This is a genomic window from Citrobacter sp. Cpo030, assembly GCF_030333005.1.
Lineage (GTDB): Bacteria > Pseudomonadota > Gammaproteobacteria > Enterobacterales > Enterobacteriaceae > Citrobacter > Citrobacter portucalensis.
In genome coordinates this window covers 1-43463 of the sequence record NZ_JAOWGT010000037.1, presented here as the reverse complement: position 1 = coordinate 43463, position 43463 = coordinate 1, and the positions used below count along the sequence as shown (strand labels likewise).

The window sequence follows — 43463 nt, the reverse complement described above, 5'->3', positions numbered from 1 at the left end:
ACGCTTACCGCTCATGGGCACCTCTCTTTAAGCCATCTTAAATGACTCTGAGGTGTCTGTTAAACCCGTGGCGATTCACACATTGTTTATCGTCGTACTTTCCCCAATAACTTGTGCGGTAATGCTATCAGCCTGACGAGGCCCCGAAACCGTCACGGTGTAATCCATCTCAATCGGAGCAGTCTCGCCAATTGTGCCGCTGCCGCTTGCCGAGGTGCTGTTATCCGATGAGATAATACTGATCCCATATTCCTTTGGCACAATATTGAGCTGTAGCGAAGGGGTAAACTGGTAGTGTCCTGACTCTGGTGTTAAGCCATTATAAAAACCGAAGGTAAACGGCTGACTGTTGGTAATGCTGATCCCTGAATCAACAAGCTTCTTCAAAAATGCTTTTGACAGAAAAATATAAATGTATTCTCCAGATGTCGTAAAAACGTTGTAATAAGCAGTTGAAGTACCATAGTTATACCAGTTTGAACCATTTCCAGAGTATTTCACGGTGGCCGCTCCGGGCGTAAAACCAAGCATCGCCGTGTCGACAAAAGCGCGAAACGTCAAGGAGGCGGTCAGATTGGCCGTTTGTTGCAAGTTATAGCTCACCATTTTGCAAATCACACCGTCAGTACCGCCCACCACGCCAAGTTCACAATAACCAGAGTCTTTGGTGATGCTCGGCGTACCATCGCTGGCAACCCAAAGCTCCTGAAATGCGTTAGTAGAGACAAGTGACAGATGACCGCGTTTAGTTAACGTGTAATTGACGTAATTCCATGATCCTGTCGATTGGTCTTTGCACCGTTTCCCGGAAGAATAATCATAATTTACAGAAGTATAACAGCGGTTGAACACATAGGTTTCGCTGCTACCGGTTGGCACATTGCGGAAGTACTCATAAGCAGTATCGGTCAGGGAAGCGAATCCGTAGGCGCCACCAATAACGCCTGCGACAGAGCCGACCTGCGCATGATAAAAACCGTTTTTGTCAGTGCCCAATCCGGCAATAAACCCGGTTGATGGGCATTGAGTGCCACTATAACAACGGATTCCCCGGAAAGGCCCGTTAATCGGGGAGTTATCAATCCACATGTCCTGATAATAATATCCAGGCGCAGTCCAGCCGACAAAACCTAAATACCCGAGACTGACCTGAGAGGTACCGTATTTTATCCACGTATTTGACCCGCTGAAACGCGGATCAAGTGCCGATGGGGTAATAAAGTATTCACTATCAATGGCATTTTCGATAAACAAATAGTTATTACTGACTGATCCCGAAGAGATTGCATTCAACGCCAACGCAGGCACAGGTGAAAAACTCCCTACGGCACAGATTACAGTAGCTAATTTAATCAATACTTTCATTTTATTACCTCTGTGCCATCGTGGTTTGCGTTGCACATTTCACATCACCAACCCACGCTGCACCGCGTGCTTTTTCCAAATCAAGATCGGCTTCACATACCCTGCCGTTGGCAGAAATTAACGTAATAACCGGATACTTTTTATCGATATCGATAGCAAACTCACCCTTTTCATCCGTACGCGTTTTACCGATGTGGTTATGGATATCGGTATTTGCAGCCAATTGTCCATCGGGATAACGAATGCGACCGAATACGGTGACCATGCTTTTCACTTCAGGGTTGATAACACCCACGTTACCCGGATATAGCGTCAACTCCTGTTTGCGTCCTGAAACAATATCGAAGCTGTCCTCAGAATTTTTATCATTGAGGATTTCCAGCTTGTACTGAGCATAGGGTGGCAGTGCAATGAAATTTGATTTACCGCTGAGAAGATAATTGCGGTTATTAATCTTCGCAGCCAGTTTCCCCTCGCCGGTCAAATCTGTTTTTACGATAACGCCAGAACGCTGCCTCTCTTTACTCAGACCGAAGTCTTTACCAGCCCACGCCAGAGAACCTTGGGAAGAGAAGTTCATATTGGTGGAGTTGTCAGCAGAACGCGTTACCGATACGGTGCCGGCGTTATATTTCGTGTCATAACTCAAATTGCCGTTTACCGAATAATTATTGTCATAATACTGTTCGCCGCTCAGACGCGTTGATGCCGATAATCCGACCGATTTAATCGGCCCTTCAGCATACTGTTTTCGTGCACTGAGATTACCCTGGGTACTACCATAGCGATCTCGGGAGACGCCCATGCTCAACCAGGTCGCCAACGGCAACGATAAGTCCAGGCTGACATAACGTTCCTGTCGCCCATCGTCATTTCGGTTGTTGTAGTAATAACGCTGAATACCTGCACGCAACCCAACCGTGGCATACCTGCCTGAATAAAGGGTCGTGTTGTAATCCAGATTACGGTATTTATTGCCTGAGTAACGATTCTCCGTCTGGCTCACGGTGAGCGAGCCGCCATGAGGAATAAACTTTCCAAGGTTAAGAGTTCCGCCAATGGAATAGTTATCACGTTCCTGCATGGGCAAGCGATCGCCAATTTTACTGTCTTCACGAGATGCCCAAAGGGAACCATATCCCTCAGGGACATTGAGATTGATGTTACTGATGTTTCGCCATGATGAATCGTTCGCTACCAACATCTGATTGCCAATACTGACGTATTCATTCACATTCAGCGTGACATCCGTTTCATTAACCGCATTGTTGTCAAAACCGTAGATCGTTGATTTCAGGCCCAGCCCCGACAATATCGCCAGCGTCACCGATGCGGCCCCCCCGGCAATCCAGGTCTGCTCATTACCCAAATCCTGATAGTGGTTACGCTTATAGCTCACCCGATCATAATCCAGCGAACCACCAAAAAACTGCCACGAGAGCTGATCAACTCCAGCAGCTTGTTGGCGAGCGAAGATCTTATTAACCCGGCTGACACGACTATTAATTGTCCGCCCATTGACCACGATATCTACCGTGACGTCGTAAACACCATACGGAAAGCGACTGGTATCAATTTCATAGCTGCCCATATTAAAGTTCTGCACGCTGAGTAAACGTCCATCGCGGAAGACATGAACCTCACCAGCGGCTGGCAAAAATACGGTAATCGGCGTGAGTGAAAGCGCGGTATTCTCAACAACCGTACTTCCTTTGTTCCCGTAGCTCACACCGTAAATTTTCCCACCATTCAGCGCATTCAGGCTGGCAATAGACTGGACATTCCATGTATCAAGCATCCCCAGCGCCAGTCGATACCCTTCATAATCGCGCTCATACATCGCACGATAAAGTTTACTGGTACCATTGCTGTCACCGATGCCGTAAAACGAACCGTTAACATTAATGTGGTGCTCCCGCAGCGATGTTGTATTGTCCATCGTCAGATAGCTGCGGGTACTGCTGCCATTTCGGTAATCGTTGTAGTAGGTACCAAAGTTGTAGTTCAGGACGTTAGACAGAGTTTCAACGCTGGAAGGTCCAAGCAAGCTACTGCGCGCGACAATCGCTTCAGTTAACGCATCTTTGCTGACAATCATCTCCAGGTGAAATGATGAGACATTAAGTTGCAGTCGAGCATCATCTGACAGTTCAATATTCGTATTATCGTGAAACTTTACATCACGGATTTTTTCCACTAACGCGCGGGTTTTCTCGGATAACACAGCATTATTGGGCAATTCAGCAAGAGTCAGTGCTTTAACTGTAATATTGCCATCAACAAGCGAAATCACCGCATCGGCAATTTTTTGCTGACTTTTCTCATCAGTCTCGTTGTAACGTATATATACCGGCACCGTCATTCCCTGCTCCAGTGAACGGGCGAAAGCACTGGGAATAACGTAATTACCCACTTTTACTGGGGCTGCATGTGAAGTTCCTGGTGTCAGCGCAAGAAAAAGACAAATGCTACCGCCAACAATATATGTTGTTGTCATATGCATCCTTACAATCCGGTATTTTTATTTATCCCGTACAGATGGCTGCTATTGACCATCACTTCACTGTAATAAACTGCTTACCGTGCCAGATACCGATGCGTGAGCGGCTATTACTAATGTCGGTGAACTGCAGTTTTATTTTTGTACCTGGCATAATGTAATAACGTTCACGACAGCCCCGTCCCTGATCGCGAGCATTATCTTTGCAAGCTCCATAGGCGATTACTCGAAATGAAACATTGCCAGTATTGCTAATAACATCACCATTACGGTTATATTCAAAACGCTCTTTTCGCGGCGCAACGACCAAAATCGTGCCAATTTCTGCTGACGCTGTCGCAACAGCCAATTTATTGGCCCGGGTTTCCGCGCTCTCGGTGACCGGCTCATCTATCCATTGCAGACGATAATAACGCTCGACATCATCAACTGGCCCTTTATAAAAGAAGCGAAAAACATCCTTTGCCTGACCAGGCAGAATTAGATTGGCAGGCGTAGAGAGTAATTCCCCGGAATTAACGGGTTTTATTTCGACTCCGCCCGCTAAAGGTGATGACAGTTGTTTTACCGATACGCTGACATAACGAGCCGAATCTGTCGTATTAGTGATTTCTTTCGATAATGAACTCTCAGTAGAAGTCATTATCGACGTGATATCACCGACGTTAATTGCCCAGCTGGAAAAAGAGATTACCAACCCTACCAACATTGCTGCCGGTAAATATTTATTCATGACACCATTCCTGATAAATTCGGGAGAATTTCTCCTCCCGAACTTTTATTTATTAGGCGGACGGAGTCGTCCAGGTTGCATTGAACTGTACTTTTACATCACCAGTCCAATAGCCGTCTGGCAGTGCAGAGTAATCCGTTACCGGCGTGCTACCATCAGAAGTCGCAGACGCAATGGTGAATTTGAAGTTAGATTGATCGCTGACGCGATCAGCACCGTTGTAAGCGCCATCAGCCATCAGGCTTTCAAGACCAGAAGTCGAGCTGGAATTTACCAGGACAGTATCTGATGAATTAGTCAACGCGGTGCCATTCCATGCCACCCCTACGTTCAGGGTAGACGCATCGCCACTGGCGTTGGTCAGAGTATTGCTAATAATCTGAGCGGTCAGTTCAAAATCAGTTGCCGTTTCCTGGCCCTGAATAGTCACATCAAACGCGCCATCCTGGGAGTTGAAGCCATTAAGACCTTCCGCATACTGGAAAGTCAAAGAGTTCAACGGAGTGACGACCAACATGCTGGTGGTATCTTTTGTTGCCGTCGCGTCCCACGAGGCCGTTGCAGAAGCAGTGACATCTGCCATTGCATTTGCCGCAACAAATACAGACGCCAGAGAGGTCACTAATAATAATTTTTTCATTTTTATCTTCTCCTAAGAACATACTCACCACCGAGTCTTATTATTAAGTCACTCCAGCGGTTCCATTAATTGCGAGCCAGAATTGCCGCGCCCAAAAATTATCATTTGAATTAAGTAACATCTCAACAAACCCTGAAACGCAAAAATTACAAAAAGACTAAGAATTTTCCCACTAAAACGATAATCTAAGAAGTTTCCTAAGTTTAATTTACTTAAATAACACCGTGAATCAGAACTATCACCCAAATAAATAATGCAAATCAAACAATTCATCTTTTTTATGTTTTTGATAAATATCAAAAAGATCATACAAATACCACGAGAGCAAAACCCTTACAAAACATAAAGATAATTAACACCTCCATAGTTTCTCTATAATGCTTATTATTTGTTGCAATTATGCTAAATTTTTAACGCCGCAAGAAAATTCTTATGATATATCCATTTGCGCGGGAATATTCTTATAAAAAAATCATTCACCTACAGAAACCACATTCTAATTGATAATTATTTGACAAAATTAAAACCAGGAATTTTCCATATAAAATGAATATTCCTGGCTTATCAGGAGAGATAATGATTATCGTTAAATAGAAAATTAGATAAAACGTTTTAAACCAAGATAACTATTAATTGTTACGGTACGTACCCTATGTAAGGTAATCAGATTCTGCTGTTCAAGTGATTTTAATGAGCGGCTAACGGTTTCAATTTTAAGATCGAGATAACTGGCAATTTCGTCCCGAGAAAATGGCAAGCGAAGCGTCGTTTCTGGCCTGCCGATGCGCAAATGCATCTCGTAAAATTCCACCAGGAAAGCCGCGATCCTAGCCTCAGCATGTTTATTCGCATAGCGCCGCAGTTTTTCAACAATGAATCCATTGTCCCTGCAGAGAAACTTGATGACTGCGGCAGCAACCGAAGGCTCCTTCTCTGCTACCTTGAACAACCGCGCAATATCAATGTGGCAAACCTCCGCAGCCGTTGCCGCCTTAATCGTTGTCAGGTACTTCCCCCCTTCGACAGCATCCAGCGCCATGATATCTCCCGGAACATAAAAGCGGCTGATAAAAACGTTATCGCCACATTCCACGCTGGACTTGCAGTACCCCTCATGGATAACAAAAAGCATATCTGCGGTTTCATCCTGTCGGGCGAGTATCTCCCCAGCTTTAAACCGCCTTCTTTTGTCTATTAATTTGTATTGATTATTACGATCAATCGCCGCTCCCTTTGGGCACAGCGAACAATGACGGGGAGGAAACGGGTTGCCAAGCGGCACAACAGGAATGCTAAGTTTGTGAATATCCGATTTCACGCAACAACTCCTCATAAAAATGAGATTGATTCTAATAGATCGGGCCATAGGAACAATACGTGAAACGAAGACCAGGAAAATTCATGCAGGCAGGGAAAATTCTGTGATACGCCGCCTTTCTGGCGCCAGAGAATGCATAGGTCAGAACCAGACTGGTGCGGATGATGTTAAAAACGCAGGATAAAAAATACGGCAGCGGGATGAAGGTTAGAATTAACTGGGTGATGCCTTAATAGCCTTTTAAATCAGATGGCTATTATTGCATCACCCAGTTTCAATTATGCACGAACCGTGTCGTCACCGAAGCCAATCCACTTATATGTGGTCAGTGCTTCCAGTCCCATTGGGCCACGTGCGTGCAGTTTTTGCGTGCTCACCGCCACTTCCGCACCCAGTCCGAACTGGCCGCCATCGGTAAAACGAGTAGAGGCGTTTACATACACGGCAGAAGAGTCCACTTCATTCACGAAACGGTTGGCGTTGCTGAGCGTGCGCGTCAGTATGGCGTCCGAGTGCTGGGTGCCGTGTTCGCGAATATGGGCGATAGCGCCATCCATATTTTCGACCACCACAACATTCAGATCCAGAGACAGAAACTCGTTATCCAGCTCTTCCGGTTTCAGTGACACCAGTTTGGCAGGGCCATGCAGTACCTGCATCACGATTTCATCACCGTGCAGCGTAACACCGCTATCCGCCATCTTTTGGCTTAACGCAGGCAGAAAACGCTCAGCAATATCCTGATGCACCAGCAGAGTTTCTACGGTGTTGCAGGTGCTCGGGCGCTGGGTTTTGGCATTGACGATAATCTTCAGGGCCGGGGCGATCTCCGCGGTATCATCAACATAAATATGACATACGCCAATGCCGCCGGTGATGACCGGGATAGTCGACTGCTCACGGCACAGCTTGTGCAGGCCCGCGCCACCGCGAGGGATCAGCATATCGATGTACTTATCCATCCGCAGCATCTCAGCGACCAGCGCGCGGTCCGGGTTATCAATCGACTGTACGGCAGCCGCGGGTAAACCGCAGGCTTCCAGCGCCTTTTGGATAACCGCCACGGTGGCGGCGTTCGTCCGGTAGGTCTCTTTCCCACCGCGCAGGATCGCCGCATTGCCGGTTTTCAGGCACAGGGAGGCAACGTCAACGGTGACGTTTGGACGCGCTTCATAAATCACGCCAATCACGCCCAGCGGGACGCGACGACGCTCAAGACGCAGACCGCTATCCAGCAGGCCGCCGTCAATCACCTGCCCTACCGGGTCGGCAAGATTACAGACCTGGCGCACATCGTCAGCAATCGCTTTCAGACGCGCCGGCGTCAGCGCCAGGCGGTCGAGCATCGCTTCGCTCAGGCCGTTGGCTCGCGCCTGCTCAACATCTTGTATGTTCGCGCTGAGGATGCTTTCCGTTTGCGCTTCCAGCTCATCAGCAATGGTTTCCAGTACGCGATTTTTTTCGCGACTGGAGAGCAGCGCCAGCTTGTATGACGCGGCTTTGGCAGCAATGCCCATTTGTTCCAGCATATGCCTGTTCCTTAACGGGTGATCATGTCGTCGCGATGGACAGCAACCGGACCGTATTCGTAGCCCAGGATGGTGTCGATCTGTTGTGAGTGATGTCCGGCAATACGGCGCAGCGCGTCGCTGTTATAGCGGGTGACGCCGTGGGCAATATCGCGCCCTTCGAGATTGCAGATGCGGATCACTTCACCACGAGAAAAGTTACCTGTCACGCTTTTAATGCCTTTTGGCAGTAATGAGCTGCCGCGTTCCAGAATTGCTGCGGTCGCGCCCTCATCGACGGTAATCTCCCCGGCAGGCGGCGCGCCAAAGATCCAGCGTTTACGGTTCTCCAGCGGAGAGGCCTGAGCATGAAAACGCGTCCCAACGGAAACGCCTTCCATCACGTCGCCAATCACGCCCGGCTTGCTGCCTGCGGCAATAATGGTGTCAATCCCGGCGCGGCACGCGACATCGGCGGCCTGCAGTTTTGTGCCCATGCCGCCGGTTCCCAGACCTGAGACGCTATCCCCGGCAATGGCGCGCAACGCATCATCAATGCCGTGTACGTCTTTAATCAGCTCAGCCTGTGGGTTGGTGCGTGGATCGGCGGTGAACAGCCCCTGCTGATCGGTCAACAGCAGCAGCTTATCGGCTCCAGCCAGAATTGCCGCCAGCGCGGAGAGGTTGTCGTTATCGCCGACTTTAATCTCAGCGGTCGCTACGGCGTCATTCTCATTAATGACAGGAACAATGTTGTTATCCAGCAGCGCGCGGAGCGTATCGCGGGCATTGAGGAAGCGCTCTCTGTCTTCCATATCTGCACGCGTCAGCAGCATCTGCCCGATATGAATACCGTAGATCGAGAACAGCTGTTCCCACAGTTGAATCAGTCGGCTTTGCCCGACCGCCGCCAACAGCTGTTTCGAAGCTATCGTTGCCGGGAGCTCCGGGTAACCAAGATGCTCACGTCCGGCGGCAATCGCACCAGAGGTAACGATAACAATACGATGCCCTGCGGCATGGAGCTGCGCGCACTGGCGAACCAGTTCTACGATGTGGGCGCGGTTCAGGCGGCGGGATCCGCCCGTTAACACACTGGTGCCAAGTTTTACCACCAGCGTCTGGCTGTCACTCATGATTCTCTGCCATTCAAAATTGGGGAAAATGATATCAAACGAACGTTTTAGCAGGACTGGCCCCGGTTGCCAACAACCAGCGCACAAAGCATGAAATTTTATTGCGCAGGATCAGCAAGCGTAGCGGCAGATTTTGACGCATTTATTACAGAAACATAAAAACATCCTTTTTTAAAAATATTCTTACTTTGTCATAAAACGTTCATTGCCAGACGTTAAAAACCCTCCTGTCTTTTAACGGGGATCACACCCAGTGAATATTAGCGCGTACTTTTAATCAGGAATGAAAATGAAAAAGAGCACTCTGGCATTAGTGGTGATGGGAATTGTTGCGTCAGCATCCGTACAGGCGGCGGAAGTGTATAACAAGAATGGTAATAAGCTAGACTTGTACGGCAAAGTAAAAGCCATGCATTACATGACGGATTATGACAGCAAAGATGGTGACCAAAGCTATATCCGTTTAGGTTTTAAAGGCGAAACGCAAATTAACGATCAACTAACCGGTTATGGTCGTTGGGAAGCAGAGTTTGCCGGCAATAAAGCTGAAAGCGACTCTAACCAACAAAAAACACGTCTGGCCTTCGCCGGTGTGAAATTAAAAGATTTTGGCTCGTTTGATTATGGTCGTAACCTGGGCGCGCTGTATGACGTGGAAGCCTGGACCGATATGTTCCCGGAATTCGGTGGTGACTCCTCCGCACAGACCGATAACTTTATGACCAAACGCGCCAGTGGTCTGGCAACTTACCGTAACACCGACTTTTTCGGCGTCGTGGATGGCCTGGATCTGACCCTGCAATACCAGGGTAAAAACCAGGATCGTGATGTGAAAAAACAGAACGGCGACGGTTTTGGTACTTCCGTTACCTATGACTTTGGCGGCAGCGATTTCGCGGTGAGCGGCGCTTATACCAACTCCGATCGTACCAACCAGCAGAATCTGCAAACTCGTGGTACGGGTGATAAAGCTGAAGCCTGGGCGACCGGCTTAAAATATGATGCTAACGATATTTATATTGCGACGTTCTATTCTGAAACACGCAATATGACGCCAATTTCCGGCGGCTTCGCCAATAAAACACAGAACTTCGAAGCGGTTGTTCAGTACCAGTTTGACTTTGGTCTGCGTCCGTCACTGGGTTATGTACTTTCTAAAGGGAAAGATATTGAAGGCGTCGGCAATGAAGACCTGGTGAATTATATCGACGTGGGCGCAACATATTATTTCAACAAAAATATGTCCGCGTTTGTTGACTATAAAATCAACCAGCTGGATAGCGATAATAAACTGGGCATCAACGATGATGACATCGTTGCGGTGGGTATGGTCTACCAGTTTTGATATAGCATAAAAAAATGCCGGATGGGGTTGCGCCGCCATCCGGCATTTCACTGTTCATTATGCCGTTAACTTAACCGGTTCATCCTTAAAGCCGTCAGCAGGTTCCAGCGCCAGATTCAGCGTCGTTAACAAGCCACGTAATTTTTCATGGAATTCACGTAAGGTGTATTCCAGTCGCTCTACCACTTCAGTCTCTTTCACCGGCACCGCCGTCCAGTTACCGTCTTTATCAAACAAACCAAACTGATAGCTGTACGTGAAGCGTTTTTCCTGCGCCTCCAGTTCCATCCACCAGCCCCAGAACTCGCGTTTCTCAGGGGCGGGTTTTACGTTGACGCAAACAGCCAGACAATCGAAAAAAAATCGATTATCTTCGCACTGCCCTTCCCGGATATACGGGCCAAGCGCGGTGAATTTCTTGATCAATCTACTTTTCGGATGCCCACTCGGTAACGTCATTACGATCTCCTTAGGTGAAGCACCTGTTTTACCAAATCGATAAAATTTAGCAAACTTTTAACACAATCTCTGATTGATCCAACCGGTTATTTCCTGCAGCCCTTTGTCAAAATTGCGATACACCGGGTTGAAGGGGATCTCCAGTAGCTTACCGTCTGAAGATGAAGATGTGATTAAACGTGACTCTTCTTCCGGACTAAACGGATCGTTCTTCCAGAATCCCGAGAGCATTGGCGTCGGGCAGCGTCGCCCCAGCAGGCCCTGCACTTTTAATGAATAGCGATTTAGCTCAACGCGCAGCGCTTCATCGGAGGCGTCATGCATCCCCAGGCGGCTAGCCAGTACATCAAGGTACATTTCCGGGACGCTCGCCTGACGCTGCGGGTCGCTAAGCAGCGCATGAACCACTGGCCCCAGACAGGCCACCGCCTTCAGACGCGATGATTCCAGATACGCCAGACGTACCGCTACGTTAGCGCCAAAGCGGAAACCGAAGGCCGCCACGCGGGTGTGATCCACCCAGGGAACATTAGGCAGCGCTTTTAATACATGCTGATGCAGCAGGCTGGAATCCTGAGTCAGTTTCCATTTTGACGAGAACCCGACCGACGGCATATCCAGCGTCAGCATGGCAATACCGCGCGGGGCAAAGTAGCGCTCATACAGACTGTAATAATCCGTTTGCATGGAATCGAGGCCACCGCACATCAGCACCGTCGGGAACGGACCGTCGCCTTTTGGCATATGTAAGAAGCCGGTGATCGGCGCACCGCCGGTAACAGCAAACTCCATCTCACGCAGCGTGCCCGGCAATCGCTGTGCGGCCTCTTCATAGGCGCGATTGGCTAAAGCCTGTGCCTGCTCTGCCAGCTCATCGCCTTTCAGGTGTGGGTAAGCGGCAATGTTGTACAACGTAGACGCATGCAGCCAGTGACGTCCGCTCACTTGCGGATCCTCTTCCATAGACGCTTTCTGTTGCCAGTCCATCGCCTGCTTCGCCCACTCATAGATCCAGTTCCCACCGCGATAGCCGATAACCGTATCGTAGAGTTCTTTATCTGTACGCTCGGCTTCGCTCATCACGATACGTGCCTGCACCTCAAGGATTTCACGCGGGTCGACGCCGCGCCAGATCCACATCAGGCGATTCACCATGCGATACCAGTGCGGAATGGTTTTGCCATCCAGGGCAGATTGTACGGACGGCTGCGCGCCGTGATTAAAACGACGAACCAGTGTTGACGTTTCAGGGTGTTTGAAGCGGGGTTTAAACAGGACTTCGCTGAGGTTAGCCTGTGACATGATTGCAGCCTCCATGAGTACTCACTAAGGCATAGTGTAACCTGACACAGCACAAAAAGAACAACGCCCGGCAAAGGCCAGGCGTTGAAAACTTTTTAGATTAGCGACCTGAGATCGGCGGGACGAACACCACGCCCATATCCCACGGCTGCTCAATCCAGGTATCCTGAGGGATATCAACAACATAATCATTCACCAGCGGGCGACCAGCCGGCTTAGCGAAGATAGTGACGAAATGCGCTTTAGGATACATTTCGCGGATCGCAACGGCGGTCCCACCGGTGTCAACCAGGTCATCGATTACGATGAAACCTTCACCGTCGCCTTCGGCACGCTTCAGCACTTTCAGTTCGCGCTGGTTGTCGTGATCGTAGCTGGAGATGCATACGGTATCGACATGACGAATACCCAATTCACGCGCCAGCAATGCGCCCGGCACCAGACCACCACGGCTAACGGCAATAATGCCTTTCCATTGTTCAGAAGGCATCAGGCGGCTTGCCAGTTTACGTGCATGGATCTGCAACATGTCCCAGGTGACGACGTATTTTTCGCTCATGTGAAGTGTCCCAGCCTGTTTATCTACGGCTTAAAAAGTGTTCGAGGGGGAAATAGGTTGCGCGAGATTATAGAGATCTGACGCACTAAAAACCAGTGTTTCGCGGAATCCGCGCCTCTTTTTGCATGCTTTATGCTAGCCGTCAGCGGAGAAAGTGGTATTCTCAATCGCATCGCGCAAGCCTGACTTGTGGTGTTTTTAATTCTGCTAACCCCGTGGCCTGCAAGCAAGTTTTGTAGGACATCGCCAAGGAGACTCAACGTGTCTGAACTGTCTCAATTATCCCCGCAACCGCTATGGGATATTTTTGCCAAAATCTGTTCTATTCCTCATCCGTCCTATCATGAAGAGCAGCTCGCTGAACACATTCTGAGCTGGGCCCAAGAGAAAGGTTTCCACGTCGAGCGCGATCAAGTCGGTAATATCCTGATTCGCAAACCCGCTACCGCAGGCATGGAAAACCGCAAGTCGGTCGTTCTGCAGGCGCACCTGGATATGGTCCCGCAGAAAAACAACGACACCGTGCACGACTTCACTAAAGATCCTATCCAGCCTTATATTGACGGCGAATGGGTGAAAGCCCGTGGCACCACGCTGGGTGCGGATAACGGCATCGGTATGGCGTCTGCGCTGGCCGTTCTGGCTGATGACAGCGTGGTACACGGGCCGCTGGAAGTGCTGCTGACCATGACCGAAGAAGCGGGTATGGATGGCGCGTTTGGTCTGCAGGCTAACTGGCTGCAGGCAGATATCCTGATCAACACCGACTCAGAAGAAGAAGGTGAGATCTACATGGGTTGCGCAGGCGGTATCGACTTTACCTCTAACCTGCCGCTGTCCCGTGAAGCAATCCCGGCTGGATTCCAGAGCTTTAAGCTGACGTTAAAAGGCCTGAAAGGCGGTCACTCCGGCGGCGAAATCCACGTGGGTCTCGGTAACGCGAACAAACTGCTGGTACGCTTCCTGGCGGGCCACGCTGAAGAGCTGGATCTGCGTCTGGTTGATTTCAACGGCGGTACGCTGCGTAACGCGATTCCGCGTGAAGCCTTTGCCACCCTCGCCGTGGCTGCAGATAAAGTTGATGCGTTAAAAGCGCTGGTCAACACCTATCAGGAAATCCTGAAAAACGAACTGGAAGCCAAAGAGAAGAACCTGGCTCTGCTGCTGGATGCCGTAACTCAAGACAAAGCCGCGCTGACCGCTCAGTCTCGCGACAGCTTTGTGCGTCTGCTGAACGCCACCCCGAACGGTGTAATCCGCAACTCTGACGTCGCCAAAGGCGTGGTAGAGACCTCTCTGAACGTCGGTGTTGTCACCATGACTGACGACAACGTTGAAATTCACTGCCTGATCCGTTCCCTGATCGACAGCGGTAAAGACTACGTGGTGAGCATGCTGGATTCACTGGGTAAACTGGCTGGCGCGAAAACCCAGGCAAAAGGCGGATACCCAGGCTGGCAGCCGGATGCTAACTCTCCGGTTATGCACCTGGTTCGTGAAACCTATCAGCGTCTGTTCAATAAAACGCCGAACATCCAGATCATCCACGCTGGTCTGGAATGTGGCCTGTTCAAGAAACCGTATCCAGATATGGACATGGTTTCCATCGGGCCAACTATCACCGGTCCACACTCCCCGGATGAGCAGGTTCATATCGAAAGCGTCGGCCATTACTGGACGCTGCTGACTGAACTGCTGAAGTCTATTCCGGCGAAGTAAGATTCTGCGCTAAATGTCGGATGACGCTACGTTTATCTGGCCTACATGCTGATTTGTAGGCCGGATAAAGTTGTTACGTAGCCATCTGGCCTGTACGCTGGTTTGTAGGCCGGATAAGGCGTTTACGTCGACATCCGGCAATTGTTCTGAGTCACAGCCCCAACAGTAGCTGTCTTTCCATTTGTGGATCCAGCAGCGTGACGTGTAATCCCACCAGCCTGACGCCTCGCCCTCCCCTACGCTCGTCCCAGGTCTTGCGCGCTGTCGTAATTAAGTCATCTTTATTTAAGCGCGGCCAGACGTGCTCCTGCGTAGTCTGCTGAAAATCATTAAACTTGAGTTTTATCCCCTGGCGAGCGATCAGCAGATCCGGTTTAACCTTTGCCAGACGCCGTTCCAGTTCGGGATAGAGCCGTTCTATTATCGCCTCACACTCCGACCACTCGTGAATATCTTCCGCCAGCGTACGCTCCACACCGACGGATTTACGCAGCCTGTCATTGTTAACGTCCCGTTCGTCAATCCCCTGACTGCGCTCCCACAGCACGCGACCAAACTTGCCGAAGCGTTTGAGCAGCATTGCCAGGTCGTATTTTTGAACATCTTCGCAGGTACGTAATCCCATTGATTCCAGCTTAGCGGCGGAGACTTTGCCAACGCCGGGAATTTTGCCTAACGGTAATGTTCTGAGAAATTCAGGAACATCGGCAGGGGTAATCACATATTGCCCATTGGGTTTGTTGAGATCGGAAGCTATTTTTGCCAGAAATTTTACCGGCGCAATTCCGGCAGAGGCGGTTAACTGTAACTCGTTAAAAATTGTCTGGCGGATTTCCTGAGCGATCAGCGTAGCTGAGCCGTGGCAGTAGGTGCTGTCGGTCACATCCAGATAGGCTTCATCCAGCGAAAGTGGTTCTATCAGCGAGGTATAGCGGGAGAAAATAGCCTGAATCTGGCGGGAGGCTTCTTTATAGGCCTCGTAACGACCAGGTAATAAAGTGAGATGCGGACACAGCTTTAATGCCATTCCAGTTGGCATTGCGCTACGCACGCCAAATTTGCGCGCCGGGTAATTGGCCGTGCTGATGACCCCCCGACGTTCTCGACTGCCGCCAATAGCAATGGGAATATCACGCAGGGCGGGGTTGTCGCGCATTTCCACCGCCGCGAAAAAGCAGTCCATATCGACATGTATGATTTTACGCATCGTTTGTCTCCCACATCACTGTTTAAGTATACAGTATTTTTATGTTGTGAGAAGTCTGGTTGTACCTAATGCTGAGCCGTTCCTGACCCATTATCCATCCAGCACGATTAAGACCCAATGAAGCGCAGTAACCAGCAAAATACGCCAGTGTCTGACTGCCTTTAAGCGCAATTTTCCGTATAAAGAAAAACTAAAGTGTAAACGCCGCACGAGAGACTTGCGAAAAACTCTCTTGGTGCTAATGTGAGCGCTCCAGATCCAGATTTATCCGATTTGGGGATTCTTTTTGCCGTCCTGGCGTGTGTGATCGTTTTATCAAGGAATAAGCAGTATGCGTAAAATCGCATTTTTTCTTGCGATGCTTTTATTGCCGTGCGTTTCATTTGCCGGTTTGCTGAGCAGCAGCAGCCCGACTACGCCTGTCAGCAAAGAATATAAGCAGCAATTAATGGGCTCCCCCGTTTATATCCAGATCTTCAAAGAAGAGCGAACCTTGGATCTGTACGTCAAGATGGGCGAACAGTATCAATTGCTCGACAGTTATAAGATCTGTAATTATTCCGGTGGCTTAGGGCCAAAACAGCGTCAGGGTGATTTCAAAAGTCCGGAAGGATTTTACAGCGTTCAGCGTGGACAGCTGAAACCAGATAGCCGCTTCTATAAAGCGATTAACATTGGTTTCCCTAATGCCTACGACCGCGCACACGGTTATGAAGGTAAATACCTGATGATCCACGGTGCCTGCGTTTCCGTCGGCTGCTACGCAATGACCGACAACGGCATTGATGAGATTTTCCAGTTTGTGACCGGTGCTCTGGTGTTCGGGCAGTCCAGCGTACAGGTTAGCATTTACCCGTTCCGCATGACCGATGCCAACATGCAGCGCCATAAGTTCTCGTATTACAAAGATTTCTGGGCCCAGTTAAAGCCGGGATACGATTACTTTGAACAAACACGTAAACCACCGACCGTCTCCGTCGTCGATGGTCGTTACGTCGTCAGCAAGCCGTTGAGTCACGAAGTGGTTCAGCCGCAACTGGCATCAAACTACACGCTCCCCGAGACAAAATAATGCCCACTCGCCTGGCATAATCTTTTGCCAGGTTTCATTGCCGGTTAACGGTTGAGTGGCAATCACGGTGACCACATCATTGGGTGTGGTCTCTGAGCTAAAATCGATTTCCACATCCTGATCCAGCAATGTCGCCACGCCAAACGGCGCACGACGCGTGATCCAAAACAGGTTGGTCGAACAGAAGGCCATCACATAGCGTCCGTCAGACAACAGCATGTTGAAGACGCCCTTCTCCCGCAGTTCTCCTGCCAGCATCGCGATATATTTAAACACTGCCGTCATATTGCCAGGCGTGCGCGGATAACGCTCCGTCAGCTTGTGGAGCAGCCAGCAGAACGCTTTTTCGCTGTCGGTTTCCCCGACCGGGCGGAAATTTCCGGTTTCCAGCGATTTATAGCCACTGAGCTGTCCATTATGAGCATAGGTCCAGTTACGCCCCCACAGTTCGCGGGTAAAGGGATGGGTATTTTCCAACGCCACTTCGCCACGGTTCGCCTGACGAATATGGGCAATCACGGAACAGGATTTGATGGGGTAGTCTTGTACCAGTTTGGCGATAGGCGAATTAAAGCTAGGTTGCGGATCTTTAAACGTACGGCAGCCCTTACCTTCATAAAACGTAATACCCCAGCCGTCTTTGTGCGGCCCGGTCCCTCCGCCGCGCTGAACCAGCCCAGTGAAGCTAAAGCAGATATCGGTTGGCACATTGGCGCTCATCCCGAGCAGTTCGCACATACATCACCTACCTTAAAACCGTGAACTGCCTGATGGCGCTGCGCTTATCAGGCCTACGTGGTGCTCATGTAGGCCGGATAAGGCTTCAGCCACCATCCGGCAATCGTCTTCTTATGGTTTAACCATCTCTTTTTCGATCAGCTGGATCAGGATATGGATCACTTTGATATGAATTTCCTGAATACGGTCAGCGTAGCCAAAGTGCGGCACGCGAATTTCGATATCCGCGCTGCCCGCCATTTTGCCGCCATCTTTACCGGTCAGGGTGATCACTTTCATCCCTTTCTCACGCGCTGCGGCAATCGCTTTAATTACGTTACCGGAATTACCCGAAGTCGAAATGCCTAACAGGACATCACCTTCACGACCCACGGCTTCTACGTAGCGAGAGAACACATAATCGTAACCAAAATCGTTGCTGACGCAGGAGATATGGCTAACGTCAGAGATTGCGATAGCAGGGTAACCAGGACGGTTTTCACGATAGCGTCCGGTCAGCTCTTCAGCAAAGTGCATCGCGTCGCAATGGGAACCGCCGTTACCGCAAGAAAGCACCTTACCGCCCGCTTTAAAGCTGTCTGCCAACAGAACCGCCGCGCGCTGAATGGCGTGAATATTGGCGTCATCTTTAAGAAAATTAGCCAGCGTTTCCGCCGCTTCGCTCAGTTCGTTACGAATAAGATCCTGGTACATGAGGATATCCTTCAGCATGAATGTAAATGACAAGACGCAGTGTACCGGATAGCGCTACCAGCGAGAAGTACAAGCCACAGGAATGGCTGTCGCTTTTGATTTTTTGTGCCGGTTAAAACAGCAACAATGTGAGCTTTGTTGTAATTATTTTGTAAACACATTGCTAAAAGAATTTACATCCACTACAAACATATCATCACAAGTGGTCAGACCTCCTACAAGCAAGGGAGCTTTTCGTTATGATGATTTTGAGTATTATCGCTACGGTTGTTCTGCTCAGCGTTCTGTTTTATCACCGCGTGAGCTTATTCCTCAGCAGCTTAATTTTGCTCGCCTGGACGGCTGCGCTTGGCGTGGCTGGCCTGTGGTCAGTCTGGCTGCTGGTTCCTCTGGCCATTATTCTCGTACCGTTTAACTTTACGCCGATGCGCAAATCTATGATCTCTGCGCCGGTGTTCCGCGGTTTCCGTAAAGTCATGCCGCCGATGTCGCGTACTGAGAAAGAAGCGATTGATGCCGGTACAACCTGGTGGGAAGGTGACCTGTTCCAGGGCAAGCCTGACTGGAAAAAACTGCATAACTATCCTCAACCGCATCTGACCGCTGAAGAACAGGCGTTTATTGATGGTCCAGTGGAAGAAGCGTGCCGCATGGCGAACGACTTCCAGATAACCCATGAACTCGCGGATCTGCCGCCGGAACTGTGGGCATATCTGAAAGAACACCGCTTCTTCGCGATGATCATTAAGAAAGAGTACGGCGGGCTGGAATTCTCAGCATATGCTCAGGCTCGCGTTCTGCAGAAACTCTCCGGTGTTTCCGGGATCCTGGCGATCACCGTTGGCGTACCTAACTCATTAGGCCCAGGCGAACTGCTGCAACATTACGGCACCGAAGAGCAGAAAAATCATTACCTGCCGCGCCTGGCTCGCGGTCAGGAGATCCCATGCTTTGCTCTGACCAGCCCGGAAGCAGGCTCCGACGCAGGGGCGATCCCTGATACCGGTGTGGTCTGTATGGGCGACTGGCAGGGCCAGCAGGTGTTGGGTATGCGCCTGACCTGGAACAAACGTTATATCACGCTGGCCCCTATCGCCACGGTACTGGGTCTGGCATTTAAACTCTCCGACCCGGAAAAACTGCTAGGTGGTGAAGAAGATCTCGGCATTACCTGTGCACTGATCCCAACCTCAACGCCGGGCGTACAAATTGGGCGTCGTCACTTCCCGCTGAACGTGCCGTTCCAGAACGGTCCGACGCTGGGCAAAGATGTGTTTGTACCGATTGATTACATCATCGGTGGTCCGAAAATGGCCGGTCAAGGCTGGCGCATGCTGGTGGAATGCCTGTCTGTGGGACGTGGTATTACCCTGCCGTCTAACTCGACGGGCGGCGTGAAATCGGTCGCAATGGCCACCGGCGCGTATGCGCACATTCGTCGCCAGTTCAAAATCTCCATCGGTAAGATGGAAGGTATTGAAGAACCGTTGGCACGTATTGCCGGTAACGCCTACGTGATGGACGCTGCGGCATCACTGATTACCTACGGCATTATGCTGGGTGAAAAACCGGCGGTGCTGTCGGCTATCGTGAAATATCACTGTACCCACCGCGGGCAGCAGTCAATCATCGATGCGATGGATATCACTGGCGGTAAAGGCATTATGCTTGGCGAAAGCAACTTCCTCGCCCGCGCTTATCAAGGTGCGCCAATCGCCATTACCGTAGAAGGTGCCAACATTCTGACCCGTAGCATGATGATCTTCGGTCAGGGTGCGATTCGCTGCCATCCGTATGTTCTGGAAGAGATGGCTGCGGCACAGAGTAACGATGTGAATGCGTTCGACAAGCTGCTGTTCAAACACATCGGTCACGTTGGCAGTAACAAAGTACGCAGCTTCTGGCTTGGTCTGACACGTGGCTTAACCAGCAGCACGCCAACCGGCGATGCGACCAAACGTTACTACCAGCACCTGAACCGCTTGAGCGCCAACCTGGCATTGCTTTCAGATGTGTCCATGGCCGTACTGGGTGGCAGTCTGAAGCGTCGTGAACGTATCTCCGCGCGTCTGGGCGATGTGTTAAGTCAGCTGTATCTGGCCTCCGCGGTACTGAAACGTTATGACGATGAAGGCCGTAATGAAGCGGACCTGCCATTGGTTCACTGGGGCGTTCAGGATGCGTTGTACAAAGCGGAACAGGCGATGGACGATCTGCTGAAAAACTTCCCGAACCGTCTGGTCGCGGGCTTGCTGAACGTGGTTATCTTCCCGACCGGTCGCCACTACGACGCTCCGTCTGACAAGCTGGACCATAAAGTCGCGAAGATTTTGCAGGTTCCGAGCGCGACTCGTTCTCGTATTGGTCGCGGTCAATATCTGACGCCAAGCGAGCATAACCCGGTTGGTTTGCTGGAAGAGGCGCTGCTGGACGTGATTGCAGCCGACCCTATCCACCAGCGGATCTGTAAAGAGTTGGGTAAAAACCTGCCATTTACCCGCCTCGACGAACTGGCGCACAATGCGCTGGCGAAAGGGCTGATTGATAAAGATGAAGCCGCGATTCTGGTGAAAGCCGAAGCGAGCCGCCTGCGCAGTATCAACGTGGATGACTTTGAACCCGAGGAGCTGGCGACTCAGCCGGTAAAGCTGCCAGAGAAAGTGCGTAAAGTCGAAGCCGCATAACGATATACGCACAACGTTTAGCCCCGCTTAATGCGGGGCTTTTTATTGCCACATTTTCATTAATGCTCATGCTACAGTGTCAAAATGTTGTTCAACGAGGAGCCTCGATCGTGCCTGGTTTGAAAATTACTCTGCTGCAACAACCCTTGATCTGGATGGATGGCCCGGCCAACCTGCGCCATTTTGACCGACAACTGGAAACCGTCGCCGGACGTGATGTCATCGTGTTGCCCGAGATGTTTACCAGCGGATTTGCCATGGAAGCGGCAAATAAATCGTTGCCGCAAGAAGAAGTCGTAAGCTGGATGCGTGCCAAAGCGCAACAGACCAACGCCCTGATCGCGGGCAGCGCTGCTACCCAGTCTGAACGCGGCCCGGTAAACCGCTTTTTTCTGGTTGAGCCCGAAGGTAATGTGCATTTCTACGACAAGCGCCATCTGTTCCGCATGGCGGACGAGCATCAGCATTACCATGCGGGTGACGCGCGCGTTATTGTTGAATGGCGCGGCTGGCGCATTCTGCCGTTGGTCTGTTATGACCTGCGTTTTCCGGTATGGTCGCGCAATCGCAACGATTACGACCTGGCGTTGTATGTTGCCAATTGGCCTGCGCCGCGTTCGCTGCACTGGCAGCTTCTGCTTGCCGCACGGGCGATTGAGAACCAGGCTTATGTAGCAGGATGTAACCGCGTGGGCACAGACGGTAACGGTCATCATTATCGCGGTGACAGCCGGGTGATTAATCCGCAGGGTGAGATTATTGCCACCGCCGAGCCGCATCAGGCCACACGCATTGACGCCGAACTGTCACTCTCAGCGCTGCGCGAGTATCGCGAGAAGTTTCCCGCCTGGCAAGACGCCGACCCGTTCACGCTATAACTATCGCCTTCACTCCCGCTGCACAACGTTTTCCGTGGCGGGATTGTTTCACTCCGTAACCAACCGCAAAACAAATTCGCGTGGCGACATGCGGCGGGCATCGTATTCTGCAAAGGATAATCACTCGCAACCAGCGAGTGACTGACAATGTTAATAATTCCCTTATCAGGATCTCGACATGAAGAACTTCTTACGCATGACTTTGCTGGCGGCTACCTTAGCGGGCGCTTCTTTTAGTACGCTTGCAGCAAACGTATCCAATGTTCCTGCTCCAGCTCAGGACCCTGTCGTTCAGCATCTTAAGCTGACCAACGACCAGGTGGCGCAGATTAAAAAACTGCACCAGCAGCTTGAAACCAACGTCAGCCAGATTTCGGTGAAAGATGTTAAAGACGGCGCGTTGATTGACGTCATCAAGTCCGGGAAATGGGATGAAGCTGCCGTTCAGAAACAGCTTTCTGCGTTCAGCAACATCGAACAGCAGGCGCGTTATTATCGCGTAAAATACTATTTTGACCTGAACAAAGTGCTGACCCCAGAACAGCGCCAGCAGGTGCAAAAAGATATCGCACAGACGCTGAGCGAGTAATTTTCAGAGCCTGAGTCAGCAATGATTCAGGCTTTTCGGTAAAATTTCCTGCTCGAACAGAAAGCCCTGTACAGCATCTGCGCCGCTCATACGGCAAATGGCATAATCCTGTGGTGTTTCTACCCCCTCAATGACAACCCGTTCACCCAGCCCACGAAATTGATTGACCAGAACCCTCAACTGCCACTCCGATGTTCTGAACTGATGAAACATTCCACTTTCAATTTTGATGGCATCGAAACGGATGCCCGACAGCCGCCAGACAAAAAATAGCTCAGGCGAAACATCATCCAGCCACACGCGAAACCCGTGACGCACCAGCGTTTTTACGGCAATGCATACGGCCTGCTGCTCTGCCTTATCCAGGCGCATCATGGAGCCCGGATCCTGAATCTCAATAACAATCCTCCCCTGATGCCCCTGCTTTGTGAGACGCGTGATCCATGACAGACTGGTCAGCATCCTGACGGATAAATTCAGCGAATAGCTTCCCGAGAGGGCCAGCACCCGCTGCATTTGCCATAGAAAAAGCTGCTGTTTTGCCGTGATGGAAAGGTGCTTGAAAAACAGATCCAGTGGGAGCGGTGTGCGTACCTGGCTTAACACCTCACAAACATCCAGCGATGCGTCATCAAAAAAATGAATGCGCTGCAAACGGATCCCGGTGATCCACAGCAGTTCGGCGTTGCGGGGAAGTTCTGGCACATAACGGGCCTGTTCACTGAATCTGTTCATATCATTCCATTATTTTATTAAAAGGACGTCGTGCATCCTGCAGCCACGGGATACGGCGATCGTTTGGGTATATCAGGCAAAAGCGCGTCGCCAAACGATGCGCCTCGACCAGGTCGCGCTGGTGCAACGCCAGTAAGATTTGCGTGAAGGAGACATTAGGGTCTGGGTGAACGCGCACATAATCAGGCGCCCAGCGGCGAACCGCTTCCAGCCAACGTGCGTCCCGGGTACGCTGATACCGTTGCAGATACCCCATCTGGACATCAAACCGATAGCGACTGGTAAGAAGCCAGCCTCCGACAGGGAGCGGTTCGGCAAGAAGCCACTGCGTTGACTGCCTCTCCGCCAGCGTCAATTGCTGTTGCGTGTGCAGCGTGAGAAGCAGCAATGGCGCGACGGTCAGTAACGAGATAAACCCTGCCGCGCGAATCAGCGACGTTGACGTAAGCACCAGGCGTATTCCCGTTCGCGCGCTGTCTGCACATCGAAGCAACAGGATCAACAGCAGCCAGTGTGGCGTTGACTGCCTGACGGGGTATTCCGTCAACATATGAATAACCACCGGCAGTGCCGCCACCAGGCAGGCGCGACGCCAGCAATTACCGTGCAGCCAGAGCCAGAAACCACCCGCTATAAAACAGAGTACCCCCGCAAGCCCAACCAGACCGCCCTCCACCAGCCACAGCACCAGTTCGTTGTGCGGATGCGAAATGCTGCCCAGCCCCAATGGCCCCGCGCGTTCGAGAAACACGGCAGCAAAACTGCCCACGCCCCACCCCATCCACGGGCGTTCGACAAATAATGCCAGCGACGTTTTCAACACCGTCCAGCGCACTTGAGAAGTCGTCAGATGATCGACCGTGACCACAGACAAAAAATGGCGGGCCGTAGCCCCTATCGCCACGCCTAACGCCAGCGGCAGTAGAAGCAGCAGTAGCGTGCGCCGTTGCGCCGGGAAAACCGCCAGCAGCAGCGCTTCACCGACAACCAGAGACAGGTAACCGGTTTGCGACTGAGATTCATGCAGCACAAATCCCATCATTACCAGGCCTATCCCAATGGCAATTCGATACCCGCCGTGCAGGCGTAAAAAGAGCGGCGCTGACAGCAGCACACCGCATGCCGTGAAGCTGGCCATCAGGTTGACCTGCTGAAATATCCCGTAGGGCCGCGTACCGCGCCGCCAGGCAAACTCCCAGTAATCAACGCCCGGCAAATGCCAGTACTGATAGACAAACGCCAGACATTCAATGACGCACGCCCCCCATAACAGAGCCAGCAGTGCCGTCAGGGTGTTTGCCGTGAGCGGAATTTGTAATGTGACCAGATAGACGCTCACACCGCCCAGTAACGCCCCCGCCACCAGCAGTGCCTCGGCCTGCCAGATATCAGGCGTTTGAAGGCAAAGCAACACCAGGATGAACGCCCCGACCATAAAACCCGCAGCTGGCACAGTGATGCGCCAGCGTTGACGAGGCACCAGCATCAATGCACTTGCAGCCAGTACAACAGCGTAGATCCAGCTTGTAATATTAAGCGGCAACGACAGACCACTGCCGCCGTTGTTCGGCCAGTAGAGATGCATGGCCCCACACCAGAAAAACAGACTAATACCGAGCAATAATTTCTGCGCAGGCAGCGGCGCAATGCGATTCAGTACGTTCATCATGCTACTGATAGTTCAACGTCCAGGTCCCGCTGGCGCTGAACGGACCGTATTCGAGAGACTGATTTTTTATCGCCGATGGCTCCGCTGCGACCCACGCCAAGAAATTCAGCGTCATCGAGCCTTCGGTTATCTCTTTGACTGACGTGCTCTCATCAAGGCGGATTGCCGTGCCGTCCTCTTCGCTCATCCCAATCCCGATCCCTGACGCGCCGCCTTGTTCACTGCTATCCAGCGCCAGATGATCGGTCAGCTCCGCATCCTCTCGGCCGCTGAAGGTAACCGAGATCCCACGGAAAACCTCAGGGTTGCAGTCGCGTAACTGGATGCTGAATTTTTCCGGCTTACTGCGCCCCGAGAGATAGAGATCCTGTGTCGCGATTTGCTTGAAATCGACCTCGATTTTGTCGCCTCCCGGTGCAAGGCTACAGGCCAGCGCTCTGATGGTGCCGTGAAAATACATGTCGCCGCCGACCAGTTTGGTGTCGGCCTGCGCCATGCCACCTAGCAGTAACATACTGGTCGCGAATAACGCCGAGAATCTCATGACATCCCCCTACTGAAACTGCGCGACAACGGTAGCAGAGGCTTCAAATTCACCTTCCTTCACGCTTCCCACGCCCGGCTTTGCCACCGGCGCAGCGGTGAGATTCCAGTCGCCCTGATTCTGGTAAAACCCCTTCACGTTGTAGAATTGATTAGGCACGACGGTGCCACCACTTTCGTCTTTAATCATAATGCCGAGATCGTCGCGCTTTTGTCCGCCGCTCAGCGTGCCAAGGAGATTACCGTTAAACCCCGCCGTACCTGACGCCGTGGTCGTTTGTATACCAAGATTAATGTTCAGCGCACCCTGATCGAAACTCCCGCCTTCACAGACCACATGTATAGGGACTGACTTGCTGTAGTTAGTGCCGTTGAGCCGGGCAGCGGATCCAGGCAAATCGCCAAACTCAATGCTGATTTTGTCTCCCCGGTTGAAGGTGCATTTGTCCGGGACGGTAATCAGCCCGGATTTAATCACCACGCGAGAAATCGCCGTGGTTGGCGTAGGTCCCGCGCTTCCCATGCGCCCGGCCACCTCCACCAGCGACTGGGAAGTGATATTGATGCCATTGATAATGGGTTTAGTGACAATAAACGTCACTTTCCCTTTTGAACCACTTTCAACGTTAGTCGCTCGCGTGTAGCCCTTACGCTTTTTACAGCTGTTGTTGCTGTTGCGGTTTGAAACGTTGGTAAAAGGCGCCTGCACATATTTTTTATAGCCCCCGGCAACCCACACCTGAACTTCCACATCCAGATACTCGTTTAGCCGAAAACGGTTCGCCCCCTGATTTGAAGGCGGCATCGTGGTTGTGGTGGTGTAGTAAATTGGTGCTCGGGAGATGTCAGCCTGTTCGCAATAGAAATTCACCACATACCAGCCACCCAGATTCCATGGGAACGGCTCCGTTCTGCCACCCACGTGGTTTTTGCTGACATCCAGCGAGCTCAGTTCAATATCGTACTGATGCGGCGACCCACCTTCCGGCTCACCTTCTCCCTGTGTAAATGCCTGCCCGGCTATCGGACAGCCTGCCAGCACCACCCACAACAGCGTTTTACGTAATACGCTCATAGATACTCCAGCTTGAGTCTGACCAGACCGTTAAATTCTCCGGCGGTCACCTCTCTCCCAAAAGATTCCAGCGCGGCAAGAAAATGAATGGCGTTATCGCCCGGTTTGAGGATCCACATGCGTTGCGGTTGGTTCAGGTGGATCAACTGGTTGCGTTCGGTCAGTAGCCGAATGCCTGCACCACGCACATCGCCGCGAATGCGCCCCAAATCGCTGTTTTCCGGCGCGCCTTCAGCCATTAGGGTCATCGAAACGCCACGTTCCACCGTGCTATGCGCCAGCTCCGGCATCTCACTGGTCTGCCCGGGGAAATCCCTTAAGGTATGACCGGAGCCCTTTAAACAGCCGTTCAGATACAGCGTGACCAATACCGGATCGCTGCGATCGCCGCCCTGGCGAAAACGGCTGGCGGAAATATCACCAAGATCGATAGTCTGATCGCGGGAGGCCATATCCAGCACGCACGGCGAAACGAACACTCGCCCATGAAAGCGGACGTTGCCATACTCGCCGGACACATTGCTCATATCCTGGCGACCGCTTGTGGCCTGAACCGAGCAGGCCATGCCCGCCATCAGCAGAGCGCAAAGCATCTTTTTCATTTACGAATCCTGTTACCGGGGCTGTTGCTCCATCGGCAATGCTTTACACACATTGCCTGTGCAGCTGAATTTCAATTCGGGATGACCGCCAAAATCGTTCACATACATCATGCTGAACTGGCTAACGCTGCCGTCGGCCACGCTGAAATCGAGAGAGGACTTTGGTGAAACCATAATCCCAGGGAAGTCAGTCAGCCTGTCGCCGCCCTGCGCTTCAGGCTTGCGGCTTAAGCCGATTAAGGTAACGAAGTACGGCGTAGGGTTATCCACACTCCAGCGCTGCCCCTGCTTATGAAAGACCAGTTGGTTTTGCCACACGGCGCCCGGTGTTTCCGGCACGATGGCGGTCGGACGGTAGAACAGTTTGATGCGTGACTGCATCGCCAGTTGCAGCACGTTCGGCTTATCCGGCTTGGGCGGAATTTCACGCACATTCAGGTAGAACAGACTTTCGCGATCCTGCGGCAGAGCGTTAATACCGCTGGTTTTTGTCACACGCGCAATGCCCTTTTGCCCGCCGTTAATCCGCTGCAGCGGCGGTAAAACCATCAACGGCGAGGTAATTTTTGTTCCATTGGCGTCTTCCACCCACGACTGAGCCAGAAACGGAATGCTTGGACTGGTGTTGGTTAAGTTCGCGCTGACAGATCGCGCATCACCGGTGATGATCAGACGGGTACGGTCAAGTGCAATGCCCGCCCATGAGGCGTTGATCTCTGCAATAAAAAGCAGACCGCAGACCACGGGTTTGAGCCAACGCTGCACGGAGTAAAATGCTTGATTTTTCATGACAAAATTCATTCAGGTTATTGATATTATTCACAAGGCAACAGCACGTTACCTTCCGGGTTGATTTGTTGAGGCACCTGTAAGTGACACTGCGCGCGACCGCCCCAGGCAACAGAAAGACGCTCGGCTGGATTCACACCCGCAATCCAGGCCATGCCGTTTTCCATCACCATGGCGACGCTAACACCGTTGGCGTTAAACACTTCGGCACCAAACGGCGGTACCGAACCATCTTTCAGGCGCAGCAGCGCCATCATTTTTTGCCCCTGCGCCACGGCGAAGCGCTGATAACCAATCGCGCCTTCCGTCAGGGTGTTGGTGACAATGGCTTTGGTCGCGGAAATGTCCTCGTCCATTGCGTCCACATCGATACGGGTATCAAAGCTGTGATAGCTGACGACGTCCGGTACGACGGCAATACCGAAGCGGTTTGAGTGCGCCTGTTCGCCGTTCAGCGGTACATTCGCCACACCGTCGGTATCAACCATCACCCTGGCGGTATTCATCGACGCCTGGCTGTTGTGTAGCGCCGCGCCATGACGCGTTGCGGTAAAGCCGCCGCGCATCGTGCCACCAACGGAGAAATAGCGTGATTGCTGCCAGCTGACGTTAGATTCCAGTTCCGCCATCATGCTGCGATGCTTGTAGTAGCCATCAAACGCGGTGTGCCCTTCACCGGAAACCCCTGCGCGCAGTCGCCATGGATTGTTACGGTCGCGGTTATCGGAATACGAAACCATCTGACTGGTCTGGCTGCCGCTGTTTTGCACTTCATAATCCATTGAGCGACCATCGCTCCATGGCACCGAAATGGACAGCGAAAGGCTGTCGTCCCGTTTGCCCTGATACTCAGAGCGGTAAGCAGCAAGGTTAGCGCTGATCCCCTGAATGCCTGCGAACGAAAAGCTGTGCCCCATCGACACCCCGTAACGATCCTGAGAGCCACGATCCCAGTAATTCTGGTGGGTATAGGTCAGGTACAGCGTGGTCGCTAATTGCGGGTCGTCGGCAAAAAAGGTCTTGTTACCGGTGATGGTGTACATCTCTTTTTCGTTACCGGCGCTGTTGTTATTTTCATACTGCTCGTCGAGAAACTGCGAGAAGGTGCGGAAGTTACGCTGTGAAAAACGGTAACCGGCAAAGGTGATGGCGCTGTTGTATTCATCAAAGGTTTTGGCATAGCTGAGCTTAAAGGACATCCCTTTTTGTTCAGCCTGATGCTTCACCCGGCTCACGGATTGCGTCGCGTCAGCCGACAGCGCGCCCAACCAGCTCAAATCCCGCCCAATCCCCATCGACCAGGCGTTATAGCGATCGCCAGTGAGCAACGCGCCACCGTACAGTGACCACGCATTGCTGACCCCCCATGAAAAATCACCGCTATAAAATGCAGGTCCCTGGACGTCGTGGTTATAACGCGATGGCTTACCGACAGCGGCGTTGTAACGAACATAGCCCGGGCGCGTCAGGTAAGGGATATCGGCCGTATTGACCTGAAAGGTTTGTACGCTGCCATCCTGCTCTTCGACGCGAACATCCAGCGTGCCGCGTACCGAGCCATGTAGATCCTGAATATTAAATGGCCCCGCTGGAACAGTGGTTTGATAGATAACACGCCCCTGCTGACTGACGGTGACCTTCGCATTACTGCGGGCGATGCCGTGCACTTCGGGCGCGTAGCCCTGCAAATTCGGTGGTAGCATGCGCTCGTCGCTGGCGAGGTTAGCCCCCGTAAATCGCACTGAATCAAACACCTGGGAATTCAGATATATTTCACCGACCGTCAGTTTTGCAGCCTGCATCGGTAACGGGCGATAGGCATAGATCTGCTCCCAGTCGATACGCCCACGATTTTCATCCGAAGCATAATTGGCCTGATACTGGCCACGAAAGCGCCACGCGCCGAGGTTAAAGCCCGTCTGTCCATAACCAGACAGTGAGCGGTAATGATCGCCACCTTGTTCGTAATGTGTGGCCTGGCCCGAAACGCTGTAGTCGAAAATCAGTCCCGCGACGCCGTTATCCCAGCGCTCCGGAGGCGTCCAGTCTGGATCGGTATATTTCATCCATGCCTGTGGCACGGTAATGTCCAGTACGCCTGCGCTATTATTCAGCACCACACCCGGCAGGCGGGAAATGTCATAGCAGGTCGCGCTAATCGGATGAATATAGGTCAGCGCCTCTTCTTTGAGCGCCAGTAATTCGAGCTGTTGCGGCGTCAGGCACGCCATGGATTTATGCGCGTTGGCAGGATCAACGATATAACGGATCGACTGCTGAGGGATCTCCTGGCTGTTAATACGAACATCCAGTAGATATTCTCCGGGAGTCACAAAGTTGCCTTCGGAAAAACGCTGTAAATCGACATTTTGTCTGTCACTGGCATCCAGGACGTCAGTATTAAATTCAATAGACTCATCCGCTTCAGCCCATGAAGAGGCACAGACCAGAGCAATTAAAAGCGCCAGACGTTTTTTATCTGTTTTCAGCGTGATCATTTTCGTTCGCAAACCTTCAGATACCCGAATTGCTGTGCAGCTCAGAGATAATTCACAACAAAATGCGTGACTGCAGTAAATTCACCAGACGTCATTCTTCCGTCGCGGGAGATCAAATAAGCCGTAAAATTGAGCGTGTTTTTCCCTGGGTTAAGCGCATAATCCGGTGATGGCTCACCCAAATGAATTTGCTTGCCTCTGCCGTCATATATTTCTATCGCTAAATTTTCAGTTTCCGATTGCACGCTCAGATAATCAGGATTGTCACTATCCGGTGCGCCGGAAAAGGTAATATTGGCGCGTTGGAACAGATTTCCGGGGTGTTGAGAATCCCCTAATGAACATCCCAGCAAATGAATGCTGAAATCATGCGCAGATACTTTTTCAGGTTTTCCGGAAATATCTCTGGCTGAGAGGTCATCAAATTCAACCAGCAGCGACCGGTCGTGTGGATCGACATAACAGGCAGCCTCAATAATATTTCCCCGCATGCGCATTTTGCCGGGCGTACTGACAAGACGATGGGTGTCAGCCAAAACCCATGCAGGCGATATGAAGATAAAAAGCAGTAAAATACGCCATCCAGGCATCACCGCATTTCCTTTCAGTTATTCGCAGGAAGGGTTAAGCAGGCGCATAATTGCGCCCGCAGCAGATCGTTACTGATAATCGATCTGGAAATTAACGGTAGATTCGAAGTCACCCGGGGTTACTGCTGCGGATGCGTTGTTGGCCTGCAGATAAGCAACGAAATCAATGTCGGTTTCGCCATCGGTAATGTTGACCTGAGATGCGGCTTCGCCCCATTTCACGTCCTGGTTACCACTGTCAATCATACCGATGCCCGCGCCCTTTGCTGTACCCGAGGTAAATGCAGCCAGCGCATTGTTGTCGGTATCAATCGTTGCCGGGGTGTAGGTTACTGTGGCGGTTTTCGCAACAGTTGTATCGCAGCCCTGCAGAACGATTTTGGCATGCTTAACACCAGCACGTTGGTTGTCTTTTAACTGAGAAGTTGGGATCTCACCAAAATTAACCTGCACCGGGCTGGATTCTGGGGCCAGACCGCATGCGGAATTAACCAGAGAACCAGTGAAGTGAATTTTACCGTTAGTCGGTTCAACATTTTTTGCAGCGAAAGCAGAAGATGCAGTAAAAGTCATTCCCGCCATCAGCGCACAAGCCACAGCCACGTTTTTCATTTTCATATTACTACTTAACCTTATATCTGTTTTTTGGTTATTCCGACGATCTATTTCCACAGACAATTTATGCAAGGGAAACCCTGATCTGCAGGTGGCGGAAGTGCATTTCCTTGCAAACAATCCATCTCAAGCCACCCCGTATTTTGAACTTCATTGGTATTCCATCAGAAATACCGTCCACAGTTGTTTACGCTGTTTCGGGGCTTATATTAAGTCGACGAAAAAATGACACAATGCAAAAATCCGGTATTAATCAAACTCAGGGAATCGTGTTGTAACACTGTCTGTAGAGCGATCGTTTACCTAAAAAATAGCCAAAAAACACGCCAATACCAGTGTTAATGTCTATCATTTATGGTTTTTATAGAGTTTTTATCTATCAACTATTTTTTTATTTAGCAAGAAGAACAGGCAAAATGTATTTATGAATGTTTTGTAAAAATGAAATTGGGCATCAAAATCGAGTAATGACAATAAGATAGTGAAAGAGAGGAAGGAGATTGGAGGATTCTATTAGATATATTAAGAGATTGTTATATAAATATTAATAAAGTGATCTATGGTACAATCATTTTTTATAAATGAATTATGTTATGCTATTGCTTCCCCCACTCGAATGCGAGATATCCTGCTTTAAAGGAGACATCAGTGATTTCTCATATACCAATAAACAAAATTAAATCCGTAATTATTGGTGATGGCTTAGTTTTCAGACCACATAAAAATACCCTAAAAGACCTGGCATCTGGTGAAATGGCCACATTGAATAATGTGGCAACACAATTACTGCTCTATCTGTTGCAAAATGGTAAAGAGATATCCTCGCGCGATGAAATTCTGCAGAATGTTTTCCAGCATAATGGCGCCAGAGCGACGGATGCTAATCTCAATCAGCACATTTCATTTCTGCGCAAAGCAATAACGTCTACGGGCCATCCTGCAGAACTGATCGTCACTATTCCGCGAATAGGATTTCGGATGAGCGACGCCAGTATCAATATTCAGCAACTGGAGGAATCGCAAGCGCCCACCAGAATAGCCAATGTTGCATTGACGCCCAGGAAAAAGAAACGAAACCTGTGGCCTGTCACGATAACAACGTTAATTACCGGCATCGCCGTGCTGGCGACAGCGTGGCTAACATGGATACCCAATGAAATCGCGATGACGGACGCGGCGATCCTGCGGACTATCGACTACGAGCAATGCCGTGTGCATATATTAGGAAACGCCCTCACCGACACCATAACCGAAAAAAAAGCGCTGGATATTTTCAAGTCCGTGGGTATTAACCCCAACTGTTCGTACCCAAAAGATCTGTATCTCAATACCTGGGCGAGCAACCATAATCTGGTTGAGTGGTCGTTTACCGCGGAATGCGGGCTAAACCTCGGCTATTACCATTGCATCAGCCAGTATCGCCATCATGAGGAATGATATGAAGCAGGAAAGCGATCACTCTCCTTTACTATGGTCAGTCGTGATTGCCATTTTTGGGCTGGCGGCTATCGCTTTTTTTATTATCGCCGGGAATGAGAAAAAACAAGAAATCAGTTTTTCCTGCTCCTCGGAATTCACGTCGATACTCGACATCCAGAATACAAAAAAGGAACTCCACGGAATAATGCTGATAACCAGCTACAACTCCGGACACCTTACATTGTCAGTCCAGGGGAAACTCAAAAGTGACGACGGCGAGTTCGCTGTTAACCGAAAACTGTTCTTTCGCTATGTCCGTCCACTCGGCCATACCGCAGGCGTTTTTATGCTCACTCCCGATGGGCGAGAAAAATCCCCCGATGATGATGCAACGGACGCTGTCGACTATCTCTTCTTCGATGCTTACGAACGTGCCGACAAACTGTATATGCTAAAGCACCTGAATGAGGAAACGGTACTTATTGGCGATAACTTTTCACCCCGCTTCGCCTGCGTGATGAATCACTTCGCAAGTTAATCGCCTTCTGGATATGCGTCGGGTTAAGGATGACCTGATGTGTTGCCCACCCGAAAGCTCGGGCGCGGTCGATAAAGCGTGATAATGAGATTATTATTTTTGGCGGGCTAAAACGACGAAAGCCTGAATCATTTCTGATTCAGGCTTTCTGAATAGTGGCGGAATGGACGGGACTCGAACCCGCGACCCCCTGCGTGACAGGCAGGTATTCTAACCAACTGAACTACCACTCCGCGTTGTGTTCCGCTTGGGAACGAAGCGAATATTACGGATTGCCTCGCGCCTCGTCAACGCTTTTTCTCACGTTTTTAATCGTTTGCTGCAAAAATCACCCGAATGGCCATTTTCATACGGTAAACGTACAAACTATGCCCGCCAGAGGCAACTTCCGCCTTTCTTCTGCACCAGGTCAAGGCGTGACTCATGGGCCGCTAACTCTTCATCAGTGGCGAAAACAACGCGTAGTTTACTGGACTGTCGCACAATACGCTGGATCCCCGTGTCATTCTGCTGCTGGCTGTCGCCTTCCATTGAGAACGCCATCGTGGTCTGCCCGCCGGTCATCATCAGATAAACGTCGGCCAGAATCTGGGCATCGAGCAATGCGCCGTGCAGAGTTCGTTTACTGTTGTCTATCTCATAGCGCGAGCATAACGCATCAAGGCTGTTTCGCTTGCCAGGAAACATTTTCCTCGCCAGCGCCAGGCTATCGGTTATTTTGCAAAATTCATTCGTCTTTGGAATATCACGCTTGAGCTTCGCGAATTCGTAATCCATAAAGCCGATATCGAACGATGCGTTATGAATGACCAGCTCCGCGCCGCGAATGTAGTCGAGAAACTCGTCGGCTACATCGGCAAACGTAGGTTTATCGAGCAGGAATTCGTCTGCGATTCCGTGTACGCCGAACGCTTCCGGGTCCACCAGCCGGTCCGGCTTCAGGTAAACATGGAAGTTATTGCCGGTCAGGCGGCGGTTCACCACTTCAACCGCACCGATCTCAATGATCTTGTGGCCTTCATAGTGGGCGCCAATCTGGTTCATACCGGTAGTTTCGGTATCGAGGACGATCTGTCGTGTAATTCCAGTGCTCATAACGGTCATTTATGTCAGACTTATCGTTTGATTTCGATTTGCTAAAACAGGAAGTCTACCAGAGATGCTTAAACAGGTAGAAATTTTCACCGATGGTTCTTGCCTGGGAAATCCAGGGCCTGGTGGTTATGGGGCGATTTTACGCTATCGTGGGCGCGAAAAAACCTTTAGCGAGGGCTACAACCTCACCACTAATAATCGCATGGAGCTGATGGCGGCAATCGTTGCGCTGGAAGCCCTGAAAGAACAGTGTGAAGTGATACTCAGCACGGACAGCCAGTATGTGCGCCAGGGCATTACGCAGTGGATTCACAACTGGAAGAAGCGCGGCTGGAAAACAGCAGATAAAAAACCGGTGAAGAACGTCGATTTGTGGAAACGTCTCGATGCCGCGCTGGGGCCGCATCAAATCAAATGGGAATGGGTTAAAGGCCATGCGGGCCATCCGGAAAACGAACGCTGCGATGAGCTTGCGCGCACCGCGGCCATGAGCCCGACTCAGGATGATATTGGGTATCAGGCTGAGGCTTAAGCGTCCGGTTTACGGTATTGCCGGGTCGCGCCAACGGCATGACGGATAGGCGTTTTGCTTTTATTTTGTTTCATCGGGTTGAGCGTAAGCGGAATGGTTCGCTTGCGCGCAACCACCAGCTGTAAACAGCCCAGCGCGGGGATATGGGCGCTTAACATTTTCCCGCCCTTCTTGTTCCAGGGCAGAACATGAAAACGACTATAGTGCAGCACTTCAAAATTCAGTAATGATAGCCAGTCCAGTTGACGCATGAGGGTAAACATCCGACTGTTATAGGGCGATGTCTTGCGCAATACGGGTATCAGTTTACGCAATCCCATCAAGCTTACCGGGTTAAAGCCGCTCAGAATCAACCAGCCGTCATCAATCAACACGCGATCGGCTTCACGCAGTAGGCGATGCGGATCAGAGCACCACGGTAACGTATGGGCCAATAAACAGACATCCACGGACTTATCGGCAAAGGGAAGATGCAAAGGATCGGCCGTCACCTGCATGGGAGATCCCTGCAAAGAAACATTTACCTGATGAGAAACCGCGCACGCTTCAGAATCGATTTCTGCGCTTAAATTACCAACCTTAAGCAGATGAAAACCGTACATTTTTGCAAACCACGGGTTAAGCTGATGCTCCAGCGCCTCACGATAGTGTTCGCCCCAGGGCAAATCATCCCAGCTAACGGGCGCTACGACAGTTTGAGGGATCCTTGCCGGTTTCATCACAACCTTCCGTTACGCATTGAGAGGTAATATATGAATCTTAACAGTATTCCTGCATTTCAGGACAATTACATCTGGGTCCTGTCAAATAATGACCAGCATTGTCTGATTGTGGACCCGGGTGAGGCGGCTCCTGTTTTGAAAGCCATTGCAGAGCATAACTGGGTGCCGGAAGCCATCCTGCTAACCCACCATCATCAGGATCACGTGGGCGGTGTGAAAGAACTCCTGCAACATTTCCCACAAATAGTGGTATACGGACCGGCTGAAACGCAAGATAAGGGAACGACACACATAGTCGAAGATGGCGATATTGCACTCGTTTTGGGGCATGAATTTAGGGTAATTGCTACTCCGGGTCACACTTTAGGACATATCTGTTACTTTAGCCATCCTTACTTATTTTGTGGTGACACGCTCTTTTCTGGCGGTTGTGGTCGACTTTTCGAAGGCACAGCAACTCAAATGTATCAATCACTTAAAAAAATAAACGAACTTCCTGACGATACATTAATTTGTTGTGCACATGAGTACACATTAGCAAACATGAAGTTTGCCTTAAGCATTCTCCCGCACGATTCGTTCATAAATGAATATTATCGTAAAGTTAATGAGTTACGCGTAAAAAAACAAATGACACTACCCGTAATTCTGAAAAATGAGCGGCGAAATAATCTTTTTTTGAGAACAGAAGATATTGATTTAATTAATGAAATAAACAAAGAAACAATATTGCAACAACCTGAAGAGCGTTTTGCCTGGTTAAGGTCAAAGAAAGATACGTTCTGACAATTCCTGGTTGCCTTTTGAAAACTTCGCCGTTATGATCGGTCGTCTTTTAAGCAACTATTGACACACACATGAAGGCAAAAGCGATATTACTCGCCTCTGTCCTGCTTGTTGGGTGCCAGAATACTGGTAACGTCCAACAACACGCACAGAGCCTTTCTGCAGCTGGTCAAGGGGAAGCAGGAAAGTTTACAAGTCAGGCGCGATGGATGGACGACGGAACATCTATCGCTGCTGATCAAGATTTGTGGGCTTTCATTGGTGACGAGCTAAAGATGGGAATTCCGGAAAACAACCGGATTCGCGAACAAAAACAGAAGTATTTACGTAATAAGAGCTATCTCCACGATGTAACTTTACGGGCAGAGCCGTATATGTACTGGATAGCCGGGCAGGTTAAGAAACGTAACATGCCAATGGAACTGGTACTACTACCCATAGTGGAGAGCGCTTTTGATCCTCACGCAACGTCTGGCGCCAATGCCGCAGGTATTTGGCAGATCATTCCGAGCACGGGGCGCAATTATGGTTTAAAACAGACCCGCAATTATGATGCACGTCGCGACGTTGTGGCTTCCACCACCGCCGCACTGGACATGATGCAGCGTCTGAACAAGATGTTTGATGGCGACTGGCTGCTGACCGTTGCTGCTTATAATAGCGGTGAAGGTCGTGTCATGAAGGCAATCAAAACGAACAAAGCACGTGGAATATCCACTGACTTCTGGTCGTTACCATTGCCTCAGGAAACAAAGCAGTATGTGCCCAAAATGCTGGCATTGAGCGATATACTCAAAAACAGCAAACGCTATGGCGTGCGTCTGCCAACAACAGACGAAAGCCGCGCGTTGGCACGTGTTCGCCTGAGTAGCCCGGTTGAGATGGCTCAGGTTGCCGATATGGCGGGTATTTCCGTCAGCAAGCTGAAGACTTTCAATGCAGGTGTGAAAGGCTCCACGTTGGGTGCCAGCGGCCCGCAATATGTGATGGTGCCAAAGAAGCATGCAGAGAAGCTGCGTGAATCTCTGGCTTCAGGCGAAATTGCAGCCGTGCAGTCAACGCTGGTCGCGGATAACACGCCGCTGAACAGTCGTAGCTACAAAGTTCGCTCTGGCGATACGCTTTCTGGCGTCGCTTCACGTCTTGGCGTGAGCACCAATGACCTTAAGCAGTGGAATAATCTGCGCGGGTCATCCCTGAAAGTGGGTCAAAACCTGACGGTGGGTGCGGGTACCAGCGCGCAGCGTCTGGCGAACAACAGCGATAGCATCACCTATCGTGTGCGTAAAGGCGACTCGTTGTCGAGCATTGCCAAACGTCACGGGGTTAACATCAAAGATGTCATGCGCTGGAACAGCGATACGGACAATCTACAGCCAGGCGATCAGCTCACGTTGTTTGTGAAAAACAACGGCATGCCGGATTCCTGATAGCATTGTAGAAATGAAGGCACTGGATTCCCCCCAGTGCCTTTTTTATTTATCCCGCTTTATGTGCCTCAACCATTATCGTGTCGCTGGTAAACGAACCATCTTCCTGTAACGCAAAGTAGGCTTTCACGTCTGCAGAAGCACTTTGTTGGTATGCACGAATCGCGTCGCTCAACGCCGCGGGCGTGCGCATCCTCGCGACCCACGAACTGAACTCCAGTGGCAGGCGATCGGTTAACAAAGTATCGGCAATCAAATTGGCATCGTTGATTAACGACAGCCACTCTCCACTGGAATAGTTACGAACGTGCGAGGTATCGCGTAACGCCTCCACGGTTTGCAACCAGATATCACGTACTGGGTGGCCTGGCGACATCACATCCATCACAATCAATACACCACCGGGCTTCAGAACGCGGTTCACTTCCCGCAGCGCGCGTCCGACATCATGCCAGTGGTGCGCAGAATAGCGGCTAATTACCACGTCAAATTCGCTATCTTCAAATGGCAGACTTTCGGCATAACCCTGGCGTGTGGCGACATTCTCCAGGCCTCTGTCTTTTGCCGCCTCAGCGACCACCTCAAGCATCTGCGACGATAAATCATAAGCCACAACCTGCTTTACGTGTTGCGCGGCTACAAAGCTGGCATGCCCCGCTCCACATCCCATATCCAACACACGGGCCTGCGGAAATGCCGATAACCTTTCCCTCAGACGCTGCAAGTCACGGCCAGAGGCGTGCACCGCACTGGTTAAATAGGCATTAGCCTGAGAGCCAAACTGTTTTTCGACGTTGTCATGGTGAGAGCGTGTTGTCATTGTGTTGTCCTTCGGTTGTTGTGAAATAGGAAGGGCAACCATCACAGGCCTGCCCTACGGCAGACCTGACACACCGTTATTGTTCAGGTTTGCCGGGACTGAATTCAACGAGTAGCGGGTTGTGATCGGATGCACGGGTGACCAGCACAGAGGCTTCACTCACGTTCAGACCACGATAGAACACAAAATCGAGAGGGCGACCAAACGCGCGTCGGCGCTGATCGTCAGTAAAACGTACCTGGCGCAGCGACATTTCACGCGCAAAGCGGTATAGCGCATTCATCCGTCGACGGCTCCAGGCATTGAAATCGCCAGCCATAATAACCGGGCCGCTGTGATGAGCAATCTGATCGCCAATGGGAAGTAACTGCTTACTATAAACATCGACGCCGAGGCTAAAGTTAACCGCGTGGATATTCACCACCATTAATAATCGAGAGTCAGGCAGCGGATACACCGTTACCAGAGCCGATTTCGCCAGCCGTAAAATAGGCTCACGCTCGCGCAATGGACAACAGTAAACAGGATGAGCAGCAGAGAGCGTCATGACGCCAGAGGGATGCTGAGGCAGCACAAAGGCAGGAACCTGATCGGCAGCAAGATAGTTAGCGGTCGCAAACTGCACCAGTTCTGGCGTGGTTTGCGCTTCCTGTAATAATACCAGATGCGCATCTTTGCCAAAATTCTTCAGCACCGACTGCCATTCTGCGCGCTGCTGTTTAAAAATATTCCATACCAGCACGCGAATGCGGTCTTCACTGCTTAACGGAACGCCTGCGGGTAATGCCTGGCCAATATGCGCAAACGACCCCGGCGGTAAAATCCGCTCGGCGGGTTGTCCGGCAACATAACGCATGGCATAGGTGTTTTTTCGCACTTTAGACTTTCAAACCTCTGTAACGTCAACCAGTCCGCAGCCGGACTGGTTCTTCTGTTATAGGGATTTTAGCACTCACTTTCAACGAACAATTGCAGTTTGTTTTGTAAGTGGGCGCTTACATCAATGATTTACCCCAGAGCAACACGCACGGGTTTATCAAGACGACCGCTGACCCCCATCAGCAGGAAAGCTACCAGAACAATGAGGGCGCCAATCCACGGCGTCTGAGCTAAACCATAATGCTCGACCGTTTGCCCGCCAATCACTGACCCCAGTGCAATCCCAATGTTAAACGCCGCAATGTTTAACCCTGACGCCACATCTACAGCATTAGGCGTAAATTGCTCAGCTTTCTGTACCACGTAGACCTGCAATCCCGGTACGTTACCAAAGGCAAAGATCCCCATCACCAGAATGGTAGCCAGCGCGGCGTACTGCGTAGAGGCCGTCAGTTGGAAGACCATCAGCAGAACAAACAGCGCGGCGAAAATGAATTTCAACGCAGGAACCGCACCATGTTTATCCGCCAGCTTACCGCCCCAGATATTACCGATAGCCACTGAAACACCGTAACCCAATAAGATCCAGCTTACTGCTGCCGGGGAGAATCCCGCCAGATCCTGCATCATCGGTGCCAGGAAGGTGAATGCCGTGAATACACCGCCGTAGCCCAGTGCCGTAACGGCGTAAATCAGCAGCAGACGGGGATGAGTCAGCACCTTCACCTGGTCGCGAATGCTGGCGGCTGCACGACCGGGAATGTTGGCGGGGATCAACAACTGGCTACTGATCAGTGCAATCACGCCTAACATTGATACCGCGAGGAAAGTCTCACGCCAGCCAAAGTGCTGACCGATAAATGTTCCCAGCGGCACGCCGGTGACCAGCGCCACCGTTAAGCCACCAAACATAATGGCAATGGCGGAAGCCGCTTTCTCTTTTGGCACCAGACTTGTCGCGATGGTAGAACCAATCGAGAAGAATACGCCATGTGCCAGCCCAGTCAGCAGACGAGCAACAATGAGTGTCATATACCCGGGTGCCTGCCATGCGAGCAAATTCCCCGCTGTAAACAGAACCATCAGCGCAACCAGTAACTGTTTACGTGGAAGGCGTCCGGTCAGAGCGGTCAGTACCGGTGCGCCAATTGCCACCCCCAGCGCATAGATTGAAACCAGCATCCCAGCGGAAGGTAACGAGATCGCCAGCTGTTGAGCGATGGTTGGCACCAGGCCAACAATCACAAACTCAGTAGTGCCTATAGCGAAGGCACTTATTGTTAGTGCAAATAAAGCGAGAGGCATAAATAACTCCGTAACATCAGTAATCAGATGACACGCAGTATGCCAGGATGTTTTAATGACAAAAATATTCAAAATCTCAATATAATTTTGCGTCAGGTGCAAAAATGAAAGCAACCTCTGAAGAACTTGCGATTTTTGTGGCGGTAGTGGAAAGTGGCAGCTTTAGCCGGGCGGCAGAACAGCTTGGACAAGCCAATTCCGCGGTCAGCCGGGCAGTAAAAAAGCTGGAGATGAAACTGGGCGTCAGTTTGCTTAATCGCACGACCCGACAGCTAAGCCTGACCGAAGAAGGAGAGCGCTACTTCAGGCGGGTGCAGCAGATACTGCAAGAGATGGCTGCAGCAGAAACGGAAATCATGGAGTCGCGTAATACTCCGCGCGGCCTGCTGCGCATCGACGCAGCAACACCGGTGATGTTGCATTTCCTGATGCCGCTAATCAAGCCGTTCCGGGAGCGGTATCCCGAGATGACGCTGTCTCTCGTCTCCTCAGAAACGTTCATCAATCTTATTGAACGAAAAGTGGATGTTGCTATACGAGCGGGTACACTGACTGACTCGAGTCTACGTGCGCGTCCGTTATTTACCAGCTATCGTAAGATTATTGCCTCACCGGACTACATTGCCCGTTTTGGCAAGCCAGAGAGCGTCGAGGAGTTAAACCAGCATCTGTGTCTGGGGTTTTCCGAACCGGTTTCACTCAATACCTGGCCGATTGCCTGTATCGACGGACAGCTGCATGAGGTCGAGTGCGGAATTTCTTCCAACAGTGGAGAAACGCTAAAACAGCTTTGCCTGAATGGCAACGGCATCGCATGTCTTTCAGATTATATGATAGATAAAGAGATCGCGCGGGGTGAACTGGTGGAGTTATTGGCAGATAAACGTCTGCCGGTAGAGATGCCTTTTAGCGCAGTTTATTACAGCGATCGTGCCGTCAGTACGCGCATTCGGGCATTTATCGACTTTTTAAGTGAATATATAAGAACAGCTCCCGAAGGAGCTGTGAAAGAGGGTTAAAGGGTACAGAGGGTCAGGCAATTAATCCCAATCAGGGGCCAGGCCTTCCGGGCTGACCAGACGATCGTTGCAGTCCAGTGCCGCGATCGCTTTTTTATCTTCGGCATCCAGATGCAGTTCCAACGCCAGCAGGTTGCTTGCCAGGTTTTCACGTTTGGTAGAAGAAGGAATTACGGAGTAACCTTCCCCCATTGCCCATGCCAGAATAACCTGCGCCGGGGTCGCGTTATGTTTAGCGGCAATGTGCGCAATCACTCCATCTTTCAGCGCTTTACCGTAAGCCAGCGTCATGTAAGAGGTGATGTGGATACCGTGTGCTTTCGCCCAGTCAACCACCTTACGGCTCTGCAGATACGGAGACAGCTCAATCTGATTGGTCGCAATGTTCTCTGCACCTACTGCGGCAATGGCTTTTTCCATCAGCGGAATGGTGAAGTTTGAGATACCAATTTCGCGAGTCAGCCCCTGCTGTTTTGCTTCGAGCAGCGCCTGCATGAATTCCTCAACAGATACCGCATCACCTGGAGATGGCCAGTGGATCAGCGTCAGATCGACATAATCTGTACGCAGCTTCTTCAGGCTTTCTTTCAGACTTGGGATCAGTTTTTCTTTGCTGAGATTTTCAATCCAAATCTTGGTGGTGATATACAGCTCGTTACGCGGTACGCCGCTTTCGGCAATCGCCTGACCAACAGCCGCTTCATTATCATAGATTTGCGCAGTGTCGACAGCACGGTAGCCTAGCTCAAGCGCCGTTTTAACAGAAGCGATAACCACGTCGTCTTTCAGGCGGAAAGTACCTAAACCGAATGCAGGGATAGTCATAGAATTCCTCTTTTTAATCACTATGTTCGTTAACTGAGAGGATTATGAGCTTCAGCTCTTTATAGAAAAAGAGTGAAAAATGCAGAGGATTTTTGCGGATTCAGCAATAATTAAATTGCAGACAAAGAAAAAGCCCTGAGCGTTAGCTCAGGGCTCTTAATAAGTGGCGGAACGGACGGGACTCGAACCCGCGACCCCCTGCGTGACAGGCAGGTATTCTAACCAACTGAACTACCGCTCCACCGAATTTCTTTGTCACCACCCGGATTCTTCATCCCGGTTTACTGCAATTTGATGCCTGGCAGTTCCCTACTCTCGCATGGGGAGACCCCACACTACCATCGGCGCTACGGCGTTTCACTTCTGAGTTCGGCATGGGGTCAGGTGGGACCACCGCGCTACAGCCGCCAGGCAAATTCTGTTTATCAGACCGTGTTTTACGTTCTGATGTAATCTGTAATCAAGCTGAAATCGATGTCTGTCTTTCGCCAAAACATCTTCGGCGTTGTAAGGTTAAGCCTCACGGTTCATT

General features: G+C 50.9%; 39 protein-coding genes, 2 tRNA genes, 1 rRNA gene and 1 pseudogene. 12 read left to right on the top strand and 31 right to left on the bottom strand.

All coding sequences use genetic code 11. The features are described from left to right. Positions 1-78: 78 nt before the first annotated feature. The 7 genes and pseudogenes from OGY37_RS01225 to proB form a co-directional block, all read right to left on the bottom strand. Positions 79-1365 (bottom strand): annotated as a pseudogene (locus OGY37_RS01225) (fimbrial adhesin EcpD family protein); the annotation flags it as partial. 4 nt (positions 1366-1369) lie between these two features. Then, a complete protein-coding gene (locus OGY37_RS01220; protein ID WP_286546191.1) occupies positions 1370-3862 on the bottom strand; it encodes a CS1-pili formation C-terminal domain-containing protein in 2493 nt (830 codons plus the stop codon). 58 nt (positions 3863-3920) lie between these two features. Then, on the bottom strand, positions 3921-4598 hold the full coding sequence (locus tag OGY37_RS01215) for an EcpB family pilus assembly chaperone (RefSeq protein ID WP_060682708.1): 678 nt from the start codon (positions 4596-4598) through the stop codon (positions 3921-3923). A gap of 52 nt (positions 4599-4650) precedes the next feature. Then, complete coding sequence (gene ecpA, locus OGY37_RS01210) at positions 4651-5238, bottom strand: common pilus major fimbrillin subunit EcpA (protein WP_003830835.1); 588 nt, start codon at positions 5236-5238, stop codon at positions 4651-4653. A gap of 598 nt (positions 5239-5836) precedes the next feature. Continuing rightward, positions 5837-6556, bottom strand: a complete 720-nt coding sequence (locus tag OGY37_RS01205) for a Crp/Fnr family transcriptional regulator (RefSeq protein WP_126319150.1) — start codon at positions 6554-6556, stop codon at positions 5837-5839. Between the two features lie 278 nt (positions 6557-6834). Then, a complete protein-coding gene (gene proA / locus OGY37_RS01200; protein ID WP_286619834.1) occupies positions 6835-8085 on the bottom strand; it encodes a glutamate-5-semialdehyde dehydrogenase in 1251 nt (416 codons plus the stop codon). Positions 8086-8096: 11 nt separating this feature from the next. Further along, positions 8097-9200, bottom strand: coding sequence for a glutamate 5-kinase (gene proB, locus OGY37_RS01195; RefSeq protein ID WP_003031373.1), 1104 nt, complete (start codon positions 9198-9200; stop codon positions 8097-8099). A 289-nt stretch (positions 9201-9489) separates the two neighbouring features. On the opposite strand from proB, the gene phoE reads away from it, so the two are divergent. Further along, positions 9490-10545, top strand: coding sequence for a phosphoporin PhoE (phoE, locus tag OGY37_RS01190; RefSeq protein ID WP_003830831.1), 1056 nt, complete (start codon positions 9490-9492; stop codon positions 10543-10545). A 57-nt stretch (positions 10546-10602) separates the two neighbouring features. Here phoE and crl read toward each other — a convergent pair whose 3' ends face one another. The 3 genes from crl to gpt form a co-directional block, all read right to left on the bottom strand. Beyond that, positions 10603-11004 (bottom strand): sigma factor-binding protein Crl, encoded by a 402-nt coding sequence (gene crl / locus OGY37_RS01185; RefSeq protein ID WP_003830830.1) that lies wholly within the window; start codon positions 11002-11004, stop codon positions 10603-10605. A 57-nt stretch (positions 11005-11061) separates the two neighbouring features. Further along, on the bottom strand, positions 11062-12306 hold the full coding sequence (gene frsA, locus OGY37_RS01180; RefSeq protein ID WP_003830828.1) for an esterase FrsA: 1245 nt from the start codon (positions 12304-12306) through the stop codon (positions 11062-11064). Between the two features lie 100 nt (positions 12307-12406). Continuing rightward, complete coding sequence (gene gpt, locus OGY37_RS01175) at positions 12407-12865, bottom strand: xanthine phosphoribosyltransferase (protein ID WP_003031380.1); 459 nt, start codon at positions 12863-12865, stop codon at positions 12407-12409. Between the two features lie 261 nt (positions 12866-13126). Between gpt and pepD the strand changes: the two genes are divergently transcribed. Then, entirely contained in the window at positions 13127-14584 is a 1458-nt protein-coding gene (gene pepD / locus OGY37_RS01170) for a cytosol nonspecific dipeptidase (protein ID WP_174785110.1), read from the top strand. Between the two features lie 151 nt (positions 14585-14735). Here the strand turns inward: pepD and dinB are convergent, their stop codons facing one another. Further along, positions 14736-15791, bottom strand: a complete 1056-nt coding sequence (dinB, locus tag OGY37_RS01165) for a DNA polymerase IV (RefSeq protein WP_149385252.1) — start codon at positions 15789-15791, stop codon at positions 14736-14738. 331 nt (positions 15792-16122) lie between these two features. Here dinB and dpaA point away from each other — a divergent pair, with 331 nt between their 5' ends. Next, positions 16123-16863 carry a peptidoglycan meso-diaminopimelic acid protein amidase gene (dpaA, locus tag OGY37_RS01160; protein ID WP_003830823.1) on the top strand — a complete coding sequence of 247 codons (741 nt, stop codon included), beginning with the start codon at positions 16123-16125 and terminating at the stop codon, positions 16861-16863. On the opposite strand, the gene OGY37_RS01155 is transcribed toward dpaA, so the two are convergent. Beyond that, positions 16834-17601 (bottom strand): class II glutamine amidotransferase, encoded by a 768-nt coding sequence (locus OGY37_RS01155; RefSeq protein ID WP_003031388.1) that lies wholly within the window; start codon positions 17599-17601, stop codon positions 16834-16836. The two genes, dpaA and OGY37_RS01155, sit on opposite strands and share 30 nt — an antisense overlap. A gap of 111 nt (positions 17602-17712) precedes the next feature. Beyond that, positions 17713-18294 (bottom strand): D-sedoheptulose 7-phosphate isomerase, encoded by a 582-nt coding sequence (gene lpcA / locus OGY37_RS01150; RefSeq protein ID WP_003031390.1) that lies wholly within the window; start codon positions 18292-18294, stop codon positions 17713-17715. Between the two features lie 239 nt (positions 18295-18533). Between lpcA and fadE the strand changes: the two genes are divergently transcribed. The 3 genes from fadE (at position 18534) to OGY37_RS01135 (ending at position 22445) form a co-directional block, all read left to right on the top strand. Continuing rightward, positions 18534-20978 carry an acyl-CoA dehydrogenase FadE gene (gene fadE, locus OGY37_RS01145; protein ID WP_003830821.1) on the top strand — a complete coding sequence of 815 codons (2445 nt, stop codon included), beginning with the start codon at positions 18534-18536 and terminating at the stop codon, positions 20976-20978. Between the two features lie 110 nt (positions 20979-21088). Then, a complete protein-coding gene (locus OGY37_RS01140) occupies positions 21089-21856 on the top strand; it encodes an amidohydrolase (RefSeq protein WP_003830820.1) in 768 nt (255 codons plus the stop codon). Positions 21857-22034: 178 nt separating this feature from the next. Continuing rightward, a complete protein-coding gene (locus OGY37_RS01135) occupies positions 22035-22445 on the top strand; it encodes a Spy/CpxP family protein refolding chaperone (protein WP_003830819.1) in 411 nt (136 codons plus the stop codon). Positions 22446-22460: 15 nt separating this feature from the next. Here OGY37_RS01135 and OGY37_RS01130 read toward each other — a convergent pair whose 3' ends face one another. From OGY37_RS01130 to OGY37_RS01090, 9 genes are all read right to left on the bottom strand, one after another. Further along, the gene (locus tag OGY37_RS01130; RefSeq protein ID WP_286618222.1) at positions 22461-23180 is read right to left on the bottom strand and encodes an EAL domain-containing protein; all 720 of its coding nucleotides are present in this window, start codon (positions 23178-23180) and stop codon (positions 22461-22463) included. A gap of 1 nt (position 23181) precedes the next feature. Continuing rightward, positions 23182-24849 carry an O-antigen ligase family protein gene (locus OGY37_RS01125; RefSeq protein ID WP_286618224.1) on the bottom strand — a complete coding sequence of 556 codons (1668 nt, stop codon included), beginning with the start codon at positions 24847-24849 and terminating at the stop codon, positions 23182-23184. 1 nt (position 24850) lies between these two features. Further along, positions 24851-25393: a fimbrial protein gene (locus OGY37_RS01120; protein WP_003830815.1), complete on the bottom strand. Its 543-nt coding sequence runs from the start codon at positions 25391-25393 to the stop codon at positions 24851-24853. A 9-nt stretch (positions 25394-25402) separates the two neighbouring features. Then, positions 25403-26467 (bottom strand): fimbrial protein, encoded by a 1065-nt coding sequence (locus OGY37_RS01115; RefSeq protein ID WP_149385248.1) that lies wholly within the window; start codon positions 26465-26467, stop codon positions 25403-25405. Continuing rightward, complete coding sequence (locus OGY37_RS01110) at positions 26464-27069, bottom strand: fimbrial protein (protein ID WP_048214874.1); 606 nt, start codon at positions 27067-27069, stop codon at positions 26464-26466. Before OGY37_RS01110 ends, OGY37_RS01115 begins: the two co-directional genes overlap by 4 nt. A gap of 12 nt (positions 27070-27081) precedes the next feature. Then, positions 27082-27858 (bottom strand): fimbrial biogenesis chaperone, encoded by a 777-nt coding sequence (locus tag OGY37_RS01105; protein WP_100247262.1) that lies wholly within the window; start codon positions 27856-27858, stop codon positions 27082-27084. A 26-nt stretch (positions 27859-27884) separates the two neighbouring features. Further along, positions 27885-30356, bottom strand: coding sequence for a fimbria/pilus outer membrane usher protein (locus OGY37_RS01100; RefSeq protein WP_267397901.1), 2472 nt, complete (start codon positions 30354-30356; stop codon positions 27885-27887). A gap of 41 nt (positions 30357-30397) precedes the next feature. After that, positions 30398-30946 (bottom strand): fimbrial protein, encoded by a 549-nt coding sequence (locus tag OGY37_RS01095; RefSeq protein ID WP_003830809.1) that lies wholly within the window; start codon positions 30944-30946, stop codon positions 30398-30400. 69 nt (positions 30947-31015) lie between these two features. Further along, the gene (locus OGY37_RS01090) at positions 31016-31564 is read right to left on the bottom strand and encodes a fimbrial protein (protein WP_003830808.1); all 549 of its coding nucleotides are present in this window, start codon (positions 31562-31564) and stop codon (positions 31016-31018) included. A gap of 750 nt (positions 31565-32314) precedes the next feature. Between OGY37_RS01090 and OGY37_RS01085 the strand changes: the two genes are divergently transcribed. Together OGY37_RS01085 and OGY37_RS01080 are read left to right on the top strand one after the other, a co-directional pair. Beyond that, a complete protein-coding gene (locus OGY37_RS01085; protein WP_243759883.1) occupies positions 32315-32998 on the top strand; it encodes a transcriptional regulator in 684 nt (227 codons plus the stop codon). A 1-nt stretch (position 32999) separates the two neighbouring features. Next, positions 33000-33518, top strand: coding sequence for a FidL-like protein (locus OGY37_RS01080; protein ID WP_126319172.1), 519 nt, complete (start codon positions 33000-33002; stop codon positions 33516-33518). 156 nt (positions 33519-33674) lie between these two features. Here OGY37_RS01080 and OGY37_RS01075 read toward each other — a convergent pair. Continuing rightward, a tRNA-Asp gene (locus OGY37_RS01075) sits at positions 33675-33751 on the bottom strand. Positions 33752-33884: 133 nt separating this feature from the next. Next, positions 33885-34613, bottom strand: a complete 729-nt coding sequence (gene dnaQ, locus OGY37_RS01070) for a DNA polymerase III subunit epsilon (protein WP_095533177.1) — start codon at positions 34611-34613, stop codon at positions 33885-33887. Between the two features lie 64 nt (positions 34614-34677). On the opposite strand from dnaQ, the gene rnhA reads away from it, so the two are divergent. Next, a complete protein-coding gene (gene rnhA, locus OGY37_RS01065) occupies positions 34678-35145 on the top strand; it encodes a ribonuclease HI (protein WP_063941989.1) in 468 nt (155 codons plus the stop codon). Here rnhA and OGY37_RS01060 read toward each other — a convergent pair. Further along, the gene (locus tag OGY37_RS01060) at positions 35142-35864 is read right to left on the bottom strand and encodes a class I SAM-dependent methyltransferase (protein WP_126319174.1); all 723 of its coding nucleotides are present in this window, start codon (positions 35862-35864) and stop codon (positions 35142-35144) included. The two genes, rnhA and OGY37_RS01060, sit on opposite strands and share 4 nt — an antisense overlap. A gap of 33 nt (positions 35865-35897) precedes the next feature. Between OGY37_RS01060 and gloB the strand changes: the two genes are divergently transcribed. Together gloB and mltD are read left to right on the top strand one after the other, a co-directional pair. Continuing rightward, entirely contained in the window at positions 35898-36653 is a 756-nt protein-coding gene (gene gloB, locus OGY37_RS01055) for a hydroxyacylglutathione hydrolase (RefSeq protein WP_197385267.1), read from the top strand. Positions 36654-36724: 71 nt separating this feature from the next. After that, a complete protein-coding gene (gene mltD, locus OGY37_RS01050) occupies positions 36725-38083 on the top strand; it encodes a murein transglycosylase D (RefSeq protein ID WP_286619827.1) in 1359 nt (452 codons plus the stop codon). A gap of 49 nt (positions 38084-38132) precedes the next feature. Here the strand turns inward: mltD and OGY37_RS01045 are convergent, their stop codons facing one another. The 3 genes from OGY37_RS01045 to OGY37_RS01035 form a co-directional block, all read right to left on the bottom strand. Then, positions 38133-38903, bottom strand: coding sequence for a class I SAM-dependent methyltransferase (locus tag OGY37_RS01045; RefSeq protein WP_126319176.1), 771 nt, complete (start codon positions 38901-38903; stop codon positions 38133-38135). 76 nt (positions 38904-38979) lie between these two features. Further along, positions 38980-39780 (bottom strand): endonuclease/exonuclease/phosphatase family protein, encoded by an 801-nt coding sequence (locus OGY37_RS01040; RefSeq protein WP_008783770.1) that lies wholly within the window; start codon positions 39778-39780, stop codon positions 38980-38982. 131 nt (positions 39781-39911) lie between these two features. Continuing rightward, on the bottom strand, positions 39912-41087 hold the full coding sequence (locus OGY37_RS01035) for an MFS transporter (RefSeq protein ID WP_003830796.1): 1176 nt from the start codon (positions 41085-41087) through the stop codon (positions 39912-39914). 104 nt (positions 41088-41191) lie between these two features. Here OGY37_RS01035 and yafC point away from each other — a divergent pair, with 104 nt between their 5' ends. Beyond that, positions 41192-42106 (top strand): DNA-binding transcriptional regulator YafC, encoded by a 915-nt coding sequence (gene yafC, locus OGY37_RS01030; protein ID WP_003830795.1) that lies wholly within the window; start codon positions 41192-41194, stop codon positions 42104-42106. A 21-nt stretch (positions 42107-42127) separates the two neighbouring features. Here yafC and dkgB read toward each other — a convergent pair whose 3' ends face one another. The 3 genes from dkgB to rrf form a co-directional block, all read right to left on the bottom strand. After that, entirely contained in the window at positions 42128-42931 is an 804-nt protein-coding gene (gene dkgB / locus OGY37_RS01025; RefSeq protein WP_148362420.1) for a 2,5-didehydrogluconate reductase DkgB, read from the bottom strand. Between the two features lie 164 nt (positions 42932-43095). Then, positions 43096-43172: transfer RNA gene (locus OGY37_RS01020), tRNA-Asp, on the bottom strand. Between the two features lie 55 nt (positions 43173-43227). Continuing rightward, positions 43228-43343 (bottom strand): 5S ribosomal RNA (rrf, locus tag OGY37_RS01015). Positions 43344-43463: the final 120 nt, after the last annotated feature.

What these genes read in the sequence shown, in the direction of transcription:
- OGY37_RS01220 (WP_286546191.1), bottom strand. Translation starts at nt 3,862, where the DNA reads ATGACAACAACATATATTGTTGGCGGTAGCATTTGTCTTTTTCTTGCG.
- OGY37_RS01215 (WP_060682708.1), bottom strand. Translation starts at nt 4,598, where the DNA reads ATGAATAAATATTTACCGGCAGCAATGTTGGTAGGGTTGGTAATCTCT.
- ecpA (WP_003830835.1), bottom strand. Translation starts at nt 5,238, where the DNA reads ATGAAAAAATTATTATTAGTGACCTCTCTGGCGTCTGTATTTGTTGCG.
- proA (WP_286619834.1), bottom strand. Translation starts at nt 8,085, where the DNA reads ATGCTGGAACAAATGGGCATTGCTGCCAAAGCCGCGTCATACAAGCTG.
- proB (WP_003031373.1), bottom strand. Translation starts at nt 9,200, where the DNA reads ATGAGTGACAGCCAGACGCTGGTGGTAAAACTTGGCACCAGTGTGTTA.
- phoE (WP_003830831.1), top strand. Translation starts at nt 9,490, where the DNA reads ATGAAAAAGAGCACTCTGGCATTAGTGGTGATGGGAATTGTTGCGTCA.
- crl (WP_003830830.1), bottom strand. Translation starts at nt 11,004, where the DNA reads ATGACGTTACCGAGTGGGCATCCGAAAAGTAGATTGATCAAGAAATTC.
- frsA (WP_003830828.1), bottom strand. Translation starts at nt 12,306, where the DNA reads ATGTCACAGGCTAACCTCAGCGAAGTCCTGTTTAAACCCCGCTTCAAA.
- gpt (WP_003031380.1), bottom strand. Translation starts at nt 12,865, where the DNA reads ATGAGCGAAAAATACGTCGTCACCTGGGACATGTTGCAGATCCATGCA.
- dinB (WP_149385252.1), bottom strand. Translation starts at nt 15,791, where the DNA reads ATGCGTAAAATCATACATGTCGATATGGACTGCTTTTTCGCGGCGGTG.
- dpaA (WP_003830823.1), top strand. Translation starts at nt 16,123, where the DNA reads ATGCGTAAAATCGCATTTTTTCTTGCGATGCTTTTATTGCCGTGCGTT.
- OGY37_RS01155 (WP_003031388.1), bottom strand. Translation starts at nt 17,601, where the DNA reads ATGTGCGAACTGCTCGGGATGAGCGCCAATGTGCCAACCGATATCTGC.
- lpcA (WP_003031390.1), bottom strand. Translation starts at nt 18,294, where the DNA reads ATGTACCAGGATCTTATTCGTAACGAACTGAGCGAAGCGGCGGAAACG.
- fadE (WP_003830821.1), top strand. Translation starts at nt 18,534, where the DNA reads ATGATGATTTTGAGTATTATCGCTACGGTTGTTCTGCTCAGCGTTCTG.
- OGY37_RS01135 (WP_003830819.1), top strand. Translation starts at nt 22,035, where the DNA reads ATGAAGAACTTCTTACGCATGACTTTGCTGGCGGCTACCTTAGCGGGC.
- OGY37_RS01130 (WP_286618222.1), bottom strand. Translation starts at nt 23,180, where the DNA reads ATGAACAGATTCAGTGAACAGGCCCGTTATGTGCCAGAACTTCCCCGC.
- OGY37_RS01125 (WP_286618224.1), bottom strand. Translation starts at nt 24,849, where the DNA reads ATGATGAACGTACTGAATCGCATTGCGCCGCTGCCTGCGCAGAAATTA.
- OGY37_RS01120 (WP_003830815.1), bottom strand. Translation starts at nt 25,393, where the DNA reads ATGAGATTCTCGGCGTTATTCGCGACCAGTATGTTACTGCTAGGTGGC.
- OGY37_RS01115 (WP_149385248.1), bottom strand. Translation starts at nt 26,467, where the DNA reads ATGAGCGTATTACGTAAAACGCTGTTGTGGGTGGTGCTGGCAGGCTGT.
- OGY37_RS01110 (WP_048214874.1), bottom strand. Translation starts at nt 27,069, where the DNA reads ATGAAAAAGATGCTTTGCGCTCTGCTGATGGCGGGCATGGCCTGCTCG.
- OGY37_RS01105 (WP_100247262.1), bottom strand. Translation starts at nt 27,858, where the DNA reads ATGAAAAATCAAGCATTTTACTCCGTGCAGCGTTGGCTCAAACCCGTG.
- OGY37_RS01100 (WP_267397901.1), bottom strand. Translation starts at nt 30,356, where the DNA reads ATGATCACGCTGAAAACAGATAAAAAACGTCTGGCGCTTTTAATTGCT.
- OGY37_RS01095 (WP_003830809.1), bottom strand. Translation starts at nt 30,946, where the DNA reads ATGCCTGGATGGCGTATTTTACTGCTTTTTATCTTCATATCGCCTGCA.
- OGY37_RS01090 (WP_003830808.1), bottom strand. Translation starts at nt 31,564, where the DNA reads ATGAAAATGAAAAACGTGGCTGTGGCTTGTGCGCTGATGGCGGGAATG.
- OGY37_RS01085 (WP_243759883.1), top strand. Translation starts at nt 32,315, where the DNA reads ATGGCCACATTGAATAATGTGGCAACACAATTACTGCTCTATCTGTTG.
- OGY37_RS01080 (WP_126319172.1), top strand. Translation starts at nt 33,000, where the DNA reads ATGAAGCAGGAAAGCGATCACTCTCCTTTACTATGGTCAGTCGTGATT.
- dnaQ (WP_095533177.1), bottom strand. Translation starts at nt 34,613, where the DNA reads ATGAGCACTGGAATTACACGACAGATCGTCCTCGATACCGAAACTACC.
- rnhA (WP_063941989.1), top strand. Translation starts at nt 34,678, where the DNA reads ATGCTTAAACAGGTAGAAATTTTCACCGATGGTTCTTGCCTGGGAAAT.
- OGY37_RS01060 (WP_126319174.1), bottom strand. Translation starts at nt 35,864, where the DNA reads ATGAAACCGGCAAGGATCCCTCAAACTGTCGTAGCGCCCGTTAGCTGG.
- gloB (WP_197385267.1), top strand. Translation starts at nt 35,898, where the DNA reads ATGAATCTTAACAGTATTCCTGCATTTCAGGACAATTACATCTGGGTC.
- mltD (WP_286619827.1), top strand. Translation starts at nt 36,725, where the DNA reads ATGAAGGCAAAAGCGATATTACTCGCCTCTGTCCTGCTTGTTGGGTGC.
- OGY37_RS01045 (WP_126319176.1), bottom strand. Translation starts at nt 38,903, where the DNA reads ATGACAACACGCTCTCACCATGACAACGTCGAAAAACAGTTTGGCTCT.
- OGY37_RS01035 (WP_003830796.1), bottom strand. Translation starts at nt 41,087, where the DNA reads ATGCCTCTCGCTTTATTTGCACTAACAATAAGTGCCTTCGCTATAGGC.
- yafC (WP_003830795.1), top strand. Translation starts at nt 41,192, where the DNA reads ATGAAAGCAACCTCTGAAGAACTTGCGATTTTTGTGGCGGTAGTGGAA.
- dkgB (WP_148362420.1), bottom strand. Translation starts at nt 42,931, where the DNA reads ATGACTATCCCTGCATTCGGTTTAGGTACTTTCCGCCTGAAAGACGAC.